We start from the raw sequence: 45,135 nt of genomic DNA, 5'->3' as shown, positions 1-45,135 counted from the left end.
TTTTCATCTTCCATCAACATCGTTACAATCGGATCTGCATCCGGCTGTGCAGCTGTCTCTGCCATCGTTTTGGACTCAGTTACATAAGCAACTTTCTTCGCTCTTTCTATAACCACAGGCTCACCTGATGCCATTCTCTCCAACTCATTAAAGAATATTGTTTTTCCTACTTCAGTGAAGCCAAAGTAAACAACTTCTGTATTATCATTACCGTTACCCAGATAAGTACGATCTCCTTTTGGCGCGTGACCAGCTCCAGGATAGAACTCAACATTCTTTTCCCAACGCATAAACAGCGGTTCATTAATTGTTGATGTCATCAACAACTCACCGTTACCGGCATCATCACCCTCTGTGTCAGGAGCAAAGATACTGAACATGCCATCCCAGTAATCAATAGTGGTTTCTGTGATACCATCAAATACTGCATCTGTTGGTTTAACAATCTGTGCCTTTAACACGGTATCAGCGTTCACTGTTATGTTATTAGCAACCTGAGTCGGAGTCCAGAATGCTCTGCCACTGTTAGACCTGATACCATACATATTCATACACAGCACCGGTGCCGTAACTTCATCCCATGCATCTTTAGCTGCACCAACTTTATCACTTCCAATGTTACGTCCAATCACGACAACATCGTAATCACTTAAAGCAGTTGCATCATCCATAGTAATTACACCTTCACCTCCGTCAGGAACAAAAGTCGTTACCAGGTAGTCTCCCTGAGCTTTGATAGAATCTATAACTGCAACATCATATGCAGATGTGGTTTTTGTTACAAAAGCCAGTGTGTACGGTGGTACTGCATACAATTCCCAGTTGTCGATATAACATAACTCATTACTCAATCCGTAATTATTGAAATAGATAACTGCTCCACCCGGTACAGTTCCCTGAGTAGTGAATGTAAATGAGATTTCTTCCCACTGATCATTCAATGTCGATCTTACCTCCATTGGATTTGGATTAAGGATATCTCCTCCAATACCAATCTGACATTGCCCTGAACCGGCAGCATAAACCATTGCTTTCACAAGATATGTGGTATTTGGTTTTAACAGGCTTGCTGTATTCAGTAAATCAATAGATCCACCATTATTACCAACAATCATACCACTGCTGGCACCACAATAGGCGTCAGGTCCGTACATTACAGATCTGTTACCCCATCCGCCAAAGTTTGATATCATAGTCAGCTCCGGATCAGATACGAGGTTTTCAAGTTCTGTATAAGTAGGTGTATAACAATCGTTATTTACAACCATTGTATAAATAGTGTAAATGATAGAATCCGATTTATCTACAGAAACAACTTTCACTTCTATTGTATCAACTGTTCCTTCAATTGCAACATCACCGGCGCCTGTTACAGCAGCACCGTCTGTCATAGGAACAGCAGCGATATTTACATTTGTTGTTCCTTCAGCAACTGAAAGCACCATAGTTGTAACACCTGCATACGGATCATAAGTTGGAATTAATTCCCCATCTGCCGATGATAATTCAGCCAGGCGTGCATCAGAAGGACTAAGGAATGCATATGCATTATCAGAAATCGTCTGCGCATCCAGTTCACCATCATAAATATTAAATTCATAAATAGATCCCTGCCATGTGGCATCATTCCAGAAACCTTTTCCTAAAAATGCATTGGTAGGATCGATTGTAAATCCATCCGTAATGGCACGTTGATCGTAGCGAACACCATCCCTGTAAAGCAATAGAGAATCAGTGGTCAGTACCGTTACAATAGTATGTAATTTACCATCGTTATGATACACATCATTTCTGAAAATTTCCTGTCCGGAATAGGTTGTACGCATCTCAGTATTCCAATGACCCAAGGAAGTATAGAATGCATTAGCTCCGGCATCACCACCAAAGTAACCTGTCCAGTTCCAACCTGTATTAGCTGTTTCTGATCCCATGAAGTTGTATTCCATTGTAATGGCACTATATGAATTCAGGTCAAGTGCAGCACCATCAAATGATACGTAATCACCGTTTTCATCCAGGACCAGTGCTCCATCTGCTGTAACAGCATTACCTTCCAATGTACCGTTTACAGAACCAACTTTATCAATAACTGTATCAGCATCTTCAAAAGTATAAGAGTGCTTCAATGCCGGCGGTTGCATATACCATCTTGGATCTCCAGCGGTATATCTGCCCTCAAAATATTTATCATTAATGGTGAAGTCCTTATTAGCTGCATCTGCGAACAGATTTGCATCTGCACCTGTGTAAGCCATTGGTGCTGATTCAAAATCAGATGATTTTAATGTACAATCTGAAGTCATATAAGAATCATAAGCCTTCACACTAACTCTTGAATTTGAATTTGCTGTACTTTTTAACTTATTATTTGATTTCCCAAAAATTGATTTTTCAATAATGACTCCGTTAAGTACTGAATCTGCATCTAATCTGATAATATAACCATCATTTGGTGTGTCCTGGAAGGTACAGCTTGAGATTACGACAGAGTTAACATCAGCAGTACTTTTCCAACGCAACAATTGTGCAACACTGGAGAATGTACTGTTAGAAATTTCAACGTCTGCACAATAAGCATCTGCATTGTCCATTATCATCACACCATATCCACCAATACTGTCAATAACAGAATTATTGATCTTAAACAAGTCAAAATTATTTGTTCCTGTTTTGCAACGAAATACTCCTCTTAAATTGTGGATATATACATTATCAAGGATGAATTTATGTATACCGGCTCCGCTTTTTGAACTGTTCATTAAGTAACCTGCACTTATATCTCCTTTAAATTCCAGATCATTTAAAATAATGAAATCCAGAACACTATCCTGAGCAACATCCAGTGAAGATCCACCCATATCCAAAATAGCAGGATCTCCCTCGCCAGCTTCACTCATTATACGTATAGACTTAGTAAGTACAGTTGATGTGAAATCATACGTCATACCTCTTTTCAGTACAATCGTTGCACCCTCTTCAGCGGTACCTAATGTTGTTTTTAAGATTGAAGGATCATCGCTTGCCGTAAGATCAATAGCTGATAAATCAACAAATGAAAAATCGTCATAATAAACAGTGGCACCAGAATATGTTCTTACTTCAAAATAGAATTCATTAGCTCCTGCGGGTGCAGTAACTGTTGTGGTGTAAGTTGACCATACTCCCCCATTATTATCCAGATAATCAGTGCTCCCACCGCCAGGTCCTTGCAACAAATCTTTATCTGTGGTGTTGTCATTGACACCATCTGTTGACCATTTAGACCATAACCTGCAATCACTGCCATCTCCTACAACACCAACTTTGTACCATATTGTCAACTCATAGGATTTTCCCGGAACAATACCCGAGATCAACTGACCTAAATCTTTTGTTCCACCAACGTGCATGGCTGAATACATTCCTCCATGAACAGCAGTATCCACGGACTCCCTGGTGGTATTCTCAACATGAGTCCAATTAGAAGGTGTATTTGCATCGTCCCACGATTCAAAATCACCATTTAACAAAAGGTTCTGCGCACTCATGCCCGTTATGACAAAAAGCCCGAGAACCAAAAACAAAGTGTTTAAACGTCTCATAATAAATAGTTTAATTTTAGCAATAAATTAATAGTTATGTGTATGAAGTATAACCCGGGATTTATAAATTGCATTCACAATTCATTGCTGGAAATACTCCAAAAATATCTTAATATCAGGCATTTATGCTGATAATACTTTTACAAATAAGAAATCTTAATATACCACGCGTGGATACACGTAAACAGTGTATAATTTTTTCCATACAAATAGAATTACGTTAGCACTAAGAATAAAATTTCACTTATTGTTTTTCACATACAGCACTAAAAATACTGAAAGGATTTTAAAATTCAATGGTAATTTGTAAATAAATGCAAAAAAACCGTAAGATTACTACCCCATCCTAAAGATTATTTCCTGCTGCATCCAGTATGTCACTATGGATATTTTACGTCGGATAAGAACAGGCCCTGCGGATAAGCCTGGTTTAAAAATTTGAATCTTTCACCTGAATTCAGATGGTGATCAAACTCAGAAACGGTCATTCTTCCCAGACCGATTTCTATAAGCTTTCCAACTGTTATCCGGATCATGCCACGTAAGAAATGGTCTGCCGTAATTTGAAATGTATATCCGTCCTCCTGTTTGTTTTCTGCAAATAAAGCATGTTTCACTACACATTCCGTATTCGAATGCCGTGCAGGTGTAACACAAAAGGCCCTGAAATTGTGCACCCCTGTTAAATGCCGCGCAGCCTCCTGAACATTTTTTATATCAAAACCTTTTAAATCGTAACAGGCACTCAGTTCACTTAAAAAGGGATCCTTGGTTGTATGAATATAATAGCAATAACTTCTTTCCTTTGCACTAAACTGAGCGTGTAAATTGTGGCTTACCGGAAAAATATCATTCACAGAAATATCATCCGGCAATTCTTTATTTAGGACGAACAACAAATCTGGTTTTAGTGTTTTATCGGTATCAAGATGAAAGAAATAGCGTGATGCGTGAACGCCGGTATCAGTCCTGCCACATCCAACAATATGAAGATTTGTCTGCAGAATTTTATGAAGTGCTGACTCTATCGTCTCCTGTACACTAACCACTCCTTTCTGTTTCTGCCAGCCGTGATATGCAGTTCCTTTATAACGTATACTAAAAAAATATCGACTTTTTAATTCATGCATGCTTAATCAATAAAAAACCCTTTGGAGATCGCCAAAGGGTTAAAAGTAATACAAATAGTATAATTACTAATCACTTAACCATAAGTATTGTCTTGTATTTCCTGTTTAGCTGTACTGTATAAAGACCCGGAAATAGGTTGATGTCACGGATTGTAAGGCTTCCGTTACCAGTATTTTCGATCATACCTGAATGAACCTGACTGCCATTCACATCATAAATTTCAAGGTAATTCCGCCCTGCAGCTATTGGAGCATCAATAGTTAAAACTGATCCATCTGTTGGATTGGGATAAAGCTTTATATCCGCTACTGCATGTTCAGATTCAATCGGGTTTACAACAACGTCAGAATAGTTAATTTTTACTTCTGTCACACTGTTCCAAAAGCTGCTACTGTTACCAAATCCATGGTATTTAACATAGCGTGCCTTTACATCATCAAAATCAAAATTTTCAAATTCATTCTCTGGCGTCACCCCATTGGATTCGCCATTGAATACTTCTGTAAAGTTTTCTCCGTCATCAGATACTTCAATAGCAAAAAACGCCTTCCGTGTATTGCCATTATAAAATGCAATATCAAGGGATTCCACTAGCCGTTGTTCTCCAAGGTCATAGATAATCCACTCATCAATACCCTCTGAAGACCAGCGGGTAGAAAAATTAAAGTCCAGTGTATTTTCCGGAAGGTTGGTTGTATTGGGCTGATAACCACTAAAGTCATACACACTGACCTCTCCGCTGAAAATGAAACCCAGAAATTCACCGGGTTCCAGAAGCTCAGTGCTTTCACTATAAACATTTTCTGCAGAAACAGAATAGCTACCAGGATCCAGGGGAGAAATTTCAAGCACAACACTACTATCATTGCTTCCAGCAGAAACACTTAAAACCTGAACATCACCTGTTATGGTATAGTTTTCAGCATTTGTAGCGCTTTCCATATCCACTTTATTCGTAAAGCTCAGTTCTATGTGTGTATGATCAAGCACAGCCACTGAATCCAGAAAAAAGGTTGAGGGTTGAGGCAAACTGCCCTGGGCAAGATGTACCACCTCAGTTCCTGCCATTAAAAAAGCACCAACACCAAAATCGGCATTCGAGCTGAATGTCACCGGTTGTGAAGATGAAGGTTGTGATCCCACGCCCTGAATATACCCAACATATCCATTATCGTGTAGTGCAATGGTCGTCAGGCCATTCCAGGCCTTCTGCACTACAGGATAATACGTTGCACTATCGAGAATACCGGCATTTATACCCCAGGCCAGACCGTAGGTAAAAAAGCTGGTTCCACTTGTTTCCGGTCCGCCATAATCTTCCGGATCATCCAGGCTGGGATTCCATAGTCCGTCTTCACGTTGTCTTGAAACTAATGCCTGAGCCATTTTTATAAATGTTTCAAGATATTCATCTCTATGGTTTTCATCCTCGGGTAAAAGCTTTAAAATTCTCGTATGTGCTGCAAATACCCATCCGTTTCCGCGAGACCAGTAGATATCCTGTCCGTTTGGTGTAAGTTTAACTTCAGGAAGAAAAGATTCGTCCCGATACCACAGTCCTTCTTCAGTGTTATAAAGGTTCCGGGTAACTTTTGTATTGTTGTACAATTTGTACATCTGTTCAAAATAGGCTGTATCATTATGCAGCAGACCAAGTTTGGCAAAACCCGGCATTGCCATATACAGAGCATCAATCCACCACCATGAATCGTAAATATCCCGGTTAACCATTCGGGTCATGGTAGCATCAATGGCCGCTATTTTTGTTTCATCTGTCTCGCCATCAAGCTTATATAATTCAATATAAGACTGCCCTGCGCATTGCTGATCGGCATTAACGGTGGTTGTTCCTCCACTCAATTCCCAGTTATGTTTTTCAGCCCATGAGATGGCATAATCCAGGTAATCCTGTTTTGGATATAACTGGTAATAATCCAGGTTTCCCGTAAAATAAACGGCATTGGCCCATTCCCTGTCACCCGGATCAGGATGCGTTGATATCCAGTAATTATTGACCTTTTTTAGTGTGGCAATAACCTCTGCTTTATCCGGCAGGGCCTGCTGTGCATATACAGTACCGGTCATCACAAACATAAGTGCCATAAAAGCAGGTAAGGCCGTAAGTAAGGTATTAAATTTTATCTTCATCCTTTAAATTTCGCTTAATCCTTGTCAATAAATCTGTATACTTCTGAAGCAGCCAGCAAAACAGCACCAACACCAAAATTCGATGTTGAATTCTCATCAACAATCTGTCCCGGAATAGCTCGTTCTCCAATAGGTTGTACGTAACCCACCCGTCCACTCTCATCAATGGCTACTGTAGTCAGATAATTCCATGCTTTAATAGCAGATGGTAAATATGTTTCTTTTTCCAGAAGGCCGTTATTAAGTCCCCAGAACAGACCGAATGTATAAAAAGCCGTTCCACTGGTTTCGGGCCCCGGGGCATGTTCAGGATCCAGAATACTTCGTGTCCAGTATCCTTCAGGTTGCTGCGCAGATATAAGGGTTGCAGCCATATGCTTATAAATATCTTCAAATTCAGCTTTATGCACATAACTATCCGGCAGGTCAGAAAGTATTTTTGCAAGGCCTGCAAAAACCCATCCGTCACCACGGGCCCAGAAATCCTTTTTCCCGTTTAACGATTTATGCCTGGGATAAACATATTTGGCATCACGATAAAACAGTCCTGTTTCCTCATCATACATAATGCTTTGAGCATACTTAAAATACTCATACAATTTATCCAGATACTGTTGATTACCGGTAACCTTATAAAGCTTGGTCATAACAGGCATAACCATATAAAGTCCATCTGCCCACCACCAGTAGTCATTTTTACCGGTACTCATTTCGTATTCCATTACTTCCCTGGCCCTGGCTATTTTTGAAGAGTCCTTTGGTTCGGTCAGATTAAACAGGTCGATATAAGTCTGAAAACATATCTGCCAGTCGCCAAAAAGCACATGATCATCATTTTCACCGTAATGGTATTTCCATGCGGCCTTATTATCCGATTTTGCTCCTTTCCATTCATTGCGAACCGCCCATGCCTCGGAATAATTCAGGTATCTGTCCAGTCCGGTAATCTCATACGCGGCAATATTACCTGTATGATAAGCCGCATTATCCCAGAACGCCCTGCCATGTTCGGGATTGAGGTTCTGCCAGTTATCATTAACCTTTACAATGATTGACTTAACCTTCTCCTTTGACGGCATGTCAGCTGCTTCACTGGTACATGAAAACATAGTCCCTGCTGTTAACAACAGGAATAAAAACAATTTACTGTTTAAGCAATTCATATTAAGCACTTAAAGTATATTAGAAAATTTTAGTTATTAAAATAAGTCAGATCCCATTTGTCATGCCATTTCAAAACCGGCTTATCGTTTTCAAAATCAACCGGCAACCAGATATATCTGCCATCGATAGGATTACGTGGCCGCCAACGGTCAGCCATAAAAATAAATGCATTCTTTTTCCCCGGAACCGGTAAAACATAGGTACTCTGAGAATGAAAAGTCAGGTTGGCATCATCTCCGACACATGGATTCCCCAATGCTGTCCACGGTCCCCAAACAGACTCTGCCACGAAAGATCGGGCAGCATTGGGATCCCATCCGGTACAGCCGGAAGCAATCATATAATATTTTCCATTCCGTTTAAAAACAGCAGGAGCTTCATTATGTCCGGCCGGGAATAGCCGGGTCCATTTGCCCGTAAAACCAGTATAGTCAGGTGTCAGTTCTGCAATATGCAAGGTCAGGTTTTCTTCTGAAGAATGAATATGGTATGCTTTACCGTCATCATCCACAAAAAGCGTCATATCCCTTGACATCTGTCCCTTATCGAAATCCCTGCTGACCATCATGCCATTTATCACCGCTTTTCTCCATTCCGGCGTCCACCATTCCAGGTCCGAAGGGTATGCTTCATTCTTCTGCTCATCGGTAAACTCTACAGGCCATACACCGGGATTGACACGATAAGATCTCAAGTATGTATAGGGACCAGTAACATTATCGCTAACAGCTACTGCTGTCCGTGCCGCAGAATAACCTCGTCCTTTTAATTCAAGATGAAACCACATGACAAACTGTTTACTTGAATCATTATAAATAACTTTCGGCCGTTCCATAACGCTTCCTGGTTCAATATCGTGCCCCTGCTCGTCAATTGTGGAAAGTGCAATCCCCTCATTTTTCCAGTTGTATAAATCATCCGAAGAATAACATCTGATGCCCTGAAGTGATGTATTGCCACGTCTGCCTTCCGTTTTGTGTTCACCAAACCAGTAGTATTTGTTTTTGTATACCAGAACACCACCACCATGAGCGTTAATGTGTACACTGTCTGCATCGTACCATAATGCTCCGGGCTGAAATTCCTTATTTACGATCTTAGCTTTATTCCTTCCGGTTACGAGATTACAGGATGTAAATGTCAGGGCAAAAACGGAAATAATAAAAGTCATTAAAACATTAAATCTTTGTACGCGTTGGTTTTTTAACATAGTGATTATTTAAAAGTTTTATGAACCGAATATACAAATCCGATCTTACATTTTTCCGCAGAAAGTCTGACGGAATATCAGTATTCAAAAATAGATTTATATCCTGAAACCCGGTATCAAAAACACAACATAGACTATCACAAATTTGATAAAACCTTATGAAGTCCGCATTTTAAAGAAAAAATACACCGTAAGATATCATATAATCATGCATTTCCACCCTTTTCAATATACTCTTTAGGCGTGCATCCGTAATACTCTCTGAAACATCGTGTAAAATATGACGGACTGGAAAAACCAACCATGTAAATAATTTCTGATATAGAGCGTTTGTTCTGCAACAGCATTTTAGCAGCTGCTTTCAGTCTTTGGTTACGTATAAACTCTTTTGCGGTCTGCCCGGTTAAAGCTTTAATTTTACGGTAAACCTTATTTGGACTTACGCCAATTACCATACTGAATTTTTCAACATCGAACGAGGTATCATCAATATTCTGGTTCACTGCTTCAACCGCTTCTTTAAGAAACTTGTCGTCCAGGGAAGTTAATTCAATCTCCTCCGGTTCAAGCAACTGATCTGCTTTAATCTTATCCCTTATCCGCTGTCTGTTTGCCAGAATATTCTGAATTTTTAATCTCAATGAAATCAGGTTGAACGGCTTGTGAATATAATCGACAGCACCAAGCTTTAAACCCAGAATTTCATCCTCACGCATTGTTTTAGCCGTAAGAAAGACCACCGGAATATGAGATGTGGAAAAGTCTTTTCTCAGTGCCTTCATCATCTCAATACCGTCCAGTTCCGGCATCATAATATCTGAAATAATCAGGTCGGGTTCTGTTTTTTTAGCGGTTTCAAATCCTTCATGTCCATTAAACACACCCGTTACTTCAAACTCATCCTCCAGACCCGAAACAATGAAATCATTCAACTCACTGTCATCCTCTACGATCAGCACCTTAGGTTTGCTCTCAGGCAAAAGATGATCAGGATCAGGATTTTCCTCCGGGTCAACTTCGGGTGTTATTACGGTGCCGACTGGTTCTGCCTCATCTGATTCGGTTTCAGGATGCAAAACCGGAAGTATAACACGAAAACAACTCCCTTTACCTGTCTCACTATCCAGTTCAATATTTCCACCGTGTAACTCTACAAATGCTTTGGATAAAAACAGTCCTATACCACCTGTACTTTGCGTTTGCCTGCTGTTGGCCTGAAAAAACTTCTCAAAAACCTTTTCCCTGAATTCCTCCTCAATTCCAATTCCTGTATCTTCAACTTCAACGACCAATACTTTTTCTGTATCGCTTTTTTCTTCAATAAAGGCTCTCACGGTTATAGTACCGCCATCTTCAGAATATTTAAAGGCATTGGAAACCAGATTATAAAGCACTTTTTCAAATTTGTCAATATCCACATCCGCATAAATCACAGCATCTGACATTTCCTGCTTTAAACTGATATTTCTGGAACCCGCCATACTTTTATACGATTCAATCAGATCGTCAATAATCTGGCTGATATTTGTCTTCTGGAAATAAACCTCCATCTTTTCCTGCTCAACTTTTCTGAATTCCATTAACTGGTTCACCAGTCTTAGTAGTCGTTGGGCATTGCGTTGAATCAATGTAGCCTGTTTAACAGCAACCGGTGGCAGGTCTTTATTTTTTACCAGTTCTTCTGCAGGACCCTGAATTAAAGTCAATGGCGTACGGAATTCATGCGTTATATTCGTAAAGAACCGCGATTTTACTTCATTCAGCTCATGCTCTTTTTCAAACTGCAGATGCTCCAGCATTATCTTCCCTTTTTCCCTGACCTCAATTATTGAATACTGTTTAAAAAAGTATAGTAAACCAATAAGAATCAGAGCGATAACTATATAAGCAAATGTTGTATTCCACCAGGGCGATGCCACAATAATCGTCAGTTCTGCTGGTTTACTGCTTTCAATACCATCGCTGTTAGTTGCTTTTACCTTAAAAATATATTCACCGGGACTAATGTTTGTATATGTTGCGGAGTTTCGTGTGCCCGCATCGTTCCACATCTCATCAAATCCTTCCAGAATGTATTTATAAGTATTCTTTTTCGGACTTTTAAAATCCATCGCAGAAAACTCAAAGCGAACTATTTTATCACGGTAAGAAAGTTTTAAGGATTCTGCATAAGGAATAGTTTTATCCACACCATACAGGTCCGCAACCTCTTTGTTATTTAAATCGTTATTGAACACAAAAATATTCGTAAACAGAACCTTTGGCGGTAAAGAAGAAGGCAGGAGGCTATCTGTATTCATAGTTACAAAACCATTGGCACCGCCATAAATAAGATCACCTGAAGGGTTTTTGATACAGGTATTACGGTTGATAATGATGCGCTGATAATCTTTCGTCAGGAAGGTTTTTACTAACGAATCCCTTAAAATATTAAATTTTACCACCCCCGTATAAAGTCCAAGCCACAGGTTGCCATCATCATCTTCCTCAATGTTGGAAATTATCTCATCGTCAAGAAAATTGAAGGATGGGTATCCCTTGAAGTATATTCTCTTTTTACCATCAGGTCCTTCATGAGTAACTTTCCGGTTCAGCCCTGAATTGGTACCAATCCATAAATTATCAAATGAATCTTCAAAAAGTACATTAATCACATTGTCATTGATAGAACCGGTATCACTGAATGAATAGTGGTACTGTTCAATAAAACCGGTTTGAGGATCCAGACGGTTTAATCCGTTTTGTGTTCCGATCCAAACCGTTCCGTTTCTATCTTCAAGAACAGCCCTTACATTATTATCAGACAACGAGTTGCTGTATTCACCGACAGTCCAGATGCTGGTTTCCTTTTTATCAGCTGTGTAGGTCAGCTTTGCAAATCCACTCTGAGCTGTACCTATCCACAAAACTCCCGGATAGTTCTTTGATGCAACAACATTCCCTACTTTATTTCCAGGTAATCTTGGGGAAGTTGCAGAATTAAGATAAACATATTCCGGACTGTTGTAACGTATTGCGGCATCACCCGGATATAAAATCAAACCTGCATCATCTGTTCCCATCCAGATACCGGCTTCATTCCGGGTAAGATCCAGCACCGAAGATGATCTGAAAACGCTGTTACCATACCGGTATAAAGGCCTTGAAACACTCTTCCTGAAGTTATACTTCCCTGATGTATAATCGTATATCTGCAAGTCATTGTTTGTCCCCACCCAAAGCCTGCCATCATCATTCATCAAGGTACGAACTGTATTTTCCTGTACCTTTCCGTTGACCAACCTTGAGGTTTTGTATCGGGTAAACCCTGTTTTTATTATGCTTGTCCTGTCAATATTAGCGGCACCAACCCATAATATTCCCGACCGGTCAACATACAAAGCAGTGATGTTATTGCCTGAAAGGCTGAAAGAATTGGCAGGATCATGCTTAAAGGCGTGAAACTGAGCTAATGCAGGCGATTTTTTCTGTTCTTTAGGTTCAAGCAGGTACAATCCATCAGCCCAGGTACCTGCCCAAAGATTTCCATAATCGTCATAATAAAGCTGATAAATAACGGTGCTTGAAAGCGAGCGGTTTCCTGAATAATTATTGTAGGCATAAAACTTGATGCTATCCTTATTCTCGTGATAAACCATTTTATTCAGCCCTCCACCCCAGGTTCCGATCCATAAATTATGATCCTCAGATTCCACAATCTGCGTTACAGTATTATTGCTCAGGGAATTAGGATTATTTCTGTCGGGCAGAAAACGAATATAACTTTTGCTGGACCGGTCAAAGTTCAACAAGCCCTGGTACGAGGCTATCCAGAAAATATGACGTGAGTCTTCATAAATATCGCTGATTACATCAGCACCGAGAAAGTGTTCTTTTTTTCCTGTTTCAGGATTCATCAAATACAAGCCTCCACCATTGGTTCCAACCCAAATCTGATTACTGTCATCCTCAAAAAGTGCCAGGATACGATGCTGAAAGGCATAGCGCTTCATACTACTCAGCTGAGGATCGTAACAGTTCAGCCCCGAAGTTGTACCAATCCATATTTTACCCTGATGGTCCTCCATAAGTGCTGTGACCTCACGGTTACTTATGGTAGTGGAATCGTGATATCTTGGTTTGAATATCTCGGTATCATATCCATCATAGCGGTTTAGGCCATTCCAGGTACCAATCCAGATAAATCCTTTTTTATCCTGCAGTATTACATTGGCCCGGCTGCTGGTAAACCCGTCATCAATAGTCAGTTTATTAAAATCGAGTATTTTCTGAGCAAAGGAACCAGTTAAAAAAAATGATACAATAACCAAGGCAGATATCAGTCGTTGCATTTTAAGTTGTTTAATTTTAGATCAGTTGAATAGCAAGAGTTATACCAAATTCAATATTTTCTACGTATCGCTACCGGACAAATTTACACAAATCATTTTTGATTGCAAGAAGCTGTTGAATTACAATTGGTTTTCCCAAATAAAAAAAGGTGCACCAGTTCAAAAACCGGTGCACCTCATTTAAAATTCTTTCAGATCTTATCTCGCCTGGCTTAGAATATAACTATATGTATACGTATTATTCTGCAGTCTGTATTGATCATGCGGCAAACGCCCCCAACTGTCATCACCACCTACACCACGCTGTGCAAGATCTACATACAGGTAGATTTCCTTATGCGGCTTAATATCTGTTGTGTGACGCTGTGCTTTCCATCTTCCCGGATCAAAATCTTCAACAGGATTATGCAAAGCCGTCACACTCAATGGTTGCAGACCTTTTACAACAATTCCGTCTCCATAATTATCTGTCAGTGACAACCAGCGTACATCGGTCTTATTACCGTTTTCCTGCGGACGAATGTACGCAAAATACTGATCATTTACGGTACTTGTAAACTCCCCTAAATGAGATGAATAGTTTCTATCTGCATAATTTTCCCATGGACCACGTCCGTAATACACATAGTCCTCAAAACCGGGTGTAATAACCATGGTCATGCCAAAACGTGGCATTTCCGGCAAATCTGATGCATCAGCCTTATATGCCACATCAACTTTTACTTCTCCTGAAGTATTGATGGTATAATCAATGGTGTAGTCAGCTGAAACATCCTTCAGATTGTAAGCGGATGAAACCCTGACCAATCCTTTTTCTTCAGTTACATTAAAACTTTTCAGTTTTGCTTCCTTACCGGCATTCTTCCATACAGCCAGTTTCTCAGGCATCTGGTTGCCAAAATCGTTATCTACAGGGGCACGCCAGAAGTTAGGACGTGGAGCAGCAGCAATCAGTTCCTTTCCATGTGAAACAAAGCCGATCATTTCACCGCTTTCTTTACTGAACGTTATCAGGAAATTCTCTCCTGAAATTACAACCTTATCATTGTTATCTTTCATAACCGGCTTACCGGAGGCTGCCTCAAACTTTTGGGTTTTGAACCAGTCATCCTTGTTCAGTTCAACCTGATCTCTGGCCATTTCAAAATCAGCAGGAATCAGTTCTGATGCTTTTTTTGTAAAGGCATAAAGATTCAGCGCATATTCTTTACCCGGTTCAGGCTTAAACTCAGGTATTTTAAGTGTAATCTCCTTTCCTGATTCCGGTTCTGCATCTACATTGAATGCACTGCCGGCAATAACTTTACCGTTCTCGAGCAGATCCCACCTGAAATTAAAATTTTTCAATGCGGTATAGTTGTATTCATTTTTCACTTCTATAATGCCTTCAAGCGGCTTCACCGGAATGAACTTAATGTTCTGATAGACCTTCTTCACTTCGTTCAATCCCGGATGCGGTGTTCTGTCAGGATTAACAACACCATTCAGACAAAAGTTCTGATCGTTGTGCAGGTGTCCACTCAGGAGATCACCACCGTAACCCCAGAATTTTTCACCTTCATCGTTTTGGGTCAGCAATCCCTGATCAACCCAGTCCCAGATAAAACCGCCCTGCATATTTGGCGAATTGTTGATAATATCCCAGTATTCCTTAAAATTACCGGTACTGTTTCCCATGGCATGCGCATATTCACACATAATAAATGGACGATCCACAGAGGGGCGGTCTGCATATTCCTTCATATTCCTGATTGAAGGATACATTGGACAAACAATGTCTGTGTTCTTATTTTGTCCGGCCTGTTCAAACTGAACCAAACGGGTATGATCACGGCCTTTTATCCAGTCATAGGCTTTATAAAAAACCGGTCCGTTACCACATTCATTTCCCATACTCCAGATGATAACTGAGGGATGGTTTTTGTCGCGCTCAACCAGACGTTTAATTCTGTCCATGTGCGCAGCTTCCCACTCAGGCAAATATGCCGGATGTTTGCTTTTATCAAACCATGACTGGAATTCTGCACCCATTGCATGCGTTTCAATATTAGCTTCATCTACCACATACATTCCATATTTATCGCACAAGGCATAAAGTTCCGGTGAATGCGGATAGTGACTTGTACGAATGGCATTGATATTATGACGCTTCATCTGCTTCAGGTCCTTCATTATCGTTTCAGGTGTTACATAATGGCCGGTCACATCGTTGTGCTCATGAAGGTTTACGCCTTTCACTACAATGTATTTACCGTTTACCCTCAACTGACCGTCTATCAGTTCAACTTTTCTGAATCCTGTTTTCGTACTGGTCGATTCTATTATATTCTTTTTTGAATCTAGAAGTGTAATAACCACCGTATACAAATCTGGTGTTTCTGCGCTCCAGAGTTTAGGATCTTTGATTTTTCCGTCAATATTCACAACAGATTCACCGGATGCAGGAATTTCAACACCTTTTGCTTTCCCCAGAACCCGGTTGCCGTTTGCATCATACAAGGTAAATGCTACGATACCTTTAAGTTCTTCCTTGCCAAAATTCTTTAAGGTAATATCAGTACTTATCTCACCATCCCGGTATTTATCATCGAGATCGGGTTTTACAAAAAAGTCCTGTATCCTGGCCTGAGCTGTGGAATATAAAAAAACATCCCTGTCAATACCGCTCAAACGCCAGAAATCCTGATCTTCAAGGTAACTGCCGTCTGTCCACCGGTACACTTCAACCGCAAGCTGGTTATCACCTTTTTTTACATATTTAGTAATATCGAATTCAACAGGTGATTTCGTCACCTGGCTGTAGCCAACTTTTTCTCCGTTGACCCAAACATACATTCCGGATGTTCCGGCTTTAAAATGCAAATATACACGTCGTCCATCCCAATTTGAAGGAATGGTAAAATTCCGTTTGTATGATCCTACCGGATTGTCTCCATGTGGAATATGGGGTGGTCTCTTCGGATAAGGATAGGTAATATTGGTATAAATAGGAATACCATAACCTTTCAGTTCCCAGTTGGAAGGAACCTGAATATCGTCCCAGCACGAAACGTCGTAATCCGTTTTATAAAAATCGGCCGGACGTTGTGATGGGTTCGGGGCCCAGTTGAATTTCCAGGTGCCACTCAATAACTGGTAGTAAGGAGACGCACTGTAATTATCGGCCAGTGCCATCTCTTCTGTTGGATAGGTCATTGAAGTTGCTCTCGGCACCTCTTTATTTATTCCAAAAATCTGTGGATTTTCCCAGTCGGGACTCTTAGCAGATGATGAAACTGCAATAAACAATCCGCTAAACAGCAGCAGAAAGGTCATTGGTTTTTTAATCATATTATTCTGTTTTTAGTGATTTATTTCTCTTTGCATGTGTCAATAACGTCCTCAGGTTGAAATCAGTTCTGAAAAAGTTGAATCACACTTATTCATGTTGCGAAAATAATGAAACACCGCTGACATATGAGAAAATAATTTGATTTTTTATGTAACTATTTCAATAATCACATTAGGGTTTGGTATTCTTATAAACAGGATTAACCTTTCCGCGTTTTAAAATACATATTCCATAATTGCCAAAGAAAGCCTTAAGATAAGATGCAACTGCCACTGATTAAAAGATCGGTTTGGGATCTTTACTATCATTTTTAAAGTTTATGCTATTTTATAACACTTAAAACAACGAAATTTGTTTTGAAGCAGCACCACAAAGCATTAAGTCATCATACGTTTAATTTAAAATGATACCAAATATGAAAGATACTTTACCGGTAAAACCGAATTTACGCTTTTTAATTCCTGTGATATTATTCCTTTTTGTATTTATTATAAAATCAAAAGCTCAGGTTAACGGTAGTACGCAACCCAAAAGTCAGGCACCTGAAACGATGTTTGACATGCGTCTGGTCTGGAATGATGAGTTTAATGAAGATGGCCGGCCTAATCCCGAAAACTGGACCTATGAATATGGATTTGTCAGGAATAACGAATTACAGTGGTATCAACCCGAAAATGCCGTCTGCAAGGACGGCTTACTGAAAATAACGGGAAAAAAAGATTCCATTCCCAATACGCAGTTTAACGCGAATTCCAGAGATTGGCGTAAACAGAGGCCGTATGCAGAATTCAGCTCATCCTGTCTTATTTCAAGAGGATTGCAGGAATGGAGCAGTTATGGATATTTTGAGATCAGGGCTAAGATAGATACAGCTAAAGGATCATGGCCAGCTATCTGGACCCTTGGGAAAGAGAAACACTGGCCCGAATGTGGTGAGATAGATATTATGGAGTTTTACCGGGTGAATAACCAACCAACAATACTGGCTAATGCTGCATGGGGCGGAGAAAACGGCAGAGGTGTAAGCTGGGATTCACAACGTTTACCATTGTCTCATTTTACAGCTCAGGATCCTGATTGGGTAAATAAATTTCATGTTTGGGGCATGAAATGGGATCAGGAAGTTATAAAACTCTACCTGGATAATGAATTGCTCAATGAAATTCCACTGGATAAAACAAGAAACAATGATGGCTTTAATCCTTTCAGAAAAGGTAATTCACATTATATTCTGCTGAACCTGGCTATAGGCTCAAATGGTGGTGAACCAAATACGGAACTCTTCCCTATTACCTTTAAAGTTGATTATGTAAGAGTTTATCAGTAAGCTGTAAAACATTAAAAAGCGGAACTTTTACAACAGCAAAAAATCTGCATAACAGTATAATTCGTCAGAAATAACAAAGGCCATCCTTCCGGACGGCCTTTGACATATCTGATGGCCTTTAGACTAAATAAAGAACTTCAGTACAAATAAAACGGCAAGAATATACATTACCGGAGTAACGTCTTTTACCTTACCGGATATCAGTTTAATAAGTACATACGATAACATACCAAACACAATACCTTCTGCAATTGAAAATGTTAAAGGCATCATGATGATGGTTAAAAATACCGGAATCATTTCGGTATAATCCTCCAGGTTAATCTTGGTAATTGGTGTTATCATCATTGCACCAACCAGAACAAGTGCCGGAGCAGTTGCAGCCGCAGGAACCATCAGAAACAGTGGCGACAGAAACAAAGCCAGTAAAAATAATACACCTGTTGTTAGTGAAGTTAAACCCGTACGGCCACCTTCAGCCACACCCGATGCACTTTCAACATAGGTTGTTACAGTAGATGTACCCATTAGAGCACCGAAAGCAGTTCCAATGGAGTCTGCAAAAAGCGCTTGTTTTACACGCGGAATACGACCTTCTTTATCCAGCATGTTTGCTTTGGTTGATACACCAATCAGGGTACCTACGGTATCAAACATATCTACAAAAAGGAAGGTAAACAGTACCAGCAGCATATCCATCGTAAAAATATCTGACCACTGAAATTTAGCAAATACCGGAGCCACGGAAGGAGGAGTCATATCAAATGTTTCCGGAAGATGAGTTATACCAAACGGAAAACCAAGAATGGTTCCGATCAGAATACCGATCAACAATGCCCCTTTAACACGCAATGCGAGCAAAGCCCCGGTGATGATAATTGTGATCAGCGCTACAAAAGGTGCACCGCTGGCCTTAAAATCCATAATACTTCCCAGGCTTACAAAAGTTGCTTCATTGCTCACAATAATTCCGGCATTCTTAAGTCCGATAAAAGCAATAAACAAACCGATACCAACCGATATGGCATGTTTTACATTATTGGGTATTGCCTTTATAATAAGTTCCCGGATATTAAAAGCAGTCAAAAGGATAAAAATAATACCTTCGAGAAAAACAGCCGTTAACGCAAATTCCCAACTGTGCCCCATACCAAAGCATACAGTATACGTAAAAAAGGCATTTAATCCCATTCCTGGTGCCAGAGCAAAAGGCAATTTTGCTAAAAGTGCCATTACGATTGTGGCAACAGCAGCTGAAACAGCTGTTGCGGTAAACACAGCCCCTTTATCCATCCCTGTATCACCAAGAATAAGAGGATTCACTGCCAGAATATACGCCATTGTCATAAAGGTGGTTATACCAGCTACAACTTCGGTTCGTACATTGGTTTTATTTTCTTTAAGCTTAAAATACTTATCTAACATAGCGATTGTTTATTGAATTAGAAGGTCCATTTACAGGCTACTGTTGGACTGACAAAGAATTTATCTCCAACGAAATTACTGCTGATTTCAACTTCGCTACCTACTGCCAGGTTTGAATTTACATTAAACCAAAGCTGTGGTTCAGTAAGAAATCTGAAATCAGTATCTGCATTTCCATCACCTGTCCAGTCCATGCCCTCTTTCCAGAAATCAGCAAAACCTGTAAATGTAACTTTACCCTTTAACAACTGAATTGTCCATACACCAGTAATCTGAAATGAAGCATTTTCTTTATCCTGAATGTACTTATAGTTTCCCTGCAATGTAAAGATCTTGGAGAAATCGGCCGATGCCCAGGTGTGCTCGATACCAGCCAGCCAACAATTTTCTATCGCAACAAATGGCAACGGATCATCCAGTTTCATTAAACCACCATTAAACTCCACACGTGGCATAATTTTCTGGTTTTCTTTCCACTTGAAAGCGCGGGCAATTTCCCAGTAAGCCAGAGATACACCGTTGCTTACATTGCGTGAATCAGAACTATAATCCATATCCACAAAGAAAAATGTAGAACCATATTTGTCTGGTTTAAACATCTCTACTGTAGATGTAAAAAAGTTCCGTCCTTCGCCTAAATCATAATGCAACTGAACATTCTGAGCAAAAGTGGCTGATGCAAAAACAAGCATCAATGCAAGTAATAGTTTGTTCTTCATCTCTTAAAAAATTTAAGTTAAATGTGTTATTAAAAAAAATCAAAATTAACAGTTGTTAATTTTTGAAGAACAAACCACTTTCGCAATTTTTCAATATGTTTTCAACAAGAGAATATTAGCCGTGTTAATAACCAAAATTCCAGCATTGATGCATGATTTACTTTGTCACTTCAACGTGCTCATTTTTAAGGGCCTCCAGCGATTTTTCAGTTGGGATTCCGAGCAGTTTAGTTATCAACGGGTAAATCATCCTGTTCGAAAACGGCGTGTTAATAAAATCTTTCTTAAAGTCTGAACCTTTGGCATAAAATATGGTACGCATATCACTGTTTGTATCGGGATCATATCCGTGATCTGCTGCAAGCGTATATTTTTTCCAGTACAACGTATAAGAGCTGTCAGCCAGGGCTACAACTCCGGGAATGGCAGGATGCGAATTATAATGATACTTTGCGGGCACATCCTTTTTTAGCCAGGCTCTGATCCCTTTCACCTTATTCAGGGTAGCAACTATGGAATCGGCGAATCCCGGGGCCGGATCAATAAGAGCCAGAGGATTTGAAGTGGATTGATGTGCAATCCAGGCAGACGGCAGTAATTGAGACAGATCGTAGGATTTGTCCATATTCACCTTTGCCATACCATGATCAGACAACAAAATAAAATCTATGGAATCGGCAATATCCAGTGAGAATAGTTTTTTCTGAACAGCTGCAAGGTAATTGTCAAGCGATGAAATTTCTTCCGTGACCTCTTTGCTGTCCGGTCCGAAACTATGCGCTGTATGATCCGGCTCATCCACGTAAAACATTACGAGATGCGGACGTTGGTTATATGGCAGTGTTAACCAGTAAACCACCGTATCCAGTCTTGACTGGTAACTAAGGCTGCCATCATATTTCAGCCAGTAAGACGGACGCACACCTTTAATAGGCGCTTCACTTCCCGGCCAGAAACATGTTGCCGCTTTTATACCATGCTTTTCAGCAGTCACCCAAATGGGCTCACCACCATAAAAATCAGCATCCTGAACCGCTGCACGATTTCCCAGGGAATACGACTTTTTCAGGGAATCGTTATAGAATGAATTCGCCACAATTCCATGCTCTCCCGGATATAAACCAGTAGCAAGTGTGTAATGGTTTGGGAAGGTCTTGGTTGGAAATGAAGGGATCATGTATTCTGCCTTAACACCGTTTTCCGCCAGCTTGTCGAAAGCCGGCGTTGCTGTTTTGGAGGTATAATCCCATCTGAAACCATCCATGGAAAGGACAACCACATAAGCAGTTTTTTCATTGTCTTTTTGGGGTTTACAAGCGGCAGAAAAAGCCAGAATTGCTAAAAGTAATATCGTTTGTTTCATGTTTTGTATTTATATCCTGCAACAATGCACAAAAGGGTGTTGTAAAGGTAGTACTTTGTTGCTTTAAAAATCATAAAAAACACCCCAAATGTTGTGTCCAACTTTTGGGGTGCAGTTTATTTGTGCGGCTTTTATTTTTCGTAAGCTATAAAAAACTTCGGAGAAGAATAGCAGATTTATTGCGCACTTACATGGCTGAAATAAATACTATTTTGAAGTTGCAGGGTTCCATTATAGGATCCCTTCGGTGCAATTACAGTTAGTGTATCACCCACTTTAAGTCCTTTGTCTGCTATCAAACCTTTTCTATCATCACCGGATGCACCATATCCCGGATAACAGCCATACACATAAATTTCACTGTCGCCGTCTTTCAAATATAGATTACCGTATGTTGGATTGTCAATTTCTTTAATTTCACCGGTCACCATAAAGTATGTATTGGCATCGTCAGGTTTAGTCAACACCTCAGCAATAGTAGCTGTAGTTACTGGAATAGAACTTTCCAGTACAGCAGAGCCCACCTGTGGAGTTCCTTTGTATTCTGCACGTTTTCCAACAAGTGTAACTATGTCACCTTCTTTTAAACCTTTATCAGCGAAATCCTGAATACCATAAACATAGGTTTCACCCGAGAAATCCCGAATGTATAAATTGCCATATGTAGTATTGGTTATACTGGTAATAACACCTGACAAACGATACTGGGTATCACCAACTGAAGCTGCAAGGAATTCTGCAATAGATGCATCGATAATCGCTCCTGTTTGGCTAAGAGTTGTTTGAGAAGTATAGTTTTTAGTTCCATCAGTAGTGCTGAATGTGAGCGTAGTTCCACGATCTCCGCCCGTGTTTGCGGCAGCATTGAATGTTACTACGGTGTTGGTTCCTGCTGACTGGATAGATGAAATGGATAACCAGGATTTGGCATCCTCAGGAATATCCACCGATACGCCTTGTCCTTTACAGGTAAGGTATGCAATAAATTCACCACCTTCGATAGGCAGTGTTGCGTTTGATACCGAATCAACTTTAACCAGTGATTTATTGATATTGATAACGGTTACATTGACCAACTCTACAGTTCCATTGTAGGTAGTTTTTGGTCCCTGAACAGTTACTTCATCTCCCACTTCAAGTCCTAAACTTAAAAAGTTTTTCTCTCCACCCTTAGCGTCAAGGGTACCATAAATATAAATAGAACCTGTTTCATCCTCCAGATACCAGTTACCGTAAAGTGTGTTGGCTATTGCCGTAACAACTCCGGTTACCAGATAGGTTTTGCTGTCAGGTCCGGCAATTACCTCTGCACATGTTGCAGGTGAAATTGTTGCCAAACCCTGGATGACATTTATTCTCTGAGTTTCGCCGCCGCATTGAATTAAAACCTCTGCTTTGCGACCGTCTACAGCCGATTGAGCCGAAAATTCAAGCGTTGATTCACCGGCACCGCCAGAGGCTGCTGAGATAGTCAGCCATTCAACATTATTTTCAACTGTCCAGCTATCTTTGGCAGTTACGGTAATGGTTGTTGTGCCTCCATCTACTGGAAGAGCCACGTAAGACGACGATACTTGAATTTGATCAAGAAATGTCATTGTTTCTTCATCGGTACAACTTGTCATCAAGGCAAGTATGGCAATGAAATATGGAAATATGTTTTTTAATTTCATAATTGTCAGTGCTTTTAAATTAGTTGAAAATATACTTGATACCGATTAATGCATACCAGGTTTGACCCAATGAATAGTTTGGCGTAAATGTTTTGGTATCACCATGAATTGAAGAGGGTGTTGAGAATGTAGCCACACCGTCAGCATCAACTCCTTCATATTTAAGGATACGGGCTTCAGAACCAATTTCCGGATTCAAATATTTGCTTACACCCCAACTGGAGTTGAACAGGTTCATCACGTTCTTGATATCAAGGCTAAGTTGCAGTTTGTGTTGGCTATTACCTGTTTTAAGAGAAAAATCATGTTTGTAACTTAAGTCAACGCGATGTACCCAGGGAGAGTAAACGCTATAAGCTTCTGCGTATTTGCCTTGTTGATTACTCAAATAATCATTGGAATGCACATAGTCCATAAAACGAGTTTGATCGTCTGCTGAAACAAAGCGGAATTCATTGTTTGCCACTTCATTGTCAGTTGGAACATAGATTGCATCGTAGTTGTAACCGTCACTATTGATATCGTTAACGGTCATGAACGAGTAGTTATATCCACCGCGCCATCCTTCATAAATAATGCTATAGTGGTTATTGCCATTGTCGTGAGCAGTAAGTGATGCTATAAGACGATCGGGTGTGGTGTATTGAGAATTGTGCAGTTTAATGTAGTTAGGACCTTCTACTGTTGGAACGTATGTAAATGCTGATTCAGCATTCGATCCAGGCATTCCTGTTACATCTTTAGCAACTGTATGTGTATAAGCAGCCATCAAGCTGATCCAGTCTGCTGGTTTGGCATTAAGTGTAATGTTGCCCGACCAACCATAACCGCGGTCTGTGTTTTCCAATACAAAGGCCTTAGTGGCAGTACGATATCCGGCAGGATAAATCGGACGATTGTCAACACCATTGAAACGGGCGAAACCACCAACATTTGGAATACTCCAGTCGGAAATTGAAACACCGTTGATTGTTTTATTGTAAATCCCTTCTACTGATACAGAGAGTGGGAAAGATGTTTTGAATGCGTAATCAACAGCAAGTGATGATTTCCAAACCTGCGGCATTTTGAATTTTGGATCAACAGCCGCAATAGCAGAAGGAACAGTTCCATCGTCGGGAGAAATAGTTGAAGGATATCCCAATGATATTAACTTGTCATAAAGTGCGGTAATGTTGGCATTTCCGTTTGCATCAGTTACAAGACCACCGGCAAATTCATCCATTGTGAAACCATTATTCGCAGCATTTCTTGCATTTATTTGTGCCTGATATTGTACCATTCCACCGTTGGTAGGCATATTGGTGAAGAATACTAGCGGTAAGTTGCCGGAGAAAAGACCGGTACCTCCACGAACTTTCAGGCTCTTATCACCAAATGTATCCCAAACAAATCCTACGCGGGGAGAGAATATGATATTTGCATCAGGCCATTTTCCTGTATCGATATTACGACCGTTATAATCAATGGCAGCGATAGCATTGTTTGTTATCAGGTCACTATTATTGAAGAAAAGCCCATCGATACGAAGTCCATACGAAAGTTTGAAATTTTCAGTAACGCTCCAATCATCCTGCCCGTAAACTCCTATTTTGTTTGTTCTGATGCGGGCTGCAGGATTGCTCTCTCCATCGTAACCATAAGTTAAGTTAACGATTTCAGGTGTTGCTTCATTTAAGAAGTCGTCAAGACTTGTGTAGCGATAATATCCTGTACCGTTACGCATATAAGAGTTGTCAGCCATCTTATACTCGTACGCAATACCGCCAACAATTTTATGATTACCTAAATAATAGGTCATTTCATCTTTAATGTTCCATACATTATTGTGAACACCGTTGTTCCAGGTAAATAGCTCGTATCCTAAAGAAAGATATGCCTGATCGTCTTTCAGAATGTCGATAAAAGGAAATTCTGACGAATTGGTTCCGCGAACATCGTCAAGTTTTGAGAATGTTGCCAGGAATTGGTTAGAGATGTTATCCGATAATCGACTGTTTAAGTCAAAAGAGAATGAATGAACAAGGTTGTCCATCGAATACATCGAGTTTGCATATGACATTGAAGCCTGTGACATTCTTGCCTCAGACATACGAGTGCCTCCGTCCATAGAAGACGCATTAGGTGGCCTCCATGAAGTGTTCTTGGTATAGTTATAGCGTAATGCTAAACGATGTTTGTTTGTGATGTTCCAATCCAAACGGGCAAGAAGTTTGTTGTTGCTTTCATCTGCCGGGAAATTTGTATAAGACCCCGTTTCATATCCATAGTTATTTTTCACAAAATCAGAAACCGTCTGTAGATCATTTTCTGTTGTGCGGGAGATAAAATTGTCCGGATCAGCAATGCCATCAGTTGAAGCTCTCCAACGATTGGCAATTGTTGGTGTTTTCGACATTTCACCGTTTACGAAGAAGAACAATTTGTTTTCGATAATCGGACCACCTAAAGTGAAACCATATGTTGTATTACGGTCTTTTTCACGTGCACCAGCGATTTGAAGCCCATTAACAGCATCTCCGCGCATGTTTTCATTTCTGTGATAAACGTAAGCGCTTCCTATGAATTTATTTGTACCTGATTTTGTAATAGCGTTTACACCACCACCAATAAAGTTCGTTTGACGTACATCATATGGAGCGATTACAACCTGCAATTCTTCGATAGCTTCAATAGAAATTGGGTTACCTCCACCTGGAAGAGCATCACTCAGACCGAAATTATTGTTGAAATTAGCTCCATCTACTGTAAAGTTTGCAGTACGACCATCTGAACCGACAAAGCTCATTCCATTACCACCATAAGGAGAAAGGCGGGTAATGTCTGTAATGCTGCGATTCACAGTTGGCAAATTATCTATCTGCTCGTTTGTGATATTGGTTACTGCGCCTGTTTTCTCGTTCGAGAATTTTGTGCGGGTAGCCGTAACCATTACTTCATCAATCGATAGTGCTTCTTCTGACAGTACAACATTCATTACATAGTTTTCACCCAAGCTCAATGTAATATTGTTCTGAGTGTACGCACCATAACCGATAAACGTAATTTTTACTGTGTAAGGCCCTCCTACACGCATACCGTTTAGGTTAAACCGGCCCTCTGTATTTGTTACAGTACCGTAGGTTGTTCCTGAAGGTGTATGTGTAGCAATTACTGTTGCACCAATCACAGCTCCTTCAGCATCAGTAATACGTCCACTCATGCTGGATGTGGTTACCTGTGAGAAACCTGTTGCAATGGTTGAAATAACCATCAATACTAAAAATAATACTTTTTTCATTTTTAAGTGTTTGGTTAATAATAAATAATTACAAGGCTCAAATTTAAACATTTCCGGCTGCGAACTTATGAATTGTATAATAAATATATGTGTCCAAAACTTTTCATTTTTATTAAAAAATGGACTTAGACGAAAAAATATTTTTATATCAACATAAAAATAATCGTGTGCGCACACGAACAATTCACGAAAAGTTTTGTACATTTGCCGTGCACGTGCACGAAAAACAGTTTAATCCATGGATTCCAACCAAAAAATCCGAATTAAAGATATCGCCAGAAAAGCCGGCACATCCGTTGGCACGGTTGATCGTGTATTGCACAACAGAGGTGAAGTAAAAGAAGAAACACGGGTTAAAATTCTTTCCATAATAGAGGAGCTCAATTATACACCGAATCTTTTAGCCAAATCCCTTGCATCAAAAAAATTATTCCGCATTGCGGTGCTTCTGCCAGCCGGAAATGCAGGTAATCCATACTGGTCAAAACCAATTGCCGGCATTAAAAGAGCTGAAGATGAGTTAAAAGATTACAATTTTGCGGTAGATATTTATACCTTTAACGATGCGAACGAAAAATCGTTTTTCGAAGCGCGTGATGAGGTACTGAAAAGTCATCCGGATGGCGTACTGTTTAATCCGGTATTCCGTGAGGCGGCCATGCAGTTTACAATTTTACTGGATGAACTGGAGATACCGTATGTATTTTTTGATGTTAATATTGATTTTGGTAATCCTCTGGCCTATTTTGGACAGGATGCCTGGCAAAGCGGTTTCGTTGCAGGAAAGCTCATCAATTACGGCATTCCGGATAATTCGACCGTACTTGTACTGAAACTGGCGAACAATAAGGTGATTTCGCACCATATTTTAAAGCGTGAAAAGGGATTTTTGAGTTATTTTGATAACTACGGAATGAAAAACATCAGGATCATTTCAAAGGAAGTAGATCTACTGCACCCCACAGAGTTAAAGGACACGTTAAGCAGTTGCCTTAAAAAGGTGGATAATCTGGCCGGAGTTTTTGTTTCAGGCTCCAGGGTTTACAAAGTGGCAAAATTGGTTGACGACCTCGAAATAAACAATACAATATTGATTGGATATGACCTGATAGACGAGAATCTGAAATACCTTAACAAAGGAGTTATTGATTTTTTAATCAGTCAGAAACCCGAAGAGCAGGGCTATAATGGCGTAATGTCCTTATTCCGACATTTGGGTGCCGGCAATAATATTGAGAAGATTAACTACAGTACAATTGACATAATTATGAAAGAGAATTTAAAATATTTGAAACAATAATTTAATTAACTAATTTATTCATATTAAAACTTTATCATGACAGCAGTAACAAAAAGTATTGGCAAATACAGGTTTAGAATCCTGTCCATGTTGATTTATGCTACCACGGTCAATTACTTCGACCGAAGTATTATTGGTATTATGGCTCCTGACCTTATGGAATGGTTCCATTGGACAAATACGGATTATGCACATATTATGGTTGCATTTAAGATTGCTTATGCAATTGGTATGTTAAGTATGGGTGGAATTATTGACCGCTTAGGAACCAAAAAAGGTTACATGCTTGCAATTGGAATATGGAGTATTTTTGGAATGTTGCATGCAACTGTAGTAAGTGAAGTTACATTTCTTGGTTTTACCCTAAGTAGTGTGGCACTGTTTGCCATTGCCCGTTTTGGACTTGGATTTGGAGAATCAGGTCACTTTCCTGCTGCCCAAAAAACTGTTGCAGAATGGTTTCCCAAAAAAGACAGGGCTTTTGCAACTGGTATTTATAATGCAGCAACCAGTATTGGTGCCATTGCAGCTCCGTTTGTTATAGGTGCTGTTGTATGGTGGACAGGAGGCGACAGAGGTCAGGGAGACTTCATGCATTGGCAATACCCTTTTTTAATTACGGGAGTATTAAGTGCATTTTGGGTATTCTTATGGATTAAAACCTATCAGAAACCTGAAGAACACCCAAAACTGGGGAAAGAAGAATTGGAATACATCAATAGTGATTCTGTTGTGGAAAGTAAGGAAAAACTATCCTGGGCAAAAGTGCTTCCAAAGCGCCAGACCTGGGCTTTTGCCACAGCAAAGATTACAGATGCTGTATGGTGGTTTTACCTTTTCTGGGGAGCAAAATTTCTTGCAGACAAATTTGAAGTCGATATTCACAATATCGGTATCCCATTCATGATTATGTATCTGCTGGCAGATGGCGGTAGTATTTTCGGTGGATGGTTATCCGGTAAATTCATGCGGCAAGGCTGGTCAATCAATAAGGCACGTAAAATGACATTATTAATTTGTGCACTGATTATTCTTCCTGTTGCATATGTTGCGATAACTGAAAGCAAATGGTTAGCTGTCGTGCTTATTGGTATTGGAGCTGCAGGGCATCAGGCCTGGTCAGCAAACATATTTACTCTGGTTTCTGATGTATTTCCTAAAAAAGCTGTTGGTTCAGTTACAGGTATTGGTGGCATGATCGGTGCAGTTGCCGGTATTGTTGGCGACCTCGCTCTTGGTGAAGTGTTGGATACATCAGGTAATGCAGGATATTTCTGGGCATTTCTGATTGCAGGTTCAGCTTACCTTATTTTATTAGGTATTGTACATTTATTAATGCCAAAGATGACCCCAATGGATGAAAATCTAAATCTGGTAAATACAGAAGCTTAAACACAAAAATAAATTTTATTATGAGTCACATTAAATATGAAATTCGTTACGCGTCTCACCCGAACGACGCAAAATTGTATGATACACAAAGATTGCGTAAAGAATTTCTGGTAGAGACAATTTTTGAACAGGACATGATTAACATGGTTTACACCGATTACGACAGAATTATTGTCGGTGGTGCATACCCTGTTACCAAATCATTGAGCCTTGATGCTATTGATCCTTTAAAAGCAACCTATTTTCTCGAAAGACGTGAATTAGGAATTATTAATATTGGCGGCAAAGCTAAAATAACCGTGGATGATGAAGTCATTGAACTGGATTATCGCGAAGCACTTTATCTGGGAAGGGGTACAACAAAAGTTGTATTTGAATCAGCCGATGCTTCCAAACCGGCTAAACTGTACTTCAACTCTGCTCCCGCGCACAAATCGTACCCAAATAAAAAGGTAACGCTTGACGATGCAATCACTGTTGAGCTTGGCGATTTAAACTCGTCTAACGCAAGGAAAATCAATAAGCTTATCGTACACGGCGTGGTTGATACCTGCCAGTTACAAATGGGTATGACAGAGTTTAAAGAGGGTAGCGTTTGGAATACCATGCCTGCACATACACATAGCAGACGCATGGAAGCCTATTTCTATTTTGAGGTACCTGAAGATCAGGCAGTTGTTCACTTTATGGGTCAACCACAGGAAACACGGCACATCTTTATGCACAACGAACAGGCTGTTATTTCTCCAACATGGTCCATTCATGCCGGAGCTGGCACAGCTAAATACACGTTTATCTGGGGAATGGGTGGCGAAAATCTCGATTACGGAGATATGGACACCCAGCAACCTTCTGATTTGAGATAAGAACCAAAAAAATAAATAACGATGATTCAGGAATTATTTGATTTAACCGGTAAAGTAGCCCTTATTACAGGTGGCACACACGGTATTGGTATGGCCGTGGCAACTACTTTGGGTAAAGCCGGTGCAAAAATATGTGTAAACGACATTTCCGAAGAAAAACTGGAAGCCTGCAAAGCTGAATATGCTAAGGAAGGACTTGATGTATATACACTTAAGTTTGATGTTACCAGCGAAGACGATGTAGATAAAGGAATCACAGAAATAGAAAAGAATGTTGGTCCGGTTGATATCCTGGTTAACAATGCAGGTATCATTAAGCGCATTCCGATACTGGACATGCCGATTAAAGATTTCCAGCAGGTAATCGATATCGATTTGGTGGCACCACTCATTGTTGCCAAACGCGTTGCTCCGGGAATGATCGAACGCCGTTTTGGAAAAATCATTAACATGTGCTCCATGATGAGCGTTTACGGCCGTAACTCTGTTTCAGCTTATGCTGCTGCAAAAGGTGGTTTAAAACTACTGACTTCAAACATGACCTGTGAGTGGGCAAAATACAATGTACAGATCAATGGTATTGGTCCCGGTTATATTGCGACCTCTCAGACTGCAGCCATCCGTGAAGGCAATCATCCGTTCAACGATCTGGTTATGACCAGAACGCCGGCAGGTCGCTGGGGTGAACCGGAAGATGTTGGCCACGCCGCTCTCTTCCTTGCATCTAAAGCCAGTGATTTTGTAAACGGTCATGTTCTTTATGTTGATGGAGGTATCCTTGCGAACTTCGGTTATGTAAAGGGAGAAAATGACATTTAGACATTGGTCTTAAAATAAATACCAACCTGCCCTGGACCTGTTTCTGCGGCAGGTTGGTATGCTTTGCGAATGACTTACAATTAAGAAATCAAAACGAAAAAATTTAAAAATGACTTTACAGGTTAAACCGGCATCAGAATGTACATATGACTGTATTTCTCTGGGCGAGGTAATGTTACGACTTGATCCGGGAGAAGGAAGAATCAGAACGGCCAGACAATTTCGTGCCTGGGAAGGTGGCGGAGAATACAATGTTTCGCGCGGCCTGAGAAAATGTTTTGGGAAACGCACTGCTATTATCACGGCCCTGGCCGACAATGAAGTCGGATCTTTAATCGAAGATTTCATGCTACAGGGAGGACTGGATACGCAATTTGTAAAATGGGTGGCGTATGATGGTTGTGGAAGAACTGTCCGTAACGGCTTAAACTTTACAGAAAGAGGCTTTGGTATCCGTGGAGCAAAAGGTGTATCCGACCGAGGCAATACGGCGGCATCTCAGTTAAAGCCAGGTGACATCGACTGGGAATACATTTTCGGAACTCTAGGTGTTCGCTGGATTCATACCGGAGGTATATTTGCTGCGTTATCAGAAACAGCAGCGGATACAGTTATTGAAGCAGTTAAAACGGCCAAGAAATACGGCACTGTTGTTTCATATGACCTGAACTACAGACCATCTTTATGGAAAGCAATTGGAGGTGAAGCCAAAGCACAGGAGGTGAACAGGGAGATTGCAAAATATGTGGATGTGATGATTGGTAACGAGGAAGATTTTACGGCCTGTCTTGGACTTGAAGTCGCCGGGAATGATGATGAGCTTAAAGAACTCGATCTGGGCGGATACAAATCCATGATAAAAAATGCAGTAAGGGAATTTCCCAATTTTAAAGTGATCGCAACCACGCTACGTACTGTAAAGTCTGCTACAGTTAACTCATGGGGAGCAATATGTTATGCTGACGGAAAAATTCACGAAGCACAACACCGTGAAGATCTGGAAATTCTGGATCGTGTAGGTGGAGGTGACAGTTTTGCCTCTGGATTGATCTATGGTTTTCTTGAATTCAACGATGGTGCAAAAGCTGTGGAATATGGAGCAGCTCATGGCGCTTTAGCTATGACAACGCCTGGCGATACAACCATGGCAACATTGTCGGAGGTTGAAAAAATTATCGGTGGTGGCAGTGCCAGAGTTGACAGATAAATGAATAAGTTAAAAGTAGAAAGTTAAAAGAAAAGCGAAAATTCTATTTTTATAAATGTGCGTTATTTACAAGATGAATCAGAACAATTAAAAAAATATCAGGAAGAATCGTGGTAAATTCAAAAGCAAATATTTAAGATAAAGATAAATTGTAAAAATGATTTTGACTTTTTACTTTTCACCTTATTACTTTATCCATGAGATTGTTTTTGCCTTTTACCTTTTAATTTTAAAATTGATTATTATGGCCAGATTTGACAGAATGCATGTACTGAATACCGTTGTTGATACAGCGTTGGTACCATTGTATTATAATAAAAATGCCGAAATTGTAAAAAAGGTGGTTAAAGCCTGTTACGAGGGAGGCGCACGTGTTTTTGAATTTACCAACCGAGGTGATTATGCACACGAAGTATTCGCCGAGGTCAATAAATGGGTCGCCGAAAACTGCCCGGAAATGATCATGGGTGTTGGTTCAGTTGTTGATGCGGGAACAGCATCATTGTATATTCAGCTGGGTGCTAATTTCATTGTGTCACCTTCTCTGAATCCTGATATGGCTAAGGTATGTAATCGCAGAAAAATTGCATGGATGCCAGGCTGCGGAACGCTCTCCGAAATTAATCTTGCCGAAGAACTCGGAGTAGAGATTGTTAAAATTTTCCCTGGATCCGAAGTTGGTGGCCCATCCTTTGTAAAAGCCATTAAAGCTCCGTGTCCATGGACTAAAATCATGCCATCTGGTGGCGTTTCCACTGATCCTGAGAATCTGAAAGCATGGTTTGATGCCGGTGTTTCCTGTGTTGGTCTGGGATCAAAACTTTTTCCCTCAGATGTGATTAAAAATGAAAAATTTGACGAGGTTACAGCAAAAGTAAAAGCTGCAATGCAAGTCGTTCAGGACCTGAAAAAGTAAAACAATAATATCACTACTATGAATATTAAGCATCTATTTTTCACTTTTATACTTGTTCTGTCGGTTATTTCATGTACAAAAGAAACAGGTTTAAAGCTGAAGATCACAAATCCGACAGATGTTGAAAGATCTCACGAAGTTGTTTCGGTTCCGGTTGAAACACTTCTTGCAAATCATCTGGATCTTTCAGGAATACTCGTTGCTGAAAACCTTTCAAACGGTTTGGTTTATCCGGTTCAGCTAAGTAAGGGGAAAGATTCTGACACCACAGCCGCTGCTCTCTTTCAGCCGGAAGTAGGTGCAAATTCAACAACCACAGTGCTTATCCGTAATCTAAAACCGGGTGAGGCAGCACCTGTTGAAGAAATTGTATGTTATTCCAGATTTGTGCCTGAACGGATAGATGACTATGCATGGGAAAACGATCGGGTTGCATTCAGGGTTTATGGTCCTGAGGCCCAGCGACTAACGGAAGCTGGTGATCCGGGAGGAACACTGTCAAGCGGCGTGGACTGCTGGCTGAAAAAGGTGGACTACCCTATTATTAATAAATGGTATAAAAAGCCTTCACAGGGGGGAACCTACCATGAAGATACCGGCGAGGGACTCGACAATTACCATGTGGGAAGCAGTCGTGGATGCGGTGGAACCATGGTCTTTGATAAAGAAACAGGAAAGATGTACGCAGCCAAAAATTATATCAAATGGGATAAGATTGAAGATGGCATCATCCGTGGCGATTTCAAACTGTATTATGCCCCCTATGCAGCCGGTGAAGATACCGTTACCGAAACAAAATATATCTCCATTGATAAAGGTTCAAATCTTACACGTTTTGAAATTGAAGTAAAAGGTACAGATGCTATTACCGTTGGGATCACATTACACGAAAAAAAGCAGGAGATCAGTGCTGATGCAACCGTTGGCTGGTTTAATTTTGAGGATAAACATTATTTTGGCTCTGAATTAAATACTGCTGTTGTGGTCGATCCCAAATATGTAACAGGATATGAAGAATATATTGTGAATCAACCGGAAAAGAGTCATTTGCTGGTTCACCTGAAGCCCATTGATGGTAAAATAATCTATTACAGTGGATTTTTCTGGAAAGAAAGCAGGCAGTTTGCCTCCACACAAGCATGGAAGGATTATTTGAATGACTTTGCGGTGCAGGTTACAAAACCGCTCGAAGTCACAATTGAATAATTTAAGTAAAAAAGATTTAAACAGGTAAAGGCAATGGCTATGATGGTCATTGCTTTTTTTATCTCATGAATTATACATGATTTTAGCTACATTTGCTAAAACGCAGACTGTAACATGGTACTAAACTACATCTGGATAGCCTTTTTTGTCATCGCATTTATAGTGGCACTTTTCAGACTGATTTTTTTCGGGGATCTTGATGTGTTTCCTGAAATGATGAAAGCCACTTTTGATAGCGCTGAGACGGGTTTCACCATTTCACTGGGTTTGACTGGCGTTCTTACCCTGTGGATGGGACTAATGAAAATCGGAGAAAAAGCAGGTGCCATCAACGGATTTGCCAGATTAATCGGTCCGTTTTTTCAGAAAATTTTCCCTGATCTTCCGAAAGGTCACCCCGCATATGGTTCTATCGTGATGAATGTTGCAGCCAATATGCTTGGTCTCGATAATGCAGCCACCCCAATAGGCCTTCAGGCTATGAACCAAATGCAGGAAACCAATCCCAACAAAAAGGTTGCCAGTAATCCGATGATCATGTTCCTGGTTTTAAATACATCCGGGCTCACCATTTTGCCTATCAGTGTCATGGTTTATCGGGCACAGTTGGGAGCAGTGAACCCCACAGACATTTTTCTGCCTATTCTGCTGGCCACATTTTTCTCCACATTAGCCGGTTTGATCAGTGTGGCCATTTACCAGAAAATAAATTTGTTTAACAAAGTTATCCTGGCCTACCTCGGCGGACTTACTGTACTTGTGGCCGGAATGATTATACTTTTTATGAATCTTGGAGAGGAACAGATAAAAATTGTTTCCAGCCTGACTGCGAATATAATTCTGTTTTCGGTTATTATTCTGTTTATCAGCATGGCAGCATTTAAAAGGATTAATGTTTATGATGCTTTCATCGATGGAGCAAAAGATGGTTTTAAAATTGCTGTCAAAATTATCCCTTACCTGGTAGCCATTCTGGTAGCTATAGGTGTTTTCAGGGCTTCGGGAGCTATGGATGAATTGATTGGGTTTATAGCTGCCGGCTTTCATTATCTTGGAATCAATACAGACTTTGTGGAAGCACTTCCAACAGCTTTTATGAAACCTTTAAGTGGCAGTGGTGCACGCGGAATGATGGTTGATGCCATGACAACTTATGGTGCTGATTCTTTTGTAGGAAGAGTAGCTTCAACCGTTCAGGGAGCTACCGACACTACCTTTTACATTATTGCTGTTTATTTTGGTTCTGTTGGAATTAAAAATACGCGTTATGCTGTCACCTGTGGGCTTATTGCCGATGTGGTTGGTATTATTGCATCAATTCTACTGGCATATCTTTTCTTTCACTGATCCATAAGATTCCAGATGCAAATATCAAATATCAAAACTTATTTCAGGGAATTTTAACTGCGAATTCCTGTGTATTGTGTTTTAAGTCTTGTGACTTAAGTCTCGTGTCTTACCTTTATTAATAAGCCAGATTAACAACCCGGTAAACTTCGGTTCTGTTCAGATATACAACCTTTAAAAAATAAACACCACTGGACAATGATTTAAATGTCTCTCTATATGAAACAGAGCCGGCATACATGTCTTTTTTATCAATCACCACCCCATTCAGGCTAAATACATACAAAACCGCATCATCTGACAAAGGCTCAGAAAAATGTAACGTAAAAGATTCACCTATGGCAGGCGATGGTTCAATAAACCGGACAATCTTTTTATCCTGTGTGGGAATAAATGTATCGCTGGCATTTTTAAAAACCTGAACCACAGCATCCATGTACATGCTTGTATTCACCGGAGAAGATGAATAATTAGGAAAGGTATTCCAGGCATTATCCTTGTAAAACCAGGCCGTATTTTCACCACCCGTACCCCTGTCCTGAACCTGGTACAATGCAAACGTATCGACAGGACCATTAGACACAATTTCGTACCCTACATAGAAATCGTTACCTGCATCAACATCATCCGATATTTCTATAAAATTCTCTTTATCATAATAATAGGCCTTGGTATAATATCCGCCGGTATCGCCAAACTTACTGTTTGATCCATCAATTTTCTGTGTCCTGAGCCATTCCTTAATGTAAATTTGTTTACTCCAGAGCTCGTTACCGGGCTGGGTACCCCCCTCCCAGACTTTGAAATTTATGCTGGAAGCCGAAGATGCCGACCCCAGCTGAGGCACAAAATACAAACCAAGAACTTTACCTTCGTAATCTTCATCTAACTGAAAATGCTCGGCATACTGTGTTATTCCTGCCTTATTAAAACCGCCCAGATAACCATCGCTGCCAAGACTAACCGTTGTAATATCCTCACCATAACCAATATTACTCAGACGCTCAACATTATCAAGTTCTTCGGGCACAAAACCGTCCAGTTTTAATGTCCCGGTATTAAGCGGGTCAAGCCAGTATTTCAATGTTTTGGTCTGATCCGAATGCGACGTCCATACTTTATTCAGGCAGTAAAAGAAATCATTGATCTTATTGCTGCAACTGGCCTGTCCGGCACTTAAAGCACCAATAATATAGCCCTCCTTGTTAAAAAGCGGACAACCGGAAGAACCACCCTCTGTCACACCGGACTCCCAGTCCTTAATCCACCAATGCGAATACGTTTTATAATAGTAATCATTTACAATTAATGAAGTAATTTCCACGGCACCTTCATCGTGTGATATTTTTTTGACATCACCATTGGGATGGTGAATCGCTACCACGTCACTTTCTTCTGTTACTGTTGCATCCCAACCACTGTAATAGGGCCTGTAGGCAGCCGGAGGAACAACACTCATCTCAACAAGCGCATAATCAGAATTTTTAAACTCTTCCTGTTCGGAATAGGCCCTCATATAACCACCGGCAACCGTCTGCTCGCGACTCCCTTCAATATTATTATGACAGCCGGGAACCTGGTAATTAAATATAAATATAGTTCCGTATGCACTGAAACCATGATCTGTATAACAGTGGGCCGCAGTTAAAACCAAAGGAGTTCCATCCTCTGCAGTATTGTTAACAAGGGTACCGGAACACAATTCATTACCATCAATAATCATCTTTAAAACACTCTGTGACTGCAAATCCCAACCATCTTCACAGCTCAGGTTTACCTCACAACTCTGACTGCTTCCAAAATTTCCGATAGGTATATCTTTAAGAATATTGTTCACTCCCAGGTAATCATGATTTATTGATCCGATCTTAAGTTCTCCTGAAAAGTCCACATCAGCCGGTTCAATATATTCAATTATTAACTGATCTCCATCCAGTGGCATAACCGGCAGGATACCGCTTTCTTTATTATTTTCTGAAGTAAAGCTTCCGAGAACGCTTGTCATATCTGGATTATAGAGGAATAACCTGGCGCCATCAGGAATATGAAAACGGCTGAATATAACATTAATTGACTTTGCCCCTTCTGATGTTATCAGCAAACGCCATACTTTTGATCCGTCACTCAGTGTATTCCAGATACCTGAGTTTTCCGGTGTAAGGTCGACAGGGAAACTCTGTGCAAATTTCAGTGTCTTATAATGAATCTGTTCTGCGTCAAATTGTTGCGATTTAAGCGAGGCCCTGACTTCAGGCATTTTAACCAGATCAAACGACAAACTTTTCATCCCGATAGCAGATATTCCCACCGGTTTTCCGCCGTGGCTTATCTGTGCCGTACTGCAAAGCGAAAAAAGTGAGAGTAGTACTATCAAGGAAAGGGTTCTCATCTAAATTATTTTGTACAAATATAGAAAATTTTATTACTCTGGTTTTTAACCGTTTTCATGATTCGTTCCGCTGTGTCCAGCAAGTTCTGAAGTCTTATTGCTCTTTTCTCCTCTAACCAGTGACAAAGCCATTATAATGTTGGAGAAAAGAATTATAAAGAGCAGAATACCAGCCTCAAAATCCGGAAGCGTTAATTCTTTTGGAATCGCAAAAAACAACAACACAGAAATCAGTCCACGGGGTGCCAGAAAAACCTGTGGATACATATCCTTTTTATCTACAAAATAAAACTGAATCCACCGTGATCCGTAAATTACAATCAGACTGATAAGGCTCAGAACGATAACCTGTGAATGGAACAAGCTGGTCACTGCCAGAGATGCACCAAAGATGACGAAGAAAAAGGTTCTGACAACAAAAGCTGTTTCAACAGTCAGAAACTTAAAATCATTCAGTATGGTAGAGCAACGTTCCGGATTATAATGTTTTTTGAAAAATCTTCTGAAAAATATCTGTGGGTTTGCAAGTGCAAGGCCAAACATCAGAATAATCAGTAAAGATGAAATGTGGAACATCTTTCCTACTGAGTAAAGTAGCAGCAGTATAGCTATCAGAAGCGTCAGTTTGATGTTCTTCTTTATTTTCTGCAATCCAATTAATAATGCATAAGCCACAACTAAAGAAATAATCACAGTCACTATAATATTCCCTGTCACCTCCATACCTATCATTGCAGAATTTGTTTCCCCAACATTTTCAACCAGTAAATAAAAAGCCATGATACCGAGAATATCAGAAAACGTACTTTCATAGATCAGGAACTCCCTTTTATCCTCCGTAAGATGTGCAACACTTGGAAGCACTATGGCACTGCTGATGATGGAAAAAGGCATGGCATAAACCAGTGAAATAATATATTCTATATGAGGAATGAAAGCCTGTACTATAAATGCTATCAGAATTGTATTGACCACAAACGATATCAGTGCAATAGTGAACGATATCAGGATAAGTCTTGTTTTTTTTCGAGTGAGCTTTAGATCAATGGACGCTTCCAGAACAATTAGGATCAGACCTACGATACCAAGAACCTCTAAAACCGGCATCCAGTTAATCTTATTATAACCGGCAAGATGCAACCCTTCCCGAAGTAACATACCAAGAATAATCAGCATCAATACACTTGGAATTCGTGTTTTTGACGAAATAAGGCTGAAAAAATAAGAGATAACAAGTACAACAGATGCGCCTATTATAAGTGTATAAGAGTTAAATTCCATATATGTTATTTACAACAAAAGTATTCAAACAGTTCAAATATTTAACCTCCGGATTCAATTTTCCGTATTTTACCTTTCTGTTCTCTGCTACAATAAACAACAAAAATCCTAAAAAGTTAAAAAATGTACATCATGCATTTTAAAATACGTAAACCAAAAATGTTTATTTCAAAATGATCAATACAAAAAACCAATACAAATCTTAGAAATTATAACATTTTGACCCTGTTTTTATTCTGATTTGAATTTTTTAGGGCATTTTTACTAATATTTTTTTGCATGTATGAATTTAAGGTGTACATTTGTCAATCAAAATTTGACATTGATGATAACAACATTACATACAGTTCTTAGCCTCGTCGTCGTGGTCATTCTAATTGGAAACAGGATGAATTGAGAACGGTATGTAAATGAACAGGATATTCAAAGGCCTTTCTCACTTCAAACAGAGAAAGGCTTTTTTAATGTAAAGGGAGATACAGAAAAGATTGATGAATATGAAGACACCACTTAGAAGTGACACCGTCACACAAGGTAGAAAAATGGCAGGCGCCAGAAGTTTATGGAGAGCTAACGGGATGAAGGAAGAGCAGATCGGAAAGCCGATCATTGCCATCGTGAATTCCTTTACTCAGATGGTTCCGGGTCATGTACACCTTCAGCACATCGGACAACATATAAAAGGATTAATTGAAGAACGTGGTTGCTTTGCAGCCGAATTTAATACCATCGCCATTGACGACGGTATCGCCATGGGACATGGAGGAATGTTGTATTCTCTTCCCTCGCGTGACCTGATTGCGGACAGCGTGGAATATATGTGTAACGCACACAAGGTTGACGCCATGGTTTGTATCAGCAACTGCGACAAGATTACACCGGGTATGTTGATTGCTGCGATGCGCTTAAATATACCAACTGTATTCGTATCAGGAGGACCTATGGAAGCCGGCAATGCACTTGGAAAACAGTGGGATCTTGTAGATGCTATTGTTATGGGAGCCGATGACAGTATTGATGACGAAACGGTTAGAGCAGTTGAACAAAATGCCTGTCCAACCTGCGGTTCGTGCTCCGGTATGTTTACGGCCAACTCCATGAATTGTCTGAATGAAGCCATAGGTCTGGCACTTCCGGGTAACGGAACCATAGTAGCGACACATAAAAACAGAACCCGATTATTTGAAAAAGCAGCGGACATCATTGTGGATAATGTATGGAAATACTACCGTGATGGTGATGATTCTGTACTGCCACGATCCATCGCAACCAGGGACGCATTTATGAATGCTATGACGCTGGATATTGCCATGGGTGGTTCAACCAATACTGTACTGCATATTCTGGCTATTGCACATGAAGCCGGTGTGGATTTTACGATGAAAGATATCGATGAATTATCCCGGAAAGTTCCTGTGTTATGTAAGGTTGCACCGAATTCGAACTATCATATTGAAGATGTTAACCGTGCCGGAGGTATTATCGGAATCCTTGGCGAGCTGGACCGTGGTGGTCTCCTGAAGACAGATGTTTCAAGAGCAGATGGACTGTCATTAAAGGAGGCACTGAACCAGTGGGACATCATGCGGGAAACAGTGAGTGAAGAAGCCGGGAAAATATATCTTGGCGCTCCGGCAGGCGTGCGCAGCAAGGAGATGGGCTCACAGGAAAAATATTACCGTCAGCACGACACACGCCGTGATACAGGCTGTATAAGGGATATGGAGCACGCATATTCAAAAGAAGGCGGTCTCGTCGTACTTTTTGGAAACATTGCACAGGATGGATGTGTTTTGAAAACAGCGGGAATCGACGAAGCGCTCTTTGATTTTTCGGGTCCGGCCAAAGTCTATACCTCACAGGATGCAGCCGTTGATGCCATATTAGGTGGCAAAGTCGTAGCCGGTGATGTTGTGGTAATCACGTATGAGGGGCCAAAAGGAGGACCGGGAATGCAGGAAATGCTTTATCCCACCTCGTATATTAAATCACGTCACCTTGGTAAAGAGTGTGCACTGATTACCGATGGACGGTTTTCAGGAGGAACATCAGGACTTTCAATCGGACATATATCACCAGAAGCAGGTGCCGGAGGAAATATTGGTTTAATAAAGGATGGTGACATCATAGAAATAAGCGTTTCAAAACGACTTTTGCAGGTAAAACTTAGTTTTGAAGAACTCGCTGAACGCAGAATAGAAGAAGAAAAATATGGCAAAGATGCTTTCACCGCCCGTGATCGTGAAAGGGAAGTATCGAATGCATTAAAAGCATATTCAAAATTTGTTACAAGTGCCGACAGAGGCGCAGTTAGAATCATAGAATAAACGTAATAAGTATGGCAACAGAAAGAATTTCAGGCTCAGAAGCAGTTATTCGCTCTTTGATTGAAGAAAAGGTAGAGTTGATTTTCGGTTATCCGGGTGGTGCAATAATGCCCATTTACGATGCCCTCTACGACTACAGAGACAAAGTTAAACACGTTTTAACCAGACACGAGCAGGGTGCGATACACGCTGCACAGGGTTATGCCAGGGTCACCGGAAATGTCGGCGTTTGCTTTGCCACATCAGGTCCGGGTGCCACTAACCTGGTGACAGGACTTGCAGATGCAAATATCGATTCAACTCCGCTTGTCTGCATTACCGGTCAGGTTGCATCTCCTTTGCTGGGAACAGATGCATTTCAGGAGTCTGATGTTGTGGGCATCTCTATGCCGGTTACCAAATGGAATTACCAGGTAACCAAATCTGAGGAGATACCGGAAATTTTAGCTAAGGCGTTTTACATTGCCCGTACGGGACGTCCCGGACCGGTATTGATTGATATTACCAAAGATGCCCAGTTTAAAGAGTTAAACTTCTCATATACAAAAACAAAAAAGATCAGGAGCTACATTCCTGAATATGAGATTGATCCGGTTAAAATAGATGAAGCAGCAGAGCTGATTAACAAGGCGCGCAAGCCTTATCTTCTGTTTGGACAGGGCGTGATATTGTCACATGCCGAACGTGAACTTAAGGAATTTGTTGAAAAAACCGGCATACCGGCAGCATGGACATTACTTGGTACCAGTGCCCTGCCAACCGATCATCCGCTCAATGTCGGAATGCTTGGCATGCACGGCAATTACGGGCCGAATGTTAAAACCAACGAATGTGACGTTTTGATAGCGGTAGGTATGCGCTTTGATGATCGTGTAACAGGCGATGTGAGCCGATATGCAAAACAGGCCAAGGTTATACATATTGAGATTGATCCGGCTGAAATTGACAAAAATGTGAAAACAGAAGTTGCCATTCTTGGTGATGCAAAAAAAGCACTCCGCTTCCTGACATATGCCGTGAAACCCAATCGTCATGATGCATGGCTGCAGGAATTTAAAGATTGCTATGACATTGAATTGGATAAGGTTATTGAAAACGATATTCATCCGAAAAAAGAAGGATTGACGATGGGTGAGGTTGCCAGAATACTGGCTGAAAAGACCGACAACAATTCTGTTCTGGTGACAGATGTAGGTCAGCACCAGATGATTGCAAGCCGCTACTTTAAATACACAAAATCCAGAAGTGCAGTTACTTCTGGCGGTTTGGGAACTATGGGTTTTGGTTTACCAGCAGCAATCGGGGCAAAATTCGGTACTCCCGACCGTGAAGTTTTTGCAGTTTGCGGAGACGGCGGATTTCAAATGACCATGCAGGAGATGGGCACCATAGCCCAGGAAAAACTGCCGGTAAAGGTTGTCATTCTGAACAACAACTTTTTAGGAATGGTAAGACAGTGGCAGCAGTTATTCTTCGAAAAAAGGTATTCATTTACAAATCTGAACAATCCTGATTTCATTAAACTGGGTGATGGATTCGGTGTTCCTTCTGTCAGGGTAAGTGAACGGAAGAACCTTGAAGCGGAAATCCAGAAAATGATCGACCATAAAGGTCCATATCTGCTCGAAGTTATGATTGAGAAAGAAGATAATGTATTCCCGATGGTTCCGACCGGAGCATCTGTATCAGAAATCATTCTTGAGGTCCCTAATAAGTAAGCAGTAATATACAAAACAAAGCATATCATGAAACAGGAATATATCATATCTGCATTTACAGAAAATAATATCGGTTTGCTGAACCGGATCACCATTATTTTTACCCGCAGAAAAATAAATATTGAGAGCCTGACCGTATCTGAATCTGCCATTAAAGGCATCAGCAAATTTACCATTGTGATAGAGGTAACAGAAGATACGGTTAAAAAAGTGGTTAAACAGATTGAGAAACAGGTAGAAGTGCTGAAAGCGTTTTATCATACCAATGATGAGATGATCTTTCAGGAGGTAGCCCTGTATAAGGTTCCAACTGAAGAACTGATGAAAACGGATCTTATAGAAGGCCTGATCCGGAAATACAATGCCAGGATTCTTGAGGTGACCCATGATTTTACGGTAATTGAAAAAACCGGACATAAATCAGAAACACAGGAGTTTTTCGATCAGTTGAACCAGTTCGGTGTGATGCAGTTTATTCGTTCAGGCCGCATTGCGATTACACGGTCATCAATTGAAAGGCTGTCAGAATTTCTTAAGGAAAGAGATGAGATTTTAGATAAGCTGTATAGTTAATTCAGAATTACGAATTAGGAATTGGTTCTACGGCAGGTTTGATTGATTTATGAATTCCTGAATTGTGGTTTCGGTTCCTCTGTATATACTGATAAAACTCATTTTCGGCTAAAATTGATTATCTTTGCAGCCGTCTGAAAAATTGATTATAAACAGATCATAAAATAAATAAAAACATGGCAAATTATTTTAGCTCACTTCCTTTTCGTCTGAAAGTCCAGGAGTTAGGCAAATGCGATTTCATGGACAGCAGTGAATTTGATGGAGGTGTAGATTATTTAAAAGGAAAAAAAATCGTTATCGTTGGTTGTGGGGCACAGGGTTTAAACCAGGGACTTAATTTACGCGACAGTGGTCTGGACGTAAGTTATGCACTGCGCCAGTCGGCCATTGATGAAAAACGTGCATCCTATCAAAATGCTACTGAAAATAATTTTAAGGTTGGCACTTATGAAGAACTGATCCCCACTGCGGATTTAGTGATCAACCTGACACCGGACAAACAGCACACCAATGTAATTGAAGCTGTTGTTCCGTTAATGAAAAAGAATTCATGTCTTTCTTACTCTCACGGTTTCAACATCGTGGAAGAAGGAATGAAGATCCGTGAAGACATTACAGTAATAATGGTGGCTCCAAAATCGCCCGGATCAGAGGTTCGTAACGAATACCTCCGTGGCTTTGGTGTTCCTACATTAATTGCGGTTCACCGCGAAAACGACCCGAATGGCGACGGTATGGAAATTGCCAAAGCATATTGTGCCGGAACAGGTGGACACAAAGCCGGAGTACTGCACTCTTCTTTTGTTGCCGAAGTGAAGTCAGACTTAATGGGCGAGCAAACCATACTTTGTGGTCTGTTGCAAACCGGTTCAATTCTGATGTTCGACAAGATGGTTGAAAAAGGAATCGATAAAGGGTATGCCTCAAAACTGATTCAGTACGGATGGGAAGTCACAACTGAAGCGTTGAAATTCGGTGGCATCACCAACATGATGGACCGTCTGTCAAATCCTGCTAAAGTTGAGGCTTTTAAACTGGCTGAAGAGATGAAAGAAATTATGCGTCCGCTTTTTATCAAACACATGGACGATATTCTGGACGGTACTTT

The 45,135-nt window shown here is 40.4% G+C and carries 28 protein-coding genes (1 of these 28 only partly in view); 14 read left to right on the top strand and 14 right to left on the bottom strand.

Annotation, left to right across the window (positions count from 1 at the left end):
- From ACE1EF_RS12605 to lacZ, 7 genes are all read right to left on the bottom strand, one after another.
- Window positions 1-3,581, bottom strand: a 3,581-nt coding sequence (locus ACE1EF_RS12605) for a DUF5123 domain-containing protein (protein ID WP_375721026.1), incomplete at its 3' end; no start/stop codon positions are given.
- 380 nt (window positions 3,582-3,961) lie between these two features.
- The gene (gene truA, locus ACE1EF_RS12600; RefSeq protein ID WP_375721025.1) at window positions 3,962-4,711 is read right to left on the bottom strand and encodes a tRNA pseudouridine(38-40) synthase TruA; all 750 of its coding nucleotides are present in this window, start codon (window positions 4,709-4,711) and stop codon (window positions 3,962-3,964) included.
- Between the two features lie 70 nt (window positions 4,712-4,781).
- A complete protein-coding gene (locus tag ACE1EF_RS12595) occupies window positions 4,782-6,860 on the bottom strand; it encodes a glycoside hydrolase family 88 protein (protein WP_375721024.1) in 2,079 nt (692 codons plus the stop codon).
- Between the two features lie 14 nt (window positions 6,861-6,874).
- Window positions 6,875-7,969 carry a glycoside hydrolase family 88/105 protein gene (locus ACE1EF_RS12590; RefSeq protein ID WP_375721023.1) on the bottom strand — a complete coding sequence of 365 codons (1,095 nt, stop codon included), beginning with the start codon at window positions 7,967-7,969 and terminating at the stop codon, window positions 6,875-6,877.
- An 83-nt stretch (window positions 7,970-8,052) separates the two neighbouring features.
- Window positions 8,053-9,234, bottom strand: a complete 1,182-nt coding sequence (locus ACE1EF_RS12585; protein WP_375721022.1) for a glycoside hydrolase family 43 protein — start codon at window positions 9,232-9,234, stop codon at window positions 8,053-8,055.
- 206 nt (window positions 9,235-9,440) lie between these two features.
- Window positions 9,441-13,565: a hybrid sensor histidine kinase/response regulator transcription factor gene (locus ACE1EF_RS12580; protein ID WP_375721021.1), complete on the bottom strand. Its 4,125-nt coding sequence runs from the start codon at window positions 13,563-13,565 to the stop codon at window positions 9,441-9,443.
- 198 nt (window positions 13,566-13,763) lie between these two features.
- A complete protein-coding gene (gene lacZ / locus ACE1EF_RS12575; RefSeq protein WP_375721020.1) occupies window positions 13,764-16,895 on the bottom strand; it encodes a beta-galactosidase, LacZ type in 3,132 nt (1,043 codons plus the stop codon).
- Between the two features lie 416 nt (window positions 16,896-17,311).
- Here lacZ and ACE1EF_RS12570 point away from each other — a divergent pair, with 416 nt between their 5' ends.
- Window positions 17,312-18,223, top strand: a complete 912-nt coding sequence (locus ACE1EF_RS12570) for a glycoside hydrolase family 16 protein (protein ID WP_375721019.1) — start codon at window positions 17,312-17,314, stop codon at window positions 18,221-18,223.
- A 123-nt stretch (window positions 18,224-18,346) separates the two neighbouring features.
- On the opposite strand, the gene ACE1EF_RS12565 is transcribed toward ACE1EF_RS12570, so the two are convergent.
- From ACE1EF_RS12565 to ACE1EF_RS12545, 5 genes are all read right to left on the bottom strand, one after another.
- Window positions 18,347-19,648 carry an NCS2 family permease gene (locus ACE1EF_RS12565; protein ID WP_375721018.1) on the bottom strand — a complete coding sequence of 434 codons (1,302 nt, stop codon included), beginning with the start codon at window positions 19,646-19,648 and terminating at the stop codon, window positions 18,347-18,349.
- Between the two features lie 17 nt (window positions 19,649-19,665).
- Window positions 19,666-20,367 carry a DUF5020 family protein gene (locus ACE1EF_RS12560; RefSeq protein ID WP_375721017.1) on the bottom strand — a complete coding sequence of 234 codons (702 nt, stop codon included), beginning with the start codon at window positions 20,365-20,367 and terminating at the stop codon, window positions 19,666-19,668.
- Window positions 20,368-20,524: 157 nt separating this feature from the next.
- Entirely contained in the window at window positions 20,525-21,730 is a 1,206-nt protein-coding gene (locus tag ACE1EF_RS12555) for an alkaline phosphatase family protein (RefSeq protein ID WP_375721016.1), read from the bottom strand.
- A 176-nt stretch (window positions 21,731-21,906) separates the two neighbouring features.
- On the bottom strand, window positions 21,907-23,403 hold the full coding sequence (locus ACE1EF_RS12550; RefSeq protein WP_375721015.1) for a BACON domain-containing protein: 1,497 nt from the start codon (window positions 23,401-23,403) through the stop codon (window positions 21,907-21,909).
- Between the two features lie 19 nt (window positions 23,404-23,422).
- Window positions 23,423-26,656: a TonB-dependent receptor gene (locus ACE1EF_RS12545; protein ID WP_375721014.1), complete on the bottom strand. Its 3,234-nt coding sequence runs from the start codon at window positions 26,654-26,656 to the stop codon at window positions 23,423-23,425.
- Window positions 26,657-26,658: 2 nt separating this feature from the next.
- Here ACE1EF_RS12545 and ACE1EF_RS12540 point away from each other — a divergent pair, with 2 nt between their 5' ends.
- From ACE1EF_RS12540 to ACE1EF_RS12500, 9 genes are all read left to right on the top strand, one after another.
- Window positions 26,659-26,730 carry an SVM family protein gene (locus ACE1EF_RS12540; RefSeq protein WP_375721029.1) on the top strand — a complete coding sequence of 24 codons (72 nt, stop codon included), beginning with the start codon at window positions 26,659-26,661 and terminating at the stop codon, window positions 26,728-26,730.
- Window positions 26,731-26,921: 191 nt separating this feature from the next.
- Window positions 26,922-27,983 (top strand): LacI family DNA-binding transcriptional regulator, encoded by a 1,062-nt coding sequence (locus ACE1EF_RS12535; protein WP_375721013.1) that lies wholly within the window; start codon window positions 26,922-26,924, stop codon window positions 27,981-27,983.
- Between the two features lie 36 nt (window positions 27,984-28,019).
- Complete coding sequence (locus tag ACE1EF_RS12530; protein WP_375721012.1) at window positions 28,020-29,375, top strand: MFS transporter; 1,356 nt, start codon at window positions 28,020-28,022, stop codon at window positions 29,373-29,375.
- 20 nt (window positions 29,376-29,395) lie between these two features.
- Window positions 29,396-30,241, top strand: a complete 846-nt coding sequence (kduI, locus tag ACE1EF_RS12525; RefSeq protein WP_375721011.1) for a 5-dehydro-4-deoxy-D-glucuronate isomerase — start codon at window positions 29,396-29,398, stop codon at window positions 30,239-30,241.
- 21 nt (window positions 30,242-30,262) lie between these two features.
- Window positions 30,263-31,060: a gluconate 5-dehydrogenase gene (locus ACE1EF_RS12520; RefSeq protein ID WP_375721010.1), complete on the top strand. Its 798-nt coding sequence runs from the start codon at window positions 30,263-30,265 to the stop codon at window positions 31,058-31,060.
- 109 nt (window positions 31,061-31,169) lie between these two features.
- Complete coding sequence (locus ACE1EF_RS12515) at window positions 31,170-32,267, top strand: sugar kinase (RefSeq protein WP_375721009.1); 1,098 nt, start codon at window positions 31,170-31,172, stop codon at window positions 32,265-32,267.
- 244 nt (window positions 32,268-32,511) lie between these two features.
- A complete protein-coding gene (locus ACE1EF_RS12510; RefSeq protein WP_375721008.1) occupies window positions 32,512-33,183 on the top strand; it encodes a bifunctional 4-hydroxy-2-oxoglutarate aldolase/2-dehydro-3-deoxy-phosphogluconate aldolase in 672 nt (223 codons plus the stop codon).
- An 18-nt stretch (window positions 33,184-33,201) separates the two neighbouring features.
- The gene (locus ACE1EF_RS12505) at window positions 33,202-34,389 is read left to right on the top strand and encodes a DUF4861 family protein (RefSeq protein WP_375721007.1); all 1,188 of its coding nucleotides are present in this window, start codon (window positions 33,202-33,204) and stop codon (window positions 34,387-34,389) included.
- A gap of 114 nt (window positions 34,390-34,503) precedes the next feature.
- On the top strand, window positions 34,504-35,736 hold the full coding sequence (locus tag ACE1EF_RS12500) for a nucleoside recognition domain-containing protein (RefSeq protein WP_375721006.1): 1,233 nt from the start codon (window positions 34,504-34,506) through the stop codon (window positions 35,734-35,736).
- A gap of 118 nt (window positions 35,737-35,854) precedes the next feature.
- Here ACE1EF_RS12500 and ACE1EF_RS12495 read toward each other — a convergent pair whose 3' ends face one another.
- On the bottom strand, window positions 35,855-38,125 hold the full coding sequence (locus ACE1EF_RS12495) for a trypsin-like peptidase domain-containing protein (RefSeq protein ID WP_375721005.1): 2,271 nt from the start codon (window positions 38,123-38,125) through the stop codon (window positions 35,855-35,857).
- Between the two features lie 45 nt (window positions 38,126-38,170).
- Window positions 38,171-39,406, bottom strand: coding sequence for a cation:proton antiporter domain-containing protein (locus ACE1EF_RS12490; protein WP_375721004.1), 1,236 nt, complete (start codon window positions 39,404-39,406; stop codon window positions 38,171-38,173).
- Window positions 39,407-39,903: 497 nt separating this feature from the next.
- Between ACE1EF_RS12490 and ilvD the strand changes: the two genes are divergently transcribed.
- From ilvD to ilvC, 4 genes are all read left to right on the top strand, one after another.
- Window positions 39,904-41,733 (top strand): dihydroxy-acid dehydratase, encoded by a 1,830-nt coding sequence (gene ilvD, locus ACE1EF_RS12485; protein WP_375721003.1) that lies wholly within the window; start codon window positions 39,904-39,906, stop codon window positions 41,731-41,733.
- 11 nt (window positions 41,734-41,744) lie between these two features.
- Window positions 41,745-43,451, top strand: coding sequence for a biosynthetic-type acetolactate synthase large subunit (ilvB, locus tag ACE1EF_RS12480; RefSeq protein WP_375721002.1), 1,707 nt, complete (start codon window positions 41,745-41,747; stop codon window positions 43,449-43,451).
- 27 nt (window positions 43,452-43,478) lie between these two features.
- Entirely contained in the window at window positions 43,479-44,024 is a 546-nt protein-coding gene (gene ilvN / locus ACE1EF_RS12475; RefSeq protein ID WP_375721001.1) for an acetolactate synthase small subunit, read from the top strand.
- Window positions 44,025-44,200: 176 nt separating this feature from the next.
- On the top strand, window positions 44,201-45,135 hold the 5' portion of the coding sequence (gene ilvC / locus ACE1EF_RS12470) for a ketol-acid reductoisomerase (protein ID WP_375721000.1). Its footprint extends 541 nt past the window's final position; the window shows 935 of its 1,476 coding nt (coding positions 1-935); the start codon lies at window positions 44,201-44,203; the stop codon falls past the right edge of the window.

The organism is Quyinboa sediminis, from assembly GCF_042219855.1.
Lineage (GTDB): Bacteria > Bacteroidota > Bacteroidia > Bacteroidales > UBA5342 > JBHJHP01.
Note: the sequence above shows the minus strand (reverse complement) of the source record. Positions and strands in the feature narration are given on the sequence as shown.

Coding starts and splice junctions, on each gene's coding strand:
- ACE1EF_RS12535 (WP_375721013.1), top strand. CDS start 26,922: ATGGATTCCAACCAAAAAATCCGAATTAAAGATATCGCCAGAAAAGCC.
- ilvD (WP_375721003.1), top strand. CDS start 39,904: ATGAAGACACCACTTAGAAGTGACACCGTCACACAAGGTAGAAAAATG.
- ilvB (WP_375721002.1), top strand. CDS start 41,745: ATGGCAACAGAAAGAATTTCAGGCTCAGAAGCAGTTATTCGCTCTTTG.
- ilvN (WP_375721001.1), top strand. CDS start 43,479: ATGAAACAGGAATATATCATATCTGCATTTACAGAAAATAATATCGGT.
- ACE1EF_RS12530 (WP_375721012.1), top strand. CDS start 28,020: ATGACAGCAGTAACAAAAAGTATTGGCAAATACAGGTTTAGAATCCTG.
- ACE1EF_RS12515 (WP_375721009.1), top strand. CDS start 31,170: ATGACTTTACAGGTTAAACCGGCATCAGAATGTACATATGACTGTATT.
- ACE1EF_RS12520 (WP_375721010.1), top strand. CDS start 30,263: ATGATTCAGGAATTATTTGATTTAACCGGTAAAGTAGCCCTTATTACA.
- ACE1EF_RS12495 (WP_375721005.1), bottom strand. CDS start 38,125: ATGAGAACCCTTTCCTTGATAGTACTACTCTCACTTTTTTCGCTTTGC.
- ACE1EF_RS12570 (WP_375721019.1), top strand. CDS start 17,312: ATGAAAGATACTTTACCGGTAAAACCGAATTTACGCTTTTTAATTCCT.
- ACE1EF_RS12490 (WP_375721004.1), bottom strand. CDS start 39,406: ATGGAATTTAACTCTTATACACTTATAATAGGCGCATCTGTTGTACTT.
- ACE1EF_RS12560 (WP_375721017.1), bottom strand. CDS start 20,367: ATGAAGAACAAACTATTACTTGCATTGATGCTTGTTTTTGCATCAGCC.
- ACE1EF_RS12565 (WP_375721018.1), bottom strand. CDS start 19,648: ATGTTAGATAAGTATTTTAAGCTTAAAGAAAATAAAACCAATGTACGA.
- ACE1EF_RS12580 (WP_375721021.1), bottom strand. CDS start 13,565: ATGCAACGACTGATATCTGCCTTGGTTATTGTATCATTTTTTTTAACT.
- ACE1EF_RS12500 (WP_375721006.1), top strand. CDS start 34,504: ATGGTACTAAACTACATCTGGATAGCCTTTTTTGTCATCGCATTTATA.
- ACE1EF_RS12590 (WP_375721023.1), bottom strand. CDS start 7,969: ATGTTTTCATGTACCAGTGAAGCAGCTGACATGCCGTCAAAGGAGAAG.
- ACE1EF_RS12555 (WP_375721016.1), bottom strand. CDS start 21,730: ATGAAACAAACGATATTACTTTTAGCAATTCTGGCTTTTTCTGCCGCT.
- ACE1EF_RS12505 (WP_375721007.1), top strand. CDS start 33,202: ATGAATATTAAGCATCTATTTTTCACTTTTATACTTGTTCTGTCGGTT.
- lacZ (WP_375721020.1), bottom strand. CDS start 16,895: ATGATTAAAAAACCAATGACCTTTCTGCTGCTGTTTAGCGGATTGTTT.
- ACE1EF_RS12545 (WP_375721014.1), bottom strand. CDS start 26,656: ATGGTTATTTCAACCATTGCAACAGGTTTCTCACAGGTAACCACATCC.
- kduI (WP_375721011.1), top strand. CDS start 29,396: ATGAGTCACATTAAATATGAAATTCGTTACGCGTCTCACCCGAACGAC.
- ACE1EF_RS12550 (WP_375721015.1), bottom strand. CDS start 23,403: ATGAAATTAAAAAACATATTTCCATATTTCATTGCCATACTTGCCTTG.
- ACE1EF_RS12595 (WP_375721024.1), bottom strand. CDS start 6,860: ATGAAGATAAAATTTAATACCTTACTTACGGCCTTACCTGCTTTTATG.
- truA (WP_375721025.1), bottom strand. CDS start 4,711: ATGCATGAATTAAAAAGTCGATATTTTTTTAGTATACGTTATAAAGGA.
- ACE1EF_RS12585 (WP_375721022.1), bottom strand. CDS start 9,234: ATGTTAAAAAACCAACGCGTACAAAGATTTAATGTTTTAATGACTTTT.
- ACE1EF_RS12510 (WP_375721008.1), top strand. CDS start 32,512: ATGGCCAGATTTGACAGAATGCATGTACTGAATACCGTTGTTGATACA.